Below are 56,042 nucleotides of genomic sequence, written 5' to 3' on the forward strand. Positions count from 1 at the left end.
AGCGCGCACACCTGTGCGCGCAGGCCGGCTTCACTGCGCTCCTCGGCGGCACAGAGGCGGCCGCCGACGGACAGCGCAGGCCGGGCGGCGTGGCGTGCAAGCCGTGCGGCCTTCGGTTGCTCGGGAGGGCTGTTGCGATTGGGGCGGCGTGATCGCGTTTGGGCGACGTGACCGGTCGTGCCGGACGGCGGGCGGGTGACCGGCCGTGACCTGGCCCTGGGGCGAACAAAACCGTTGTGCGACGCGACGTGTCTTGCGGCGGTGGGCGGCGTGTGTCGGGGGCCGCCTCTGTGTCGCCGAGGAGCGCAGCGTGGCCGGCCTGCGCGCACAGGTGTGCGCGCTTCAACTTCTAGCTCACCGTGGCTGTTTGAACGCAGTGAACGCAGTGAACGAAGTGAGTTCCACGGTGCAGGCCGGCCACGCGAGCACCGCAGGGCAGCCCCGAAGGGGCCGACACAGTGAAGGCCCCCGGCACGCGCCGCCCGCCGCCGCAGCAGGGCGCAACCTTGATTCTCGGAACACGCCACTCCCCAAACCGCCTCGGGTGCGCAGCGTGCGCGCTGGTGGTGCGCGACGCGCACCGCGCCGGTCATCCGTCGGCGAGCTCGGCGCGGCGCTCGACCAGCAGGTCGCGGAACCGCTGCGCCGCCGGAGACAGCGAGCGGTCGGCGTGAAACACCAGGACCACTTCGCGCTTGACCACCGGCCGCGCGATGGGGCGCATGGTCAGGCCCAGCGCGTCGATCACCCGGCGCATGGAGGTGGTCAGCACGCCCACGCCCAGGCCGCCCTCGACCATGCCGACGATCGTCAGCGGAAGCGAGACCTCGTGGGCGAACTGCAGCGACATGCCCTCGCGTGCCAGCGCGAAATCGAGCTGGTCGCGCACCGGGTTGCCCGGCCGCGGGCCGATCACGGGTACGTCGCGCAAGTCCTTCCAGGTGAGTTCGCGTGCCGCCTGTGCCAGCGGGTGGCCGGGCGCCAGGATGGCGTGGAAGGTCTCGGACCACAGCAACCGCATGCCCAGCTCGTGGCGCGCGCCGAACGCGGTGCCCAGGCCGAAGTCGACCTCGCCGGCGCGCACCATGTTCAGCACTTCTTCCTGCACCACGTCGTGCATCACCACGCGCACCCCCGGATTGCCTTCGCTGAAGTCGCGGATCAGACGCGGCATGACCAGGGCCGCCTGCACCGACGAGACCGCCAGCGACACCCGCCCGCGCCCGAGCGTCTTGAGCTGCGCGGAGCTGCCGATGACGCTGTCCAGGTCGGCCACCGCCTTGCGTGCCAGCGGAAGAATCTCGGCGCCTGCCTCGGTCAGCCGCAGCATGCGCGTGTGGCGGTCGAACAGGCGCAGGCCCAGGTTGGTTTCCAGCTCGCGCACCAGCGTGCTCACGGTCGACTGCGTGAGGTTCAGCGCGTCGCCGGCGCGCGTGAAGTGCTGCGCCTCGGCAACCGCAATGAAGGCGCGCAACTGGCGCAGGGTGACATTCATGGACTAGTTCGATGAATATATAAGAATTTTGCTGTTTCTCAAATGTATTGAGGCTGTCACTATCCATCGCATGCCCGTGGCGGACACGAGTTCCGCCGGGTCGGAGTTCCACGTTCTCAGGAGCCCGCGATGTTCATCCAGCAAGCGGCGTCAGCGCGCCGCCAGCCAGTCGCAAAGCTGTTCCAGCTGAGCCCGCTCCGCCGCCAGTTCGGCGGCCTGCAGCTGGGCCCGGACCGTCTCGCGGCGCCCCGCATCGGCATCCATCGTCTTCAACGCGCGGCGCAGCCGGCGCAGCGGCTGCACCACCTGGTCGCGCCACGGGCGCACCAGCGCCTCGGCTTCGCGCAGCGCGGCATCGTCCAGCGCGCGTCCCTGGTCAAGCGCCCAGCGGGCGAACAGGTGCAGCACCACGTCCAGGCCTTCGTCGTCCTGGCGGCGCAGCAGGTCCTGCGCGGCGCCGGGTCGGCTCCAGGCAGCGGCGATGTAGTTCCAGGCGTCGTCGTGCGTCATGGCGGCCGCGAGTATGCGGCCCGCTGAGCCCGGACCGGGCCAGGAGAACCCCATGACCACGCAGACACCGCGCCGGCTCATCGTCGCCATCACCGGGGCCTCGGGCTTCGTCTACGGGTACCGCCTGCTGCAGTTGCTGCGACCGCTCGACATCGAGGTGCACCTGGTCGTCAGCCGCGCGGCCCAGCTCACCATGGCGTGCGAGACGCGGCTGCACCTGTCGGACGTGACGGCACTGGCGGACAAGGTGCACCGCAACGAGGACATCGGCGCCTGCGTGGCCAGCGGCTCGTACCGCACGCTGGGCATGGTGGTGGCGCCGTGCTCGATGAAGACGCTGGCCGAGATCGCATCAGGCACCGGCGGCACGCTGGTGGCGCGCGCCGCGGACGTGATGCTCAAGGAACGCCGCCGGCTGGTGCTGCTGGCGCGCGAGACGCCGCTGACGCTGGTGCACCTGCGCAACATGACCACCGTCACCGAGATGGGCGCCATCGTCGCGCCGCCGGTGCCGGCCTTCTACGCGCAACCGGAAAACCTCGACCAGATGGTGGACCACACGCTCGGCCGCGTGCTCGACCTGTTCGACATCGACGTCGGCGCAGTCAGGCGCTGGACGGGGCCCGCTTCGGGGCGCTCCTTCGACGAAGCCAAGCCAACCTCCCTCCAACCATGAAGTACTTCGAGTATGCGGAGCCGGCCACGCTGCAGGAGGCCGTCGGCCTGCTGCGGGACGGGGCCGGACAGGCCAGCCTGATGGCCGGCGGCACCGACCTGATGGTGCAGATGAAGGAGCACGTGCGCCAGCCCGCGCGCGTGATCAACATCAAGAAGATTCCCGGCATGGACGACTTCGGGTGGGACCCGGCGCAGGGGCTGACGCTGGGCGCGCTGGTCACCGTGCGCCAGGTCGAGACGTCGCCCGTCACGCTGGCGCACTACGCCAGCCTGGCCCGCGCCAGCACCGACTTCGCCTCCATCCAGGTGCGCAACCGCGCCACCGTGGTGGGCAACGTGTGCCGCGCCTCGCCGTCGGCCGACACGCTGCCGCCGCTGATCGCCGACGGCGCGGTGCTGCGCATCGAGGGCCCTGCCGGCCGGCGCGAGTGCGCGGTGGAGGATTTCTGCCAGGGGCCCGGCCGCACGGCGCTGGGCGCCGGCGAGATCGTCACGCACATCCGCATTCCGGCGCCGCCGCCGGGTACCGGCAAGGTCTACATCAAGCACGGCCGCCGCGCACAGATGGAGCTGGCCACCGTCGGCGTGGCCGTCACGCTGACGCTGCAGGACGCCACATGCACCGCCATCGCCATCGTGCTGGCGGCAGTGGCGCCCACGCCGCTGCGCGCTCGCGCCGCCGAGGCGGTGCTGCGCGGGCAGCCGCTGACGGCCGAGCGCATCGCCGCCGCCGCGCAGGCCGCGGCCGGCGAGGCGCGTCCGATCGGCGACGTGCGCGGCAGCGCCGACTACCGGCGCGAGATGGTGCGCGTGCTCACCCGCCGCGCCATCGAACAAGCCATCGAGGAGGTCGCATGAAGAAGGTCGTTTCATTCACCGTCAACGGCGAGGAGCGCGAGATCGCTGTGGCGCCGAACCGCAGCCTGCTCGACGCGCTGCGCACCGAGGCCGGCCTGACCGGCACCAAGAAGGGCTGCGACGTGGGCGAGTGCGGCTCGTGCACCGTGATCATGAACGGCAAGCCCGTCAACTCATGCCTGGTGCTGGCGCAGGAGGCGCAGGGCGCCACGATCACCACGATCGAGGGCGTGCAGTGCTCGGCCGACGAACTGCATCCGCTGCAGGAGAACTTCATGCGCTGCGGCGCGGCCCAGTGCGGCTTCTGCACGCCGGGCATCATCATGGCGGCCAAGGCGCTGCTGGACGAGAACCCGTCGCCCACGGTGGACGAGATCCGCTTCGCCATCGCCGGCAACATCTGCCGCTGCACCGGCTACACCAAGATCATCGACGCGATCAGCCGGACGGCCGGCGGGCCGCGGCTGGCGGCCGCCGAGGAGCTGCAGCCATGACCGCGCAGCACGACCTCGACGTCGTCGGCCGCAGCGTCAAGCGCACCGACCTGCTGGACAAGGTGACCGGCAACGCCCGGTACGCCGGCGACTTCCACTGGCCCGGCATGCTCTACGGACGCATCAAGCGCTGCGAGGTCGCCCATGCGCGCATCCTGCGCATCGACACCAGCCGCGCGCTGGCGCTGCCGGGCGTCAAGGCGGTCCTCACGCACGAGAACGTGCCGCGCGTGCTGCATGCCGGCTCGCCGCATCCGCGCTCGGCCTCGGTCACCTGCGACCAGTACATCCTGGAGGACCGGGTGCGCTACTGGGGCGAGGGTGTCGCCGCGGTGGCGGCCACCACGGAGGAGATCGCCGAGGCGGCGCTCGAACTGATCGAGGTCGAGTACGAGGAACTGCCCGCCGTGTTCGACGTGGAGCAGGCGCAGCGACCGGACGCGCCGCTCATCCACGACCGCGGCTTCGGCCACAACCTGGTGCTGGCACCGCAGGTGTTCGAGCGCGGCGACGTCGAACAGGGCTTTGCCGAGGCGGACTTCATCATCGAAGGCGAGTACGAGGGCGGTCGCCCCACACCGGCCTACATGGAGCCCAACGTCTGCGCCTGCCATTGGGACGGCAACGGCAACCTGACGGTGTGGATCTCCACGCAGACGGCGTTCATGGTGCGCGGCATCATGGCCGAGGTGCTGGGCCTGCCGCTGTCGAAGGTGCGGGTGCTGGTGGACCACATGGGCGGCGGCTTCGGCGCCAAGCAGGACCTGTTCCAGCACGAATTCCTGTGCGCGCTGCTGGCCCGCCAGACGCGCGGGCCGGTGCGCATGGAGTACACGCGCGAAGAGACTTTCCTGGGCGGGCGCACGCGTCATCCCATGCGCGTGTGGCTGCGCCAGGGTTTCCGCAAGGACGGCACCATCACCGCCCGCCAGGCCAAGGTGGTCTACAACTCCGGCGCCTACGGCTCGCACGGTCCGGGGGTCACCATCGTCGGCACCAGCGCGCTGGTGTCGCTGTACCGCTGCGAGAACGTGCAGCTCGAAGGGCGCTGCGTCTACACCAACAGTCCGATCGCCGGCGCCTTCCGCGGCTACGGCGTGGTGCAGGTGTACTGGGCGCTGGACATCCAGCTGGACGAGGCCGCCGAGCGCCTGGGCATGGACCCGGCCGACCTGAAGCAGATGAACGCGGTGCGCGAGGGCGACATCGCGCCGTCCGGGCACCCGATCGTCGGCCACGGCCTGCCGGACTGCGTCCGCCACGGCCGCGAGCTGGTCGGCTGGCCCGCGGTGCGCCGCCACGGCCGCGACAAGGGCGTGATCAAGACCGGCTGGGGCATCGGCTGCGAGATGCACGGCAGCAGCGCCTACCCGGGCATCAAGGAGCAGGGCAACGCCATCGTCAAGATGAACGAGGACGGCACCGTGGTGCTGCTCACCGGTACCGCCGGCCTGGGCACCGGCGCGCACACCGCGCTGTCGCAGATCGTGGCGGAGGAGCTCGGCGTGAGCTTCGAGCGGGTGTCCTGCGTGCACGGCGACACCGACGTCGTGCCCTGGGATATCGGCGCCTTCGCCAGCCATACCACCTACATGGGCGGCCGCGCGGCGCAGATGGCGGCGGCCAAGGTCAAGGCACAGCTGCTCGAGCGCGCCGCCGCGATGCTCGAGGCGCCGCAGGACCAGCTCGAGGTGCGCGCCGACCATGTCTTCGTGCGCGGCCAGGACGCGCGGCGCATGAGCATCCGCGACGTGGTGGGCCCGCGCAAGGGCGTTCCGGCCGCCCAGTTCGTCGGCAGCGCCACCTACCACCCGACCAAGTCGTATTCCTTCGCCGCCCACTTCGTCGAGGTGGAAGTGGACACCGAGACCGGCCGCATCGGTGTGCGCCAGGTGGTGCCGGTGCACGAGATCGGCAAGGTGATCCACCCGGTCGGCGCGGCCGGCCAGATCGAGGGCGGCATCCAGCAGGGCATCGGCCACACGCTGTACGAGGACTACCAGATCGACATGAAGACCGGGCGTTCGCTCAACGCCAACTTCGTCGACTACAAGATGCCGCTGTCGATGGACATGCCGCCCATCCACACCGTGCTGCTGGAGACCGCACCCGATCCCGGCGGCCCGTTCGGCGCCAAGGGCGTGGGCGAGGACCCGATCATCGCCGTCGGCCCGGCCATCGCCAACGCCGTGTACGACGCCATCGGCGTGCGCTTCCACCACTACCCCATCAAGCCCGAGCAGGTGCTGGCAGCCCTGCGCGAGCGGCAGACATCCCCCACCCAGGAACAGGAAGGAATTCCCGCATGACCACGCACGCCCACGCGCCGCAGGCGGCCCAGCGCCCGGTGCCCGTCACCATCCTCACCGGCTTCCTCGGCGCCGGCAAGACGACGCTGCTCAACCACATCCTGACCGAGCGCCATGGCCACCGCATAGCGGTGATCGAAAACGAGTTCGGCGAGGTGGACGTCGACTCCGACCTCGTGCTGGCCTCGGAAGAGGAGATCTTCCAGGTGGCCAACGGCTGCATCTGCTGCGTGGTCGACGTGCGCAACGACCTGGTGCAGATCCTGCAGAAGCTGCTCGAGCGCAAGGACCAGTTCGACCACATCCTGGTGGAGACCAGCGGCCTGGCCGACCCGACGCCGGTGGCCGCCACCTTCTTCATGGACAACGAGGTGGCGAAAAAGGTGGTGCTCGACGGCGTCGTCGCGCTGGTGGACGCGCTGCACGTGCAGCCGCACCTGGACGACCCGGCGCTGGCGGACCACGACAACCAGGCGGTCACGCAGTTGGTGGTGGCCGACCGCATCCTGCTCAACAAGACCGACCTGGTCGACGCCGCGCAGCTCGACGCGCTGGAAGGGCGAATCCGCCTGCTCAACGGCAGCGCGCCGATCCTGCGTACCTCGCACGCGAAGGTCGACCTGTCGCTCATCCTCGGGCTGCAGTCGTTCGAGTCGGACGCGCTGACCATGACCGACCCGCACTTCATGCAGGACGAGCACGAGCACGTGTGCGACGCGCATTGCGACCACCAGCACGAGCACGACCACGACCACCGCCATGGCCATGGCGGCGCCCCGCACGGGCATACGCACGACCCCTCGGTCGCCTCGGTGTCTTTCACCTTCGACCAGCCCTTCGACGCGGTGCGCCTGCAGCGCGCCCTGGAGGAACTGCTGGCGCTGCGCGGCGACGACATCTTCCGCGTCAAGGGGATCCTGCACGTGCAGGGCGACGAGCGTCGCCACGTGCTGCAGGGCGTGCACCGCCTGCTCGAGTTCAAGGCTTCCATGCCCTGGTGGGACGAGACGCCGGCCAGCAAGCTGGTGTTCATCGGCCGCCACCTGCAGGCCGAGAAGTTGCGCGCCCGGCTGCAGGCCTGCCTGGCCAGCCAGGACGCCACCGCATTCCAAGAGGCGCTGGAAGCCGCCTGAAGCGCTTCATTCCAACATCCGACAAGGAGACTCATCCATGATCATCGACATCAGCTGCTATCCCACCGACCAGGTCGACCTGGCCTGGTGGCACGACGGCGAGGCCTACACCGCCGAGCGCCTGCTGGCGACGATGGACGGCCCGTACTGGGTCAACGGCAAGCCGCGGCGCATCGACAAGGCGTTCATCCAGCCGCCGCAGGGCAACACCATCTACACCTGGACCGACGGCGAGAAGTCCGGCCGCCAGTCAATCGACGACTACATGGCCTACACGCTCAAGTGCACGCAGGACCATCCGGACCGCCTCATCGGCTGCTTCGTCTACAACCCGCGCTGCGGCGTCAAGAACGGCGTCGAGGCGATCGAGCGGTACGTGGTGGAGCACGGCTTCAAGATGGTGCAGATGCAGGCCAACATGCATGCCTACCGTCCCGACCGCGCGCTCGACTGGGTGCGCCCGGCCTTCGAGAAGTGCGCCGAGCTCGGCGTGCCGGTCAAGCTGCACACCGGCGACGGGCCCTACAGCATCCCGTCCGAATGGGTGCCGATGATCAAGGCGTTCCCCAACGTGAACTTCATCATGGCGCACTTCGGCGTGCAGACCGGCGGCGTGTACTGCTTCGAGCCGTTCCAGTGGGCCATGGAGCTGCCCAACGTGTTCTGCGAATCCGGGTGGTGCCTGCAGTCGCGCATCGTCGAGTTCGCCAAGGTGCTGCCGAAGAACAAGATCATCTTCGGCACCGACACGCCGCCCAACGAGCCCGGCATGTGGCTGCGCCTGCTGGAAGTGCTGTGCACCAATCCGCCCCAGGGCCTGAACCTCGACGAGGACACGCTCGAGGACTACCTGGGCAACAACATCGCCCGCATGGTCGGCATCGAGCCGACCCCCGTGCCGCGCACCTTCGAGGACGCGTGCCGGCACCTGGGCCGCCAGGTCGATCCGCAGCCCGTGATCGCCCTGTACTGAACGAGACGCATCCGGAGACGAACGACATGATCATCGACACCCACCTGCACCCCACCAACCTGGTCGACGAGGCCTGGCGCCACACCGGCACGCCCTTCAACGGCGAGCGCATGCTCAAGCTGATGGACGGGCCCTACATGATCAACGGCAAGCCGCGCCGGATCGACATGGGCTTCATCCAGCCGCCGCCGGGCAACACCGGCTACCGCGACGGCAACCGGCGCGGGCGCGAAGGCATCCGCGACTACATGGCCTACATCGCCGAGCTGTGCCAGAAGTACCCGGACCGCTTCATCGGCAACTTCACCTACAACCCGCGCTGGGGCCCCGAGAACGGCGCGGCGGAGCTGGAATTCCACATCAAGGAGTACGGCTTCAAGATGATCAAGCTGCACGCCAACATGCACGGCTACCGGCCCGACCGCGCGCTGGAGTGGCTGCGCCCGGCGATGAAGGTGTGCGCCAAGTACGGCACCGTGGTGCTGATCCATACCGGCGACGGCCCGTTCACCATCCCGACGATGTTCTACCCGATCATCCGCGAGTTCCCGATGGTCAACTTCGTCATCGCGCACTTCGGCATCCAGACCGGCGGCAACTACTCGTTCGAGACCTTCTGGATGGCGATGGACACGCCCAACGTGTACGTCGAGTCCGGCTGGTGCTTCCAGGCGCGCATCGCCGAGTTCGCCAAGGAACTGCCGCGCCACAAGCTGGTGTTCGGCACCGACAGCCCGCCCAACGAGCCGGGCATGTGGCTGCGCGAACTGGAGATGCTGTGCCGGCCGGCGCCGCACGGCATCGATCTCGACGAGGACACGCTGGAGGACTACCTGGGCAACAACATCGCCCGGCTGGTGGGCATCGAGACCACCGCTCCGCCGCGCAGCCTCGACGAGGCCAAGCTGCGCCTGCTCGACACCTACGGCCGTCCGGGCAGGAAATGAACCAGGGCCACGATCGGCGCGCGGCGGAACTGGCCGGTACCGGCCAGGACCTGCACCGCTTCGTCGACGCCTACCGCACGCTGTACCCGGACGACGTGCTCACGGTGTGCGAGCCGGCCAGCGCCGACCAGGACGTGACCGCAGCCGTCTGGACCCTGGCGGCGCGGGGGATGCATCCGGCGCTGGTGTTCGAGCGGGTGCAGGGCCTGCGCGACTTCGGCGGCCCGCTGGTGACCAACCTGTTCGCATCGCGCGAGCGGGTCGGCCGCATGCTCGGCGGCGTTCCCGCCGCCGGCATCCACGCCGAATACCAGGCGCGCAGCCGCCGCATGGTGGCGCCGCGCGAGGTGGGCAGCGGCGCGGTCACCGAAGTGGTGCAGACGGACGGTTTCGACCTGGCAAGCGTGCCGGCCATCCGCCACTTCGCCACCGACCGCGGCCCGTACATCACCAACGCGGTGGTGATCGCCGAGGACCGCGAGGCCGGCATCGGCAACGTGAGCTACCACCGCTCGATGGTGCATTCGCCGCAGGAGATCGCCACCAGCCTGCATTCGCGCGGTCACCTGTGGCGCATGCTGCAGGCCAGCAGCGCGCGCGGCAGGCCGCTGCCGGTGGCGATGGTGATCGGCGCGCATCCGCTGTTCATGCTCGCCGCCGCCGCGCGACTGCCCTACGGCGTGGACGAGCGCGACGTCGCCGGCGGGCTGTTCGGCGCGCCGCTGGAGGTGGTGCGCACGCCGCGCCACGGCATTGCGGTGCCGGCGCATGCGGAGTTCGTGCTCGAGGGCGTGATCGATCCGGCGGCGCGTGCCGACGAGGGGCCGTTCGGCGAATTCACCGGCTACTCGTCCGACCGCTCCACCAACAACCTCCTGCGCGTGCAGACGCTCATGCGCCGCAAGGACGCGTGGCTGCTGGACGTGGTGGGCGGCAATTCGGCCGAGCACCTCAACCTCGGCCGCATCCCGCGCGAATCGGAGATGGTGGAAAAGCTCAAGGAGCGCTTTCCCGGCGTCACGGCGGTGCACTACCCGAGTTCGGGCACGCACTTCCATGCCTACGTGGCGCTGCGCCAGAGCCGGCCGGGCGAGGCGCGCCAGGTCATGCTGGGCCTGCTGGGGTGGGACCCGTACCTCAAGACCGTCATCGCGGTCGACGAGGACGTGGACGTCACCCGCGACGAGGAAGTGCTGTGGGCCATGGCCACGCACTTCCAGCCGCACCTGGACGTGGTGATGGTCGACGGGCTGCCCGGCAGCGCGCTCGACCCGTCCGCCTCGGGCGCCGGCACCACCTCGCGCATGGGCCTGGACGCCACGCGCGGGCCGAACTTCGACGGCGTGCGCGCACGCATCGACGAGGCCGCCATGGCGCGCGCCGCGGCGCTGCTGGCGGGCGGCGCAGGAGCGCGGGCCACCGCCTGAGCGGGGCCGCGACGGGGCCGGACCGACAGGGCGCGACAGACGCCCGCGGCCCGGCGCACCGGTGGATCAGAGCAACGACAACCGGAGACAAGACATGACGAACGCCACGAACACGAGGGGTGCGACGCAGGTGCACCCGGTCGACGAGGTCCTTCCGCTGCACAAGATGGCGGCGCTGGGCCTGCAGCACGTGCTGGTGATGTATGCCGGCGCCATCGCGGTGCCGCTGATCATCGGCGGCGCGCTCAAGCTGTCCAAGGACGACATCGCCTTCCTGATTGCCGCCGACCTGTTCTGCTGCGGCATCGTCACCATCATCCAGAGCATGGGCGTGGGCAAGGTGGGCATCCGCCTGCCGATGATGATGGGCGTGACCTTCACCGCCATCGCGCCCATCATCGCGACCGGATCCACGCCCGGCCTGGGCATGCCGGCGGTGTTCGGGGCGGTGATGACCGCCGGCGTCTTCACGCTGCTGGTGGCGCCCTACGTGGGCCGCATGGTGCGCTGGTTTCCGCCGGTCGTCACCGGCTCGGTGGTGCTGATCATCGGCGTGTCGCTCATGCGGGTGGGCATCAACTGGGCGGCCGGCGGCAACCCCACCATCCACGGGCCGTCGGGGCCGATGCCCAACCCGGCGTACGGCGTGCCGCTGCACATCGCCATCTCGGGCCTGGTGCTGCTGGTCGTCCTGGCCATCATCGCCTGGTGCAAGGGGTTCCTGGCCAACGTGGCGGTGCTGATCGGCATCGGCGCCGGCTTCGCGCTGTCGCTGGCGCTGGGCAAGGTCAGTTTCGACGGCATCGGCAGCGCGCAGTGGGTGCGCGTGATCACGCCGTTCCACTTCGGATGGCCGACGCTGGACCTGATGACCGCGCTGACCCTGTGCGTGGTGATGCTGGTGATCATGATCGAGGGCGTGGGCCAGTTCCTGGCGCTCAGCGAGGTGGTGGACAAGCCGGTGGGGCCGGACGACATCGCGCGCGGCCTGCGGGCCGACGGCGTGGGCGCCATCGTCGGCGGCATCTTCAACACCTTCACCTACACCTCGTACGCGCAGAACGTCGGACTGGTGCAGGTCACCGGGGTGCGCAGCCGCTGGGTGTGCGTGACGGCCGGCGCCATGCTGATGGTGCTGGGGTGCCTGCCCAAGCTGGCCTTCCTCGCGGCGTCGATTCCGCAGTTCGTGCTGGGCGGCGCGGCGCTGGTCATGTTCGGCATGGTCGCGGCCACCGGCGTGCGCATCCTCGGCCACGTGGACTTCGTGAGCAACCGCAAGAATGCCTACGTGGTGGCGCTCAGCCTAGGGCTCGGGATGATCCCGCTGGTGGCGGACCGTTTCTTCGCGCAGCTGCCCGACCTGCTGGCCAAGTTCTGCCAGAACGGGATCCTGCTGGGCACGCTCTCGGCGGTCCTTCTCAACCTGATGCTCAACGGCCGCGACAGCAAGGCCGAGGCGCAGCAGGAGGCCCAGCGCCGGCAGCACCTGCACGGAGCCGCCTGAGATGGCGTTCCAACCACGCCAGGCGGCCGGTGGCGACCGGCCGCCGCAACTGCAGTTGAGCGGCATCCGCAAGGTCTACGGCGCCGTGGTGGCCAACGACGGGATCGACCTGTCGGTGCAGCCCGGCGAGATCCACGCCATCCTGGGCGAGAACGGCGCCGGCAAGTCCACGCTGATGAAGATCATCTACGGCGTGACCGCGCCCAGCGCCGGCGAGATCCGCTGGTGCGGCGAACCGGTGAGCGTGAGCAGCCCGAGCCACGCGCGCAGCCTGGGCATCGGCATGGTGTTCCAGCACTTCCAGCTGTTCGAGACGCTGACCGTGGTGCAGAACGTGGCGCTGGCGCTGCCGGGCCGCCCGGACCTGGGCGACCTGGCCCAGCGCATCGAGGCCGTGGGGCGGCGCTACGGCTTGCCGGTCGATCCCCAGCGCCTGGTGCACACGCTGTCGGTGGGTGAGCGCCAGCGGGTGGAGATCATCCGCTGCCTGCTGCAGAACCCGCGCCTGCTGATCATGGACGAGCCGACCTCGGTGCTCACGCCGCAGGCCGTGCGCAAGCTGTTCGAGACGCTGCGCCAGCTGTCGGACGAAGGCTGCAGCATCCTCTACATCAGCCACAAGCTCGACGAGGTGCGCGAGCTGTGCCACGGCGCCACGGTGCTGCGCGGCGGCCGTGTCACCGGCCACTGCGTCCCGGCGCAGGAGACGCCGGCATCGATGGCGCGGATGATGATCGGCAAGGAACTGGTCGGCTGCCAGCGCGGCGCTGCGCGGGCGGCCGGCGAAGTGCGGCTGGCGCTGCGCGGATTGAGCCGGCCGGCGCCGCACGACTTCGGCGTCGCGCTGCAGGGCGTGTCGCTGCAGGTCGGCGCCGGCGAGATCGTCGGCATCGCCGGCGTTTCCGGCAATGGCCAGCAGGAGCTGCTGCAGGCCGTCTCGGGCGAGGCGCCGCTGCCCGGCGCATGCGCCGCCATGGTGCAGCTGGGCGGCAGCGACGCCGGCCACCTGGACAGCGGCGAGCGGCGCGCGCGCGGCCTGGGCTTCGTGCCCGAGGAACGTTTGGGCCGCGGCGCGGTGCCGGCGATGAGCCTGGCCGACAACGCCTTGCTGACCGCGCATCGGCAGGACCTGCTGCGGCATGGCCTGGTGCGGCGCGATGCGGTGCGCGCCTTCGCGCAGCGCTGCATCGACGGCTTCACCGTCAAGTGCAGCGGCGCCCAGGCACCGGCCGAATCGCTGTCGGGCGGCAACCTGCAGAAATTCATCGTCGGCCGCGAGCTTCTGCAGCAGCCCCAGGTGCTGGTGGCGGCGCAGCCCACCTGGGGCGTGGACGTGGGTGCGGCGGCATTCATCCGCCAGTCGCTGGTGGCGCTGCGCGACGCCGGCGCGGCGGTGCTGGTGGTGTCGGAGGAACTGGACGAGCTGTTCGAGGTGTGCGACCGCATCGCGGTGATCGCCAACGGCCGCCTGTCGCCGGCCGTGCCGACGCAGCAGACCGACGTCGAGACCATCGGCCTGTGGATGAGCGGCATGTGGCCCGAAAGCGGTGTGCTGCCCGCGCGCCACGAGCATCCGGAGGTGCGCCATGTGGCCTAGTCTGGAACGCCGGCCCGAGGCCTCGCGCCGCATGCGCTGGCTCTCGCCGCTGCTGGCGGTGCTGCTCACGCTGGCCGGCGGGCTGGTGCTGTTTGCCGCGCTGGGACGTGATCCGCTGCAGGGGCTGCGCGTGTTCTTCCTGGCGCCGCTTGGCGACCTCTACGGCTGGAGCGAACTGATGCTCAAGGCCACGCCGCTGATGCTCATCGGCGTCGGGCTGGCGGCCGGCTTCAGGGCCGGCGTGTGGAACATCGGGGCCGAGGGACAGTTCATCCTCGGTGCGGTGTTCGCCACGGCCGTGGCGCTGCACGTGGGCGACCGCGCGGCGCCGTGGGCGCTGCCCGCGATGGTGCTGGCAGGCGCCTTGGGCGGTGCGCTGTGGGCCGCCATCCCGGCGTGGCTGCGCGACCGCTGGGGCACCAACGAGATCCTGGTCTCGCTGATGCTGGTGTACGTCGCGCAGCTGATGGCCTCGTGGCTGGTGTACGGGCCGTGGAAGGACCCGGGCGGCTACAACTTCCCGCAGACGCGCACCTTCGGCGACAGCGCGCTGTTGCCGGTGCTGGTCGAGGGCACGCGCCTGCACGCGGGCTTCCTGCTGGCGCTGGTGGTGCTGCTGGGCGGGTACGTCTTCCTGCAGCGCAGCTTCCAGGGCTTCCAGCTGCAGGTGGGCGGGCAGGCCGCGGCGGCCGCGCGCTATGCGGGGTTTTCGGCGCGCCGCTCCATCTGGCTGGGGCTGCTGGCCGGCGGGGCGCTCGCCGGCGTGGCCGGCATGACGGAGGTCGCGGGGCCGATGGGGCAGCTGACCGCGCAGATCTCGGCCGGCTACGGGTTCGCCGCGATCATCGTCGCCTTCGTCGGGCGCCTGCATCCGGTGGGCATCTTCTTCGCCAGCCTGCTGATGGCGCTGCTGTTCCTCGGGGGCGAGCAGGCGCAGCAGCACCTGAACCTGCCTTCGTCGATCTCGAAGGTGTTCCAGGGCATGTTGCTGTTCTTCCTGCTCGCATCGGACCTGTTCATAGGCTGGCGGCTGCGCTGGGAGCGCGCCACATGGAAGGGGTTGTCATGGATGCGTCGCTGATCCCGTCGATCGTTGCCGCCACGCTGGTGGCGGGCACGCCGCTGATCATCGTCGCCAGCGGCGAGCTGGTGGCCGAGCGCGCCGGCGTGCTCAACCTGGGCGCGGAGGGAATGATGGCCGTCGGGGCGGTTGCCGCCTTCGCGGCGGCGCATGGCGGCGCCAGCCCGTGGAGCGCCGCGCTGACAGGCATGGCCGCCGGCTGCGCGATGGCGCTGCTGTTCGGCTGCCTGACCCTGACGATGCAGGCCAACCAGGTGGCCGCGGGCCTGGCGCTGGCGATCTTCGGCGTGGGGCTGTCGGCCTTCTTCGGAAAGTCCTACGAATCGGCGCCGCTGACGGCGGTGCCGCCGCTGCGCATCCCGGTGCTGGCCGATGTGCCGTTCGTCGGCCCGGCGCTGTTCAACCAGCCGGCGCTGGTCTACGTCTCGTGGGCGCTGGTGGCGGGCATCGCCTGGTTCCTCGACCGCAGCCGGCCCGGGCTGGTGCTGCGCGCGGTGGGCGAGTCGCCCTCTGCAGCGCATGCGGTGGGCTATCCGGTGATCGCCATCCGCTACGCCGCCGTGGCGTTCGGCGGCGCCATGGCCGGGCTCGGCGGCGCCTTCCTGTCGGTGTTCTACACGCCGCTGTGGGCCGAGGGCATGGTGGCCGGGCGCGGCTGGATCGCGCTGGCGCTGGTGGTGTTCGCCACCTGGCGGCCGTGGCGGGTGATGCTCGGCGCCTACCTGTTCGGCGGCGTCATGGTTTCGCAGCTGTTCGTGCAGGGCTCGGGGCTGCGGATCGAGCTGCCGGCGCAGTGGCTCTCGGCGCTGCCGTACGTGGCCACCATCGCGGTGCTGGTGCTCATCTCGCGCAACCGCGCCACGATCCGACTCAACTCGCCGGCATCGCTCGGGCAGCCCTACCGGCCCGAGCGCTGAGCGCGCGCTTCGCTTTCCCGTTCGCTTCAACACAACCTGTACGGAGACAAAGACGATGACCATTTCTATCCTGCCGCGGGTGCGCCGCGGACTGGGCGGCATGACGCTGGCTGCCGCCGCCATGGGCGCATGGGCCGGCACGGCGTCGGCGGCGGCGCAGCCGCTGCGTGTGTGCTTCCTCTATTCCAACCCGATCGGCGAGAGCGGCTGGACCTACCAGCACGAGCTCGCACGCAAGGAGCTCGCCGCCGCCATGGGCGACAAGATCACCACCCGGTACGTGGAGAACATCGCCGAGGGGCCGGACGCCGAACGTGTCATCCGCAACTTCGTGCAGGACGGCTGCCAGCTCGTGTTCACGCCGTCCTTCGGCTTCATGGAGCCCACCATGAAAGTGGCGCGCACGGCGCCCAAGGTGATCTTCATGAACGGCAGCGGCTACAAGACCGCGGCCAACGTCGGCGTGTACAACGCGCGCTACTACGAAGGGCGCTACCTGGAGGGCGTGATCGCCGGCCACATGAGCAAGACCGGCGTCGTCGGCTACGTGGGCGCGTTCCCCATTCCCGAGGTGCTGCAGGGCGTGAACGCCTTCGCGCAGGGCATGCGCAGCGTCAACCCGAAAGCGCAGCTGCGCCTGATCTGGGTCAACGCCTGGTACGACCCGGGCAAGGAGCGGGACGCCGCCAACGCGCTGGTCAAGCTGGGCGTGGACACCATGGCCTATGCCACCTCGGGCGTGTCCATCGTCACGACCGGCGAGGAGAAGGGCGTCTACACGCTGGGCTACTACTCCGACATGTCGAAGTTCGGGCCCAGGACGAACCTGACCTCGGTGGTGCAGACGTGGGGCAGCTACTACATCCAGGTGGTGCAGGACGTGCTGGCCGGGCGCTGGAAGCCGGGCAACGTGATGGGCGGCATGCGCGAGGGAATGATCACGCTGGCGCCGCTCAACCCGGCGATTCCGGCCGACGTGCGCGAGAAGGTCGCGAAGATGGGCCAGGACATCGCCCAGGGCCGGCTCGATCCCTTCGCCGGACCGGTGCTGGACCAGGAGGGCAAGGTGCGCGTGCCGGCCGGGCAGACCATCTCCGCCGCCGATCTGGCGAACATGAACTACCTGGTGCAGGGCGTCGAAGGCCTGCTGCCCAAGCCGTAGGCCGCCGATGGCATCGCGAATCCTGATCCGACACGCGCAGGCCGTGCTCACCGGCCTGTGCGGTGACGCGGCGCGCAGCAGCGCCACCGACCTGCGCATCGCCGACGGCGTGCTGACCGAGATGGGGCGCGGCCTCAAGCCTGGCGAAGGCGAGCAGGTGCTCGACGCCGGCGACTGCGTCGTCTACCCCGGCTGGGTCAACACCCATCACCACCTGTTCCAGTCGCTGCTCAAGGGCGTGCCGGCCGGCATCAACCTGACGCTCAGCCCCTGGCTGCAGGCGGTGCCGTTCGCGCTGCGCCGCGGCTTCGACGAGAAGCGGTTGCGCCTGGCCGCGCGCATCGGGCTGGTGGAGCTGCTGCGCTCGGGCTGCACCACCGTGGCCGACCACCACTACCTGTTCCAGGCCGGCGCCGCGCATGACGCGGCCGCGCTGCTGTTCGAGGAGGCTGACGCGCTGGGCCTGCGTTTCATGCTGCTGCGCGGCGGCGCGACCGTCACGCGCCGGCTGGAAGACAGCGAGCGGCTGCAGCAGGCGCCCGAGACGCTAGACGAGATGCTCGCCTCGGTCCAGCGCACCGCGGCGCGCTACCACCAGTGCGGGCCCATGGCACGCACGCGCGTGGCCCTGGCGCCGACCTCGGCCCACGTCTCGCTGCGCCGGGACGAGCTGCGGGCGGCGGCGCGCGCGGCGCGGGCCATGGGCCTGCCGCTGCACAGCCACATGTCGGAGTCGGTCGCCTACTTCGAATACTGCCGCGAGATGTTCGGCTGCCTGCCGATCGAGTACCTGGCCGAGCAGGAATGGCTGGGCCCGGACGTCTGGCTCGCGCACCTGGTCCATCTCACGCCGGGCGAGATGCGGCTGCTGGGCGACACCGGTACCGGCATCGCCCATTGCCCGCAGAGCAATGCGCGCCTGGCCGACGGGATCGCCGCGGCGCCGGCACTGGAGCGGCTCGGCGCCACGGTGTCGATCGGGGTGGACGGCGCGGCCTCGAACGAGGCGGCCGACATGCTCAGCGAACTGCACTTCGCCTGGCTGGTGCACCGGGCCCGGGCCGGTGCGCAGGCGGTCGCGCGCCCGGAGGGCGAGGGCGAGGCCGGCGCCGACGTGGTGACCGTGGAGCAGCTCGTGCACTGGGCCAGCGCCGGCGGCGCAAAGGTGCTCGGCTTCGACGGCGTGGGCACGCTGCAGGTCGGCCAGGCGGCCGACCTGGCGGTCTGGCGCCTGGACGATCCGCGCTATTTCGGCCTGCACGATCCGGCCATCGGGCCGGTCGTCGGCGGCGGGCGGCCGCGGCTGCGGTGGCTGCTGTGCGGCGGCGAGGTGATCGCGCAGGACGACGCCATTCCCGGACTGGACCTCGCGCAGCTGCAGGCGCAGGCGCGGGAGGCGGTTCACGCGCTGATGCGGGGCGCCTGAGGGCGCGCGGCTCCCCTTTGCGGGGCGGCCGCGCCGCGCAACGGTGCACGGCGGCATGCCGGCCCGGCCGGCGGGCCCGCAATGGCCGGGCCCGCAAATTGCTTCTACCTGGTCAAGAGTAGAAGCGTTCACCCATTGCGAGCCGTATCGCCAGCCGCCCCCGCGAGGGGGCCGGCACGCGGTGCGGTCCGGTCGGAAATTGCTCTTGAGTTCCGTGCCCAGCGCCGCGTGCGCTGCCGGGGCCAGGAAGCGTCGCTCCAGGCACCGGCATCGCCAGGCGGCTGGGCATGATTTCCAGCAGATTCATGCCGCAAGCCATCATGACCACACACGCCGCAGACCACGCCCTCGACGAGATCCGCAAGGAATCGCGCATGGGCGCCATGGGCACCGAGACCTCCGCACGCGAGATCCGCCGCATCGACCTTTCCGACTTCGAGGCCCGCAAGGCCGAGATCGCCGACCAGTTGTGGGAGGCCGCGGTCGACGTCGGCTTCTTCCAGATCGCCAACCACGGCATCGCGCTCGACGAGATCCGCGCCGCCTTCACCATGGCCGAGCGCTTCTTCGCGCTGCCCGATGCCGTGAAGGCGCAATACCCGCTCAAGGCCAACGCCGGATGGGAAAGCCGCGCCCAGGTGCGCCCCTCGACCGGCACGCCCGACCAGAAGGAGAGCTACCAGATCACCCGCCCGCGCATGGACGGCCTGTACCCGAGCGAGGAAGAACTGCCCGGCTTCAAGGCCGCGATGCACGCGTTCGAGAAGCGAAGCTGGGACGTGGGCATGAAGGTGCTGTCGTGCTTCGCGCTCAAGCTGGGGTTCGACGAGCACTTCTTCCGCCGCGCGCACGACATGGACAGCAGCACCTACCAGAGCACGCTGCGCATGCTGCACTACTACGCCATCCCGCCCGAGCTGCAGGACAAGCTCGAGCTGTGGCGCGCCGGTGCCCACACCGATTTCGACTGCCTGACGCTGCTGTACCAGCGCCAGGGGCAAGGCGGGCTGCAGGTGCTGCCCGGCAAGGAGGCGCAGGACCAGGCCTGGACGCCGATCCCGCCCGACGAGGACGTCATCACCTGCAACATCGGCGACATGCTCATGCGCTGGAGCGACGACCGCCTGCCGAGCAACTTCCACCGCGTCAAGAACCCGCTGCCGGGCGAGTACATGGGGCCGCGCTACAGCCTGGCGTTCTTCTGCCAGGCGAACACGGACGCACTGATCGAGTCGCCCGCGGGCAAGTACCCGCCGATCACCGCCGGCGAGTACCTGAAGCAGCGCGTCTCGGCCAACTTCAACAACAAGTACTGACGGCTACGGCCGGCGAACTTCCAGCGGCTGCTTGCCCCAGTACACGCCGGCGAGCTGGTCCAGCCGCACGGTGCCGCCGGTGGATGGCGCATGCACGAAGCGGCCGTCGCCCACGTAGATGCCGGCATGCGATGGGCGGCCGCGCCCGAAGATCACCAGGTCGCCGGTGCGGATCTCGTCGCGGCTGACTTCCGTGCCGAACGTGGACAGCTGCGCCACCGTGCGCGGCGGCGCCAGCCCGGCGCTGCTGCGGTAGACGTAGCCGATCAGGCCGCTGCAGTCGAAGCCGCTGTCGGGCGTGTTGCCGCCGTAGCGGTACGGCGTGCCGACCAGGCCGAGCGCATGGATGGCGATTTCCTCCGACTGCGCGGGGCTCAGCGGTGCGTAGTTCCAGGTGGAAGCGCCGCTGCTGCGCGTGGGAGCGCTGCCGCAGGCCGCCAGCAGCAGGCTGGCGGCGAGCATGAGCGCGGCGGCGGGCAATCGAAGTGCGGGCAAGGTAAGCGGGTGCGGGCTTCGGTTGCTATCGATCTTATAGCGGCGCGGGCACATCGCGCCATGAAAAACCCCCAGGCCGGCCCACGGCGCGGCGCGATGTTGCGCGCAGGGCACGCCGCGAACCGGCGCGCCGTCTCGGCGGCCGGCGTCAAGCGGCGGGCGCCAGCGCCTTCTGCCGCGCCGCGAGCGCCGCGCCCGCGAACAGCGCCACGGCCGACACGACCAGGCCGCGCTCCAGCCCGCCCGGTCCGTCGGAAATCCAGCCGATGACGGTCGGCCCGACGATCTGGCCGAACGCGAACACCACCGTGAAGGCGCTGATGCCGGCCGACCAGGACGCCGGCGGCAGGTTGTGCCGCACCAGCGCGGTGGTCGACGCCACCACCGACAGGAAGACCGCACCGAACACCACGCCCGAGGCGAAGACGACCGGTGCGGCGCTGGTCAGCGCCGGGAGGATGCACACGGCGCCCAGCAGCGCGTTGAGGATGGCGAGCGACTCGCCGCCCCTGAACCGGTCGAGCATGCGCGCCCAGATGCGCGATGACGCCACCACCGCCAGACCGAGCAGCGCATAGAACAAGGTGATCTGCCCCGGCCGCATGCCCTGGTCCTTGAGCAGGGCGACCACGAAGGTCATGTAGCCGATGTAGCCGGCGCCGAACATGAAGTAGCCGCCCAGGCCGAAGACGAAGTCACGGGCGGCGAAGCGCTTGTTGCCGGCCTGTCCCTCCGGGGCCTGGCCGATCGTGCGCGCCGGCCATGCCAGCAAGGCGGTGGCGGCCAGGCAGGCCAGGCCGAGCGCCAGCCATGGCCATTGCCAGGCATGCGCGGCCCCGTGCCGCTGCGCCCCGGCAAGTGCCGCCGGCACCAGCAGGGCCGACAAGGCGATGCCGATGCCGGTGCCGCCGTAGTACAGCCCGATCAGGAACCCGGCGCGACTGCCGTGCATCGACCCCAGGCGCGCCGCCAGCACCCCGCCGGCGATGAAGGTGAAGGCGCTGGCGACTCCCGCGCACACGCGTTGCGCGAACAGGGCCGCGGTGCCCGTGGCCAGGCCAGAGAGCAGCATGAAGATGCCGGCCAGGACGCAGCCGCCCACCAGCATGCGCCATGCGCCCAGGCGCCGCATCAGCGCCGGCGTGGCCAGCGCGCCGAGCAGGTAGCCGAGCGCGTTGCCCGTGTTCATGGCGCCGGCCAGCAGGTACGACCAGCCGAGATCGGCGCGCATGGGCGCCAGCAGCAGCCCGTAGGAAAAGCGCGAAAGGCCCAGCGCGACCGCGGCGGCCAGGGAAAGGGCCAGCGCGACCATCAGCGGCCGGGCGGCCGCGAGTTCGGGTTGCGGCTTCTTCGCCGGGTCCGATGCCGTCATGCCGGACATTCAGTCGGCGCCGGGCGCGGTGGTCGGCAACTTCGCCAGCGCCACCGCCAGCCGTGCGCCCACCTGCGCGTTGTGCTCGGCCAGCGCGATGTTGGCCGCCAGGCTCCTGCCATCGGACAACGCCACGATGCGCGCCAGCAGGAACGGCGTGATCGCCTTGCCGCGAATGCCCTGGTCCCGCGCCTCGGCCAGCGCCTGCTGCGTCAGCGCGTCGGCTTCGGCCGCGGGCAGGGCGCAGGCCTCGGGCACCGGCGTGCTCAGGACCACGCCGGCATGCAGGCCCAGCTCCCATTGCGTGCGGATGAAGCGCGCCTGCGCCTCGGGCGCATCCAGCCGCCAGTCCGCGCGGTAGCCGCTGTCGCGCTGCCAGAAGGCGGCGAAGTTGTCCTGCCCGCAGCTGAGCACCGGGACGCCGTGCGTCTCCAGGTATTCGAGCGTCAGCCCGATGTCGAGGATCGACTTGGCGCCGGCGCACACCACCGCCACCGGCGTGCGCGCCAGTTCCTGCAGGTCGGCCGAGATGTCGAAGGTTTCGGCGGCGCCGCGGTGCACGCCGCCGATGCCGCCGGTGACGAACACCTCGATGCCGGCCAGGTGCGCGCAGATCATGGTCGCGGCCACCGTGGTGGCGCCCAGGCTGCCCTCGGCCAGCACGCCGGGCAGGTCGCGCCGGCTGACCTTGCGGGCCCGGCCGTCGCGGGCCAGCCGCTCCAGCGCGTGGTCGTCCAGCCCGATGCGGATGTGGCCGTCCATCAGCGCGATGGTCGCGGGCTCGGCGCCTTCGGCGCGAATCGCAGCCTCCAGCGCACGCGCCGTGCGCAGGTTCTGCGGATACGGCATGCCGTGGGCGATGAGGGTCGATTCCAGTGCGACCAGCGGCCGGCCGGCGGCGCGTGCGGCGGCCGCCGCCGGGCTCAGGCGCAGCCAGCGGTGGGCGTGGGGCGGCAGGGGTGTCATGGCGGGGTCTCGTCGGAAGTTGTCGGTGTCGATGCCGGCCGGCTCAGCGCCACTGCAGCAGCAGCGACCACGGCTGGCGGCTCATGTGGCGGTCGATGCAGCCGGCGGTGCCGGGCTGGCAGGCGTCGGGCAGGTAGCTCGCGTCGAGCCGACGCGTGCCGGGCGCGAAGTCGATGCGCCGCCGCGTCACCGACTGCAGCACATTGCCGCCGACGGTGTCGAAACCCTGCGTATCCACCTGCACCACCACGTCGCAATGCATGGGCAGCGCACCGCCGCCGGCGGCGTGCGCCTGCAATGCCTGGCCGACGTCGTCGAAGCGGTCCAGCGCGGCGGCGCCGGCGCGGGTCTGGCACATCAGGTCGCCCACGCGCGGCGGCGTGGCGGCGAGGTCGCAGGCGCGCAGCGCGTAGCGCGTGGGCCGGCCTGCGGCTTCGTCGACGGCTGCCCGCCAGGCGCCGGCGGCATAGTCCACGTGCGCGGCGGAGAAGGCGAACTCGTCGTCCGCCAGCCCGGCCTGGCGCGCCAGCCACGAGATGAAGGCGGCCGACCAGGGCGTGTCGATCACCGCCACCCGGGTCAGCGCCACCTGCGCCGCGCGCAGTTCGCTGCTGCTCAGGCCCTGGTCGGGGCCGACGCCCAGGCCCTGCAGGTGCGCGGCGCTGGCCTGGTTCAGCGCCTGCGCGACCAGCCGGCGCTGCGCCGGGCGCAGCGCGCCGAAGCGCACCTGCGAGGGCAGCCGGTCGTCGCCCGGCACCACCGCGCGCCAGTAGTCCACGATGCGCTGCCAGGGCGCCGGCGACAGGAAGCCGTCGCGCGTGTCCTCGGCTTCGGCGCGGCCGGCGTTCAGCAGGCGTCCCTGGTCATCGAGCGTCTGCCCGCCGAAGGCCAGGTGCTCCTGCCGCGCCGCTTCGGCCATGGCGATGGCGCGCGGACCGGGCGGCTCGGCCGCCGACCGACCGCAGATCGTGTCCGCCGCCCGCGCGGGCAGCGCGGCCAGCAGCAGTGCCATGCCGGCAAGAAGGGGGACGTGCGCGAGCCTCATCGGCCCGAGCATAGGGCCACGCGGGCGGCCGAATGCGCTCAGGTGTTCTGCGAGCCCCGGTGCGCCCAGCCGGTGGTGTGCTTCTCGATCGCGCTGAAGATCTCGTACATCGCCATGGCCATGGCGCCGACGACCACCAGCCCGGCAAAGGCCAGCCCCATCTGCATGGCCGAGCCGGCGGAGATCAGCAGGTAGCCGATGCCTTCGTTGGCGGCGGTCATCTCCGACACCGTGGTGCCGACGAAGGCCAGCGTGATCGCCACCTTGAGCGAGCCGTAGAAGTAGGGCATCGAGCGCGGCAGGCCGATCTTGACCAGCACGTCCCAGCGCTTGGCGCCGAGCACGCGCAGCACGTCCTCCAGTTCCGGCTCGAGCGTGGCCAGGCCGGTGGCGATGTTGACCATGATCGGGAAGAAGCTGATCAGGAAGGCGGTGAGGATCGCCGGGCCGACGCCGATGCCGAACCACACCACCAGGATCGGCACGAAGGCCGCCTTGGGCAGCGCGTTGAAGGCCGTCATCAGCGGATACACCGCCGCATAGGCGATGCGCGAGCTGCCGATGACGAAGCCGAGCATGACGCCGACCACGATGGCCAGGCCGAAGCCCGCCATCGTCACCCAGAAGGTGCGCCAGGCGTGACCCGCGATGATGGACTTGTACTCCCAGAACTGGGTCCAGATGCGCCAGGGGCTGGGGAAGATGAATTCCGAGACGTCGAAGGCCGAGCAGAGGATCTGCCACAGCGCGATGACGGCGACGAGCAGGAGCCAGGGCGACCAGCGTTCGATGAGCTTGTTGTTGTGCATGGAGAGCGAAAGGCGGTGCCGGTTACTGGGCGATGGCGGGTGCGTCCTGGCCGCTGGCCGCACCCGAGCGGATCGCGCCGATGTGGCCGCGCAGCTCCAGCACGATGTCGGTGAATTCCTTGGAGTAGGTCACGTCCAGCTCGCGCGGGCGTGGCAGCTCGATCTCGCGGCGCACCACGAAGCGGCCGGGGCTCTTGCTCATCACGTAGACCGTATCGGCCAGGAACACCGACTCGCGCAGGTCGTGCGTGACCAGGATGACGTTGAAGCGCTGCTCGGTCCACAGGTCGCGCAGGATGCACCACAGCTCTTCACGGGTGAACGCATCGAGCGCGCCGAAGGGCTCGTCCAGCAGCAGCATCTTGGGCTCGTGGATAAGCGCGCGGCAGATGCTGGCGCGCTGCTGCATGCCGCCCGACAGCTGCCAGGGGAACTTGTCCTCGTAACCGCCCAGGCCGACCTTGCGCAGCAGGCGGCGCGCCCGCTCCTCGTATTCCTTGCGCTTGTGCCTGAAGCTCGAGCGGTAGGGCTCGACGATTTCCAGCGGCAGCAGCACGTTGTCCAGCGTCGTGCGCCACGGCAGCAGCGACGGCGACTGGAACGCCATGCCCGAGATCTTCAGCGGCCCGGTGACAGGCTGCCCGTCCACCCGGATCCTGCCCATCGAGGGCATGCGCAGCCCCGTGGTCAGCTTCATGAAGGTGGACTTGCCGCAGCCCGAAGGCCCGACGATGGCGATGAACTCGCCCTGGCCGACCTTCAGGTCGATGGCTTCGACGGCGAAGTGGTTCTCGCGCAGCAACTGCTCGTTGTAGGCGAGCCAGACGTCGTCGAACTCTACGAAGGGTGTATCCGGAGCAGAGGCCATCAAGCTCATTCGAAAACGGTCGCGCCAGCCAATTGCGAAAGGGCGTAGTTGGCAACCTCGCGGTCCTGCTCGCCGGTGCCCGAGCCGACGCCGATGCCGCCGATGACGTAGCCGTTGACCACGATCGGCATGCCACCTTGCAGATTGGTCACGGCGCCGCTGGTGGCAGCGGCCAGCCGTGCGCCGAGTTCGGCCGGCAGGTTGCCGGTCACGCCGCGGCTCGATGCCGCGGTCTTGGCCTTGCGCAGTGCCGATTGCTCCGACAGCACCTTGGCGCCTTCCATGCGCACGTAGGCCAGCAGGTTGCACCCGTCATCGACGATGGCAATGCACTGCGGCTGGTTCATCTCGGTGGCCTTGGCCACGGCGGCGTTGAGCAGGCACAGGGCACCTTCGTGCGTCAGCTTGAGATGCGGCTTCCACAGGGCCGCAGCGGCCCCGGTCGAATCGATCGATGTGTGGTCTGTCATGGTGGGCTTCGTTGGGGTCGACGCGCGTGGCCGCCCCGGAGGAAATTACTTCTTCAGGATCGCCAGTTCGCCGGCCGACGGCAGGAAGGTGCCGTTCCAGACATCGTCGACCTTGACGCGGGTCTTGGTATTGAAGGCGTCCGAGACCTGCGAGGCCATCAGCGCCAGGCGTCCGGCGTTGACGGCGCCGAAGCCCTCTGCGCGCGCGTCCGGGCTGTCGATCACGGTGTCGATGGCCAGCTTCAGGCGACGCGTCTCCAGGGCGGGATTGATGATGCCGTCGCGGGCCTTCACGGCTTCGATTGCCGCAGCCGGGTTGGCCAGCACTTCCTTGGCGCCCTTGGTGAAGGCCGCGAGGAAGCCTTTCACCTCGGCCGGATGCTCCTTGAGGAACTTAGGCGAGACGATGATGGCGTTGCCGTACAGCTTCACGCCGTAGTCCGGGTACTGCAGGACCACCACGTCGGAGGTCTTGGCGCCGCGTGCTTCCAGGTTGAGCAGCGAGGTGAAGGTGAAGCCGGTGATGGCGTCGATGTCGCCGCGCATCAGCATGGTCTCGCGCAGGGTCGGGTCCATCGCGGTCCAGGCCACGTCGCCGATGCCGTTGGCCTTGGCGAAGATCGGGAAGGCGCGGCGGCCGGCGTCGAACACCGGGGCGCCCAGCTTCTTGCCGGTCAGGTCGGTGGGCTTGGTGATGCCGCTTTTCTTGAGCGCCATGACGGCCGCTGGCGTGTTGTTGAACACCATCATCACGGCGACGGGCTTGTTCGGGCCGTCCGGGTTGTTGGCGTGGAACTCCATCAGCGCCGCCATGTCGGCGAAGCCCATGTCGTAGGCGCCCGACGCCACGCGCGTGACGGTCGCGCCGGAGCCGCTGCCCGCGTCGATCGTGACGTCGAGGCCGGCTGCCTTGAAGTAGCCCTTGGCCGCCGGGTGCAGAAACAGGGCGGAGGGACCTTCGAAGCGCCAGTCGAGCTGGAACTTGATGGGCGTCAGGGTCTGGGCCTGCGCGGCACCGACGCCCAGGCACAGGGCGGAGGCGGCGAGGAAGGACTGGAGCAGCTGGCGCTTGTTGATCATCTTGATTCGCGACACGTTGAAATGAATGGTCACGAATTCAAGCAATAAGAATGCCCGCACGCAATTGGTGCCGCTCCGCAGGGCAAAGCCTGAAAAGCGCGATACCGGTGCATCAAATGCGCGTATTGGTGCGGTCGTAGCCGCCGATGCACCGAAAACGTTCGCTCTGGCGCGCGGCGGGCCGCGACCCCCGCCTTACGGATACAGCTGGTCGAGCTGTGGATTCCACCTTTGCGCCAGCAATTCGTAGCCGGCCGGCGACGGGTGGATCTCGTTGGCCCAGTGCGGTGTCGGACCGGCGTCGGTCGTCAGCGCGGCGGTGAGCGTCTGTTGGGTCGAGACCACGTGCATGTGGGGCGTCGTCGACTGGATGTCCAGGATCAGGTCGGCCACGCGCCTGAGGAATTCGGTGGCCAGGCCGATCCAGTCGTGTTCGGGCACGCCGTAGGTCTTTCCGAGCGCCTTGTAGAGCCATGGGCCGATGGCCGGCGCGGCGCCGGCGTTTCGCGGTGTCGCCAGGTCGTAGGTGTGCGTGATGATGGGGACGTTCCTGTTGAACCTGGAGCGTGCCCGCATGGCCAGCAGATTCGCGTAGACGTCGCGCGCATGCTGCTCGAAGGTCTGCCAGCCGGGCTCGCTCACGTAGCGCAGCGGGCTGCCCTCGGGTCCCCATTCGGCGGCCGGGTTGAGCAGCCGCAGCTTCGGATCGGGCGACTGCGAGGACAGCGCGTCGATCACGTCGTTGCCCAGCCCGGACAGCAGCAGGCCGTCCCAGGCGAACTCGGTGCTGCCGCAAAGCAGCCGCTGGAAGTCGCTGGCCTTGACCAGGTCGGTCATGTGCGCCAGCGTTGCGCCCGGCCTGGCGCAGTTGACCACCAGCCCGCGTCTGCTCGTGCCCATGTGCTCGAACAGGTTCGTCGTGGCGAAGAACGGGAACGAGCCGATCGAGAACCACGAATCGCCCTGGGCAAGAAAGCGCAGCGCGTATTGCTCGATCGGCCACTGTCCGGCTTCGCCGTGGCCCAGCAGCTGGTTGGGGGTGATGGTTTCGAAGGCGGGCATGGGCTTCTCCTGCGGACGGCTAGCGGTCGGCGATGCCGGCGCCGGCCGGTGGACCGGCGTCGCGCGAGGGCTGGCGCAGGCGTGGCCGGCAAAGCGCCACGAGCGCCAGCGCCGCGCAGCAGAGCAAGCCCAGGAACTTGGCCGCGGCCGCCAGTCCGACCAGGTAGAGCACGAGCCCCTGCAGCAGGCCGACCGGTCCATCCCAGGCGCTGGCGAGGGCCGTCAGCACGTTCTCGCATGCGTCCGCACCCACGGCGCACAGCGGCGCCAGGCCCAGCCAGCGCCAGGCGGGCACGCCTTGCCCGAGCCGCCGCACGCCGGCGGCGCGCCGGAAGGCCCAGCCGGCGACGCGCGCGAGCAGGTAACCGTAGCTGGCGGCCAGCAGCATGTCCGCCAGCATCGCCCAGCCGATGCCGGGCCCGAAGGCCTGGGCCAGCGGCGCCAGGTCGCCGGGGCGGGTCCACAACAGCGCGAGTTGCGCCCGGGCCAACTTGCTGGGCAATTCGAGCGCGGCGAAGCCGGGCCAGGTGCCGGCCAGCGCGAGCGCCTGCAGCCACAGGGACACCAGCGCGCCGAATATGCTGGCGCCGATGCCGATGTTCGCGCCGCGGTGGCCCGGTGCGGTCCACACCGACGGCATCGGATCAGGCTGGGCGGCCACGCTGGGATGCTCGATGCGGGTGGCCTTCGGGCCCAGCGCGACCGGATCGCGCACGGTCAGGCCGGCCAGCGCCCACCACGGCACGGAGAAGGTCGCGTCGTGCAGCTTGACGGCGCCGTCGGGCGCCAGATCCCTTGCATCGCGCAGGCCGCATTGGCGGGCTTCGGACTGCATCCAGGCCAAGGCCTCGTGCGACAGGCCCGACTCGCGCCGCAGGTAGCCGCCGCCGATGTCGCTGTGCACGCCGCGGAACCAGCGCTGGCGCAGCGACTGCGCGCCGTCCGACGTGCCGAAATCCGGCTCGTCGTAGAGCCTGGGCCTGAAGCTCAGCCGCTGCTCGTCCAGCGACAACGCGTGCCGGGCATGGCAGATGCGCTTGCCGGTGATGGTGGCCGCGCTGGTGATGCGCACCGACAGCAGCGGCACGCCGACCGATTCCACGGTGTCCCACACGCCGACGAAGTGGACCGACGCCTCCCGCCGCTCCCCGGTGGTGAAGCTGCGGCGGATCTGCCCGGCCACGTCGCCGCGGGTGCGCGTGTCGGCGTGGTCCGATTCGATGCCGCCGGTGTTCAGCCGCACCTGCTTGCGCTGCCGCGCGCGGCCGGTGCCGTCGTCCGTGCCGGCGAAGTAGACCCGCATGACCGTGTCGAGCAGCGACTCGTGCTGCGGGTCGATGATGCCGAACAGATGCACGATGCCCGAGACGCAGCGCGCCGCGAAGGCCCCGCGCGAGAAGCCGAACAGCCAGACCTGGTCGCCCGGCTGCCAGTAGCGGATCAGGAAGGTGTAGGCCTCGCGGATGTTCTCGTAGATGCCGCGCCCGTACGCCAGGCCGGAAATGCGCTCCCAGCGCCGCGACAGGCCGTCGCCCAGGCCGGTGCTGGGCAGCGCGTCGGGCGAGCCGACGCCGGGGTCGTAGTAGATGAGTTGCCCACCGTCCTGGCCGGCGGACAGGTGCTCGTAGAGCTTCAGGACGTTGGTGTCCTTCTGCCCGCCCGTCAGCGTGTTGTTGGTGCCGTCGAAAAAGAGGATGAGCTGGCGGGGCGGGCGGTCGGCCTGACTGTCTTTCTGGAGCACGGGACCCTCCGGTCTGTGGAGGCCCGAGCTTGCGCCTTTCGGGGCCGCAGCGCATGCCCCGGATTGGTTAGGGCGTCAGTCCAGCTTCACGCCCACCGCCTCGACCAGCGTACGCCAGTCGGCCAGGTCCTGGCGGAGCGTGGCGCCGAACTCCTGCGGCGTGTTGGCCGGCAGGTCGGTGAAGTTCAGCTCGTGCATGCGCTGCTTGACCGCCGGGTCCTGCAGGGCCTTGTTCACCGCCTGGTTGAGCCGCTCGACGATCTCGGGCGGCGTGCCGGCCGGCGCGAACAGGCCGTACCAGGAGTAGTTCTTGAAGGGATAGCCGGCCTCGTTCATGGTCGGCACGTCCGGCAGCAGCGGCACGCGCGACGGTCCGCTGTACGCCAGCGCCTTGACGTTGCCGGCCCGCACCACGCCCACGGTGGACGAGATGTCGGCAAAGCCAGCGTCGATCTGGCCGCCCATCAGGTCCTGCACGCACGGGCCGCTGCCTTTGTAGGGAACGTGCGTCATCACCAGGCCGGCCTGCTTCATCAGGCTTTCCATGGCCAGGTGGCCGCCCGAGCCGGTGCCCCAGGAGCAGTAGTTGACCTTGTCCGGATGCGCCTTGACGTAGGCGACGAACTCCTTGAGGTCGTTGGCGGGAAAGTCCTTGCGCACCAGCAGCAGGTTGCCGCCGCGGCCGATCTGCACCACCGGCATGAAGTCTTTCACCGGGTCGTACGAGAGCTTCTTGTACAGGCTCGGATTGACCGCCATGACGGCGGCGTAGGCGAACAGCAGGCGGTAGCCGTCGGGCGCCGAGCGCGCGACCAGTTCGGCGCCCAGGATGCCGTTGGCGCCAGGCCGGTTGTCGACCACGAAGGGCTGGCCCATGGCCTTGCCCAGGGTTTCGGCGAACAGGCGGGCGATCGTGTCGGTGCCGCCTGCCGGCGCGGTCGGCACGACCAGCGTCACCGGCTTGTCGGGGTAGCGGGCAGTATCGCCCTGGGCGTGCGCCCCGGCGTACGAAAGCATGGTCGACAGCGCGAGCAGCGCGCCGCGCAGGAAGGTCTTTCCGGGCATGGTGTGTCGGTCTCCTGGTCTGGTTTCCGGCGCGTTCAGCGGATGCCGAAGCGCGCCTGCGTGTTGTTGTCGATCATGTCGGCGCTGACCCGGTACAGGTTGCGCGACACGTAGCTGGGCACCTGGCGCGCGCGCTCGCGCAGCCAGGCGGCCTTGAGCTGGCGTGCCTGGGCCAGCTCGGGCGCGTCGCCGGACGCGGTGGCCAGCAGGTCGATCACGTGCAGGGCCATCTGCCAGCGGCCGGCCTCGGCATGGGCGCGGGCGCTCGCGATCACGCCGGCCTTGTCGGAGATGGCCGCCGCCACGGCCTGGCCGATCGCCTCGGGCGCCTCCGGATGCAGCGATGTGGGGTTGCGGTCCCACCAGCCGTTCTCGGAGCGGTAGATGTCGCGCACGATGTAGGCGGGATCGCCGTAGGTCGGCTTCATCCACTCCACGCCGAACAGCGCGTCGGGAAACTCGATGCGCGCCAGCACCTGCCGTTCGTCGAGGCCTTCGTTCATCAGTCGCACGACCTCGGCGCGCAGCCAGCGCAGGGCGCGCGCGGTGTGCCCGAGCACGTGCCGGACCTCGTCTTCGCCGTCGATGGTGGGGCCGAATTCACGCACCGCCTTGCGTGCGCCGAGGGCGGCCAGGGCATCGAGCGTGTCGGCCCAGCGCACCGTGTCGCGCAGGGTCCGGAACGGCGTGCCGATGTTGGGAATCGAATCGATCAGCGCCGCGCCGCCGTACAGCACCCGCTGCGCCGGGCTCCACAGTGCGATGGCGTCGTCGGTCTCGGAGGGCGCCCACAGCAGCTCGATGCGCTGCTCGCCGCTGCCGATCACCAGGTGCTGGCCGAAGGTCTCGGTGGGCTCGTGCATGGCCAGGCGCTTGTCGAAGAAGCCGGGCGGCCGGTTGAACTGGATCTCGGCCATGCGGTGCTGCAGGGCTTGCGTCTCGCGGTAGCGCGCATAGCGGCGCGGCACGTTGCGGTGCGCCACGATGCGCGGCGGGGCGTCGCCGCGCTGCGCGGCATGCGCGAGCCACTGCGGCACGCCGGCGTTGTAGCCGATGTGGCCGTGGCTGTAGCACAGCGCATGCAGGGGGGCATCGCTGAGCTGTCGCACGGCGTCGATCATGCCCTGCGTGACGGCGCCGCCAGGGCCGGCGTCGACGACCACCAGGCCGGCATCGGTCTCGGCCACGAATGACTGGCCCTGGCCGCGCAGGATGTGCAGGCCGGGCGCCACCGTCTCGGTGCCGGTGCCGACGATCAGGAAGGGCTTTTCTTGCTCTGTGGCGGTGTTCATGCGGGTGTCTCCAAGTCGTCGATGCGTCGAAGCGGGGGCAGGGCGTAGCGGCCGTGCAGCATGTCGGGGCGCGGCACGTAGGCGCGCAGGCACAGATAGAAGCCGCCGGCGGGCGCGGGCAGCCAGTTGGCGCGCGCCGACGGCGCATCGGGCGGCGCATGCTGGATGTGGAGCGTGAGTCCGCCGTCGGCGTCCGGCTGCAGTCCCGGCGTGCGGTCGCCGATGGCGTAGCGGTCGATCGGGTTGTCCACCAGCATGTAGTCGCGCGCGTCGTACATGGTGATCGACCAGAAGGCGTCCACCGGCGGCAGCTGCCCGGGCGGAAACCGCAGGCGATAGCGGTGCGCGCCGTCGAGCGGCCGGCCCCGGTCGTCGTGCCAGGCGAGCGGGTACATCGCCTCTCCGCTTTCGAGCATGCCGATGTATTTCAGCGCGACACGCGCGCGTCCCTCGCAGTCGTCGCCGAAGGTGCCCTCGACAAGCGGCGGCTGCGTCCAGCCATTGGCGCCGATGCGCTCGGCGCCCTGGCGCAGGCGGCCGAGCACGGCGTCGAGCGCCTGCTGCAATGCCTGCCGGCGCGCGGCGTCGAGCGGAGGCGCCTGCGGGCCGATGCCCGCGTCCGCGAAGCGGGCGACCAGCGCGGCTTCGTCCGATGGCGGCGGGTTGTCGCGCAGCGCGGCATTGACCTGCCGGGCGAAGCCGTCGGCATCGAGCGGCGCCTTGGCATCGAATGCCGGGTCGAATGGCACCGGGCGCGGCGCGACACCGGCCCGCCAGTCGGCCAGGCTGCGGACCACGATACCGTCCTGCAGCGCGTGCACGGCCTCGAGGTCGCCAGGGCCGTCGACCAGGATGCGGCCGATCACCCAGACCCACGGCGTGGGCGCCCGCACGTGCGCGCCTTCGGCGTCGAGGCCGGCCGGCAGCTCGCCGTGCCAGCCCGGCGGCGTGACCAGGAACGAGCGCGCCGCCGTGCCGGTGCGGCGCAGCCCGAGATGCGCGAACGGGTTGGTGTAGAAGTCGAGCAGGCCCAGCACGTAGTAGCGGCCGGCCGTGTCGGGCACGTCGATGACCAGCGGCCCGTCGCGCAGGTCCAGCCATGCGTTGGTGTAGAGCGTGTCGTTGTTGGGGGTGACGACGCGGCTCCTGCCCGGGCCCAGCAAGCGGCGCGCATGGGTGAACACGTTGCACCAGCGCTGCGGCGCCGGCGCCGCGCCCGCCGCATCCACGCGCTGCGGCGAAGTGGCCGCGCGCATGCGCGCCATCTCGTACAGCGGAAACGCATAGGTGACGGCTTCCTGCGCCAGTGCCTGCAGATCGACGTGTTCGCTCATGGCCGGGCCTTTGCCGCATGCAGCGCAGGGATGCGCCAGGTGCGCACGCCCTCGCGCGGGTGGTACATGCGCAGGATGAGGTAGAAGCCGCCGGCAGGCGCGGGCAGCCAGTTGGACGTACTGGCCGGGGCCCGGTGCCCGATGTCGATGACCAGGCTGCCGTCCGCCTCGTGCCGCAGGCCGGGCGTGCGGTCGCCGATGGCATGGCGACGCATCTCGTTCGGATACAGGAAGCGGTCGGCGGCATACATCGTGACCGACCAGAAGGCGTCCACCGGCGGCAGGTCGCCGGCCTCGAAGCGCAGCGTGTAGTTGCGTGCGCCGTCGAGCGGCGCCTTGTCGGCATCGACATGGCTGGCGGCATAGATGGCCTCGTGCGTGGCCAGCGCGCCCAGCCCGAGGTAGGCGGTGCGCGCCCGCGCCAGGTAGTGGCTGCCGTAGCGGCCGGTGGCCGATGCCACCAGCCAGGGCCGGGGCGGGCGGTTGCGCCCCATGGAGGCCACCAGCGCCACGCCTTGCGCGAAGCCTTCGGCCAGGCCGGCGCGCAGGTCGGCGTCGATGGCGTCCCAGGCGAATGCCGACCCGGCCGCCAGGCCGCCCTGGCCGAACCAGGCCACCAGCCCGCTGTCCTCGGTCCGCCCGGGCGCCTCGGCCAGCGCATGGCAGAAGTTGGCGAAGAACCGCGGCGCCACTTCGGCCGCTTCCTCGCCGTTCTCCAGCACGGCCGCCATGGCGTCCACCGGCTCGCCCACCCATTGCTCGACGGCCGCTGGTCGCGCGCCGGCCTGCGTGCCCGGCGCCGCGGCAAGCGCGATGCCGGCCTGCAGGGCGCGCGCGGCGGGCCAGTCCGGCTCGTCGCCCACCAGGATGCGTCCGATGAGCCAGACCAGGTCGGTCGGGCACTGCACGACCCGCAGGCCGCGCAGCGCCTCGGGCACGTGGCCGCCGGGCCCGACCAGCACCACCTTCTCGCCCTCGGCGGCGCAGGTGCGCGGGCCCAGGTTCTCGAAGTTCTCGGTGTACGCGTCGTACAGCGCCAGCACGAAGTAGCGGCCGGCATGCGCCGCCGCCGACGGCACCGTCAGCACGCGTGGGCCGTTGGCCAGGTGGATCCACGCGGTCGTGTACAGCAGGTCGTTGGCGGGGGTGACGATGTCGCGGTCCTCGTCGGTCGACGGACGCGGGCTGTGGTGCAGCGTGTCGAGCGGCGCGCGGCCGTCGGAGCCGGCCGAGGCGCCGGGGCGGCGCGTCGCGTCCGGTTGGGTCTGCAGCCGGCAGGTGCGGTAGGTCTCGGTCAGCGGATAGCCGTAGACGAAGGCGGACAGGCCGACGGCCTGGCCCAGCGCCCGTTGCGCCGCGGCAGGAGACAGTGTTGCGTTGCTCATGGTGGTGTGGGGTCCTGGTTGGAAATGTCGACGTGCGGCCTGGCGGCTCAGTCCAGCGTCACGCCGGTGTCGCGGGTGAGCTTGAGCGAGATCGGCAGGAACGCCTGGTAGGCGGCGGTGGCTTGTGCGGGCAGGTTGCCGACCGGCTCGGCGCCCAGCTCCTCGATGCGTCGGCGCAGGTCGGGCTCGTTGACGGCGGCGGCCACCTCGCGGCCCAGCCGCTCGACGATGGCGTCGGGCGTCCTGGCCGGCGCCATCAGCGAGGTCGGCCCGGTCATGCCGTAGACCGCGTCCTTGTAGCCCTGCTCGGCGAAGGTCGGCACGTCGGGCAGGGCCTTGGCCCGCGTCGGGCCCACCACGGCCAGCGCGCGCAATTTGCCCGCGGCGATGTAGGGCGCCAGCGTCGTGACCGAGCCCACGGTCATCTGGATCTGCCCGGCGATCAGGTCGACGGCCATCGGGCCTTCGCCCTTGTAGGGCACGTGCAGCGTGCGCGTGCCGTAGGTCTTGTCCATGTAGACCTGCACCTGGTGCGGCTGCGTGCCGGCGCCCCACGAGCCCATGGCGTACTTGTCCGGCGCCGCCGCAATCGTGGCCAGCAGGCTCTTGAAGTCGGTGGCCGGCACCGAGGGGTGCACCGCGAGCACGGTGCGCATGGTGGCGACGTCCGACACCATGCGCAGATCGGTGCGCGGGTCGTAGGGCAGCTTGCGGTACAGGACGATGTTGGCCGTGACCGGGCCGGGCACCGTCATCAGCAGCGTGTAGCCGTCGGCCGGGCTCTTGGCCACGTAGTCCGTGCCGATGATGCCGCCGGCGCCGCTACGGTTCTCCACCACCACCGGCTGGCCCAGGCGCGGCGCGAGCTTGTCCGCCAGCAGGCGCGCCATGGTGTCGGTGGAGCCGCCCGCCTGGTACTGCACGATGATGCGCACCGGCCGGGTCGGATAGCTCTCCTGCGCCGCAACCGGCAGGGCGCAGGCGGCGAGGGCCGGCACAGCGGCGAGCAGCCAGTGTCGCAGTGCATTGCGTACTGTCGCCTTCATGCCTTCGCTCCTGCTTGCGGGCCGGCCGCGTGTCCGACGATGAGCGCGTCCACCGCGATGCAGCCACCCCGGTCGCGCGGGCGTGCGATCAACGGGTTGATCTCCACGCTGTCGAGCGTGTCGCCCGCGGCAAGCGCAAAGCCGGCCAGCGCCACGAGGGTGTCGGCAATGGCGTCGACGTCGACCGCGGGCCGCCCGCGCGCGCCCGCAAGGATCGGGAAGGCGCGCAACTCGCGCACCATGGACAGGGCGTCCTCGCGGCCGAGCGGCAGCACGCGCAGCGACACGTCGCGCAAGGTCTCGACGTGGATGCCGCCGAGGCCGAACATGAGCACCGGGCCGAACACGGGGTCGTGCCGCACGCCGGCGATGCATTCCACACCGCCCGCGACCATGCTGGCGACCAGCGCGCCTTCGAGCCGCGCGTCGGGCCGCGCGGCCCGGGCGGCGGCCTGCGTGCGTTCGAAGGCGGCGCGGGCCGCCTCGGGGCCTTGCACGTCCAGTGCCACGCCGCCGACGTCGGATTTGTGCGGGATGTCGGCGCTGGCTACTTTCACTGCCACCGGGCCGCCCAGCGCCAGCGCGGCCTCGGCCGCCTCGCCGCCGCTGCGCACCACGCGGTGCGGCACCACCGGCACGCCGGCCCGGGCCAGCATGGCGAGGGCGGCCGGCTCGCCGAGCGTGCCGGGTTCAAGCGTGACCGGCGCCTGCGCCGCCGCGGCGCCGGGTACCTCGCCGGCGGTGCCGCCGGGCGCCGGCAGGCCGGCCAGCGCGGCAATGGTGCGTATGCCTTCGGACGGGTCGTCGAACACCAGGCAGCGCATGGCCTCGAGTTCGGCGCGGCGCTCGGCCGACAGCAGCGTGCTGATGGCCAGCACCGTGTCCGGGAAAGCCGCGCGCAGCGAGCCGACCAGATCCCGCAGCACCGGCCAGAAGGCATCGGACGCGCCCGCGGCGGCGAGGAAGCCCATCCACGAGTCGAAGCCGCGGTCCCGCAGCATGAGGTGCGCGCTGCGCTCGAGCAGCGTGAAGTCGTTGGTCACCTGCCCCGTGATGTCCACCGGGTTGCGCGGCGCGGCGAAGGGGACCCATTCGCGCAACTGCGCCTGGGCCGCGTCGCCCAGCGGCGGCACCTCGAGCCGGTGGGAGGCGGCGTCGTCCGCCATCAACGCGCCCACGCCGCCCGAGACGGTGAACAGGCCGATGCTGCGTCCGCGCGGCCGGCCGGCGACCGCGGCGCTGTGGGCCAGGTCGAAGAATTCGGTGACGGTGCGCGCGCGCAGCACGCCGTAGCGCCGCAGGACCGCGTCGTACACCGCGTCGTCGCCCGCCAGGGCAGCCGTGTGCGAGGCGGCGGCCTGCGCGCCCAGCTCGGTGCTGCCGATCTTGACCATCACCACCGGCTTGCCGTGCGCCTGCGCCAGGGCGAGCGCGGCGCGCAGGCGCGGGCCGTCGCGGCAGCCTTCCATGTAGGCCATGATCACGTCGGTGTCCGGGTCCTGCGCCAGCCAGGCCAGGCAGTCGGCCAGTTGCACGTCGGCTTCGTTGCCGGTGGTGACCCAGGTCGACAGGCCCACGCCGCGCGCACGCGCCATGGAATACGCGTAGGCGCCGAAGGCACCCGACTGGCTCGCCAGACCGATGCGCCCGGCCTGCACCCGTCCCGCATTGGGTGCGGGCGAGAAGGTGGCGTACACGTTGCGCCGGATGTTCATCAGGCCCAGGCAGTTCGGGCCGACCAGGCGCAGCCCGGCCTCGCGCACGCGCCGGCCAAGGCGCGCCTGCGCCGCCGCGCCTTCGTCGCCCACTTCGGCGAAGCCGGAGGAGAAGAGCACCACGCTTCGGGTGCCGGCCTCGATCGCGTCCTCGATCGCGTCATGCACCAGCGCCGCCGGCACGGCCAGGATGGCCAGGTCCACCGGCTCGCCGATGGCGCGCAGGCTGGGCCGTGCGCCGAGGCCCTGCACCTGCGCGGCCTTGGGATTGACCGCGTGCAGCTTGCCCTCGAAGCCAAAGCGCAGCGCATAGTCGATCGGGATGCCGCCGATCTTCTGCGCGCTCGAGGATGCGCCCACGACCGCGATGGAGCGGGGCGAGAAAAGTGCCGACAGGCCGTCGAGCCGGAAATCGATGGGAGCCATGGAACAGGTACTTTCAAAAGCTGTGGCGGATGCCCGCCGCGATGACGCTGATGCTGTCGCCGCTGTCGGCGCGCACCGCCACGTCGGCGACCGAGACGCTGGAGCCGCCGTCGTTGCGCAGGCCCAGCAGGCGCGCGTAGACCACCGTGCGCTTGCTCAGGTCGTGGTCCAGCCCGAGCGTCCAGGCCACCTGGCCGCGCTCGCTGGACTGCACCTTGCGCTGCGTGACCTCGAAGATGAGCTGCGTGAGCGCGCCCAGCGAATACTTGGCGCCCAGGTCGTAGAGGTGCATGCGCGGCACGCCGGCCAGGCTCGAGCCGGCCGTGGCGTAGGTGGCGAATATCTGCAGCGGCAGGCCGCCGAAGGTGTAGGCGCCGCTGAGCGACTGGTAGGTGGTGGCGGCCGGCGATGCCTCCGGCGCCTGGGCCGAGCCGGCACGCACGCGCTGGAAGCCGTAGGCGACGTAGTAGGGCTTGCGCACCCACGACAGGCTGGCGCCGTAGAACTCGCCGCTGTGCTCGAACGGGGTGGCGACTTCCCCCGGCGCGTAGGCCACGCTTCCCTGGAAGCCGCCGCCGACGACCGGCGTGCGATAGCGGACCATGTTGCTCGACCGCGCCGCGAAGCGGCTCATCTGCGTCTGCGCGTCGTTGACGGCGATGAGGTTCATCGGCGAGAAGACCGAGTTCAGGCCGAACGGGTCGGCGCCGAACATCGAATAGAACATCGGCGTGTACATGCGGCCCAGGTCCACCGCGCCCCAGGGCGCGCCGAGCCCCACGAAGGACTGCCGCGTGTAGGCGTATGCCGGACCGGGAATGGTGCCTACGCCGGTGTCGGCCGCGATGCCGGATTCCAGCAGAAAGTGCGCGTCGAGCCCGCCGCCGAGGTCCTCCCGCCCGCGAAAGCCTAGCCGCGAGGCGGCGTTGCCGCCTTCGCTCAGGCGCGTCCACGACGTGTCGCCCGCACTGCCGTGCGCGACGAACAGGTCCATCACGCCGTAGACGTCGACGGTGCTTTGCGCATGCGCCAGGCAGGCGCCCATCATCAAGGCCGCGGCGGCCGCTGTCTTCAATGCCATGTCGTCTCCGTTGTGCCGCCATGGCGCGCTTTCGCGTCGGGCGGCGTTGTTGTTGCTGCCCGTACGTTAAAAAGAGGCCTCCTCAGAATCTGTCAACCGGTTTACAAATCTCCGCAGATGCCCACGCGCGCCAACCCCAAACCGCCTTCCAAGTCGCCTGCGCGACCCATGCGAGGCTCGACCGAGGACGAAGAGCTGATGGCGCGCGCATTGAGCTGGAGCGAGATGTTCGCGACGTGGCCGCAGGCGCGGCGCGACGAACTGCTCAAGTCCGCGCGGCTGGAGCGCTATCGCCGCCGCACGCTGGTGATGGGACACGGCCGCAACCGGCGCGAGGTGCTGCTCGTGGTCTCGGGTTGCGTGGAGGTCGGCAGCCTCAGCGCCGTGGGCCGCAAATACGTGAATGCGCTGCTGGGACCGGGGCAGGCCGCCCCGCTGGTGCGCCTGCTCGAGGATGCGCCGCTAGGCTACGACTACCACGCGCACGAGGACTCGGTCGTCGTCCACCTGCCAGCCGACGCGGTGGTCGCCGTGCTGGACGCCGACCCGATCCTGTGGCGCGAGGTGGCACGGCTGGCGCTCAAGCGCCAGCGCATGAGCGTGTCCATGCTGCAGGGGCTGACCCTGGGGACGGTGCGTCGCCGCGTGGCGGCCACGCTGATCAGCCTGGCGGAGTTTCATGGCTCGCAGCAGGAATCCGGCACGGACCTGCGCGTGCGCCTGCCCCAGCAGGACCTGGCGTCGCTGCTGGGGCTGTCGCGCCAGACCGTGAACAAGCAACTGCGGATGCTGGTCGACGCCGGGGTGATCGAGATGAGCTACAAGCGGCTGACGCTGCTGGACGTGCAGGCACTGTCGCGCATCGCCGCGCAGGAATGAGGCCGGCGCCGCGCGGCCTCGCGTACGGGAAAGAGGTTCAACGTGCCGCGACGGGCGTCAGCGGCGGCAGCTTCCAGGTGCCATCCATGGCCGTCTTGCCGGGGCCGTAGATGCGGGCCACGGCGCTGTACTTGCCGTCGGGGGCGGGCAGCCAGTTGGACTCCTTGTCCGGACCGGGCGACGAATGTCCCAGGTACAGCGTCAGCCCGCCGTCCGCGTCGTACTTCAGACCCTTGGTGCGATCGCCGATCGAATAGCGCTTGAGATCGTTGGCGAACAGGAAGCGGTCGGGCAGCGTGTAGAGCGTGATGGACCAGAAGAACTTCGCCGGCGGCAATTGCGCCTTGGTGAAGTGGATCTGCTGCAGTTGCGTGCCGTCGCCCACGTAGCCGCCGTACCAGGCCTCCACCAGCGAATTGCCGTACAGGCCTTTCTCCGCGGCAATGGCGCGGGTGAGATAGTCGTTCTTCAGTTCGGCGCGCGAGCCGAACAGGCCGTTCGACGACAGTGTCACCTTGGCCTTTGCGGCCAGCGTCTCCTGTGCATCCTTGACGCCCAGGTCCATCGCCGCGAGCGTCTCGGGCTGCAGGCTGGCCGCGTCGAAGGGCTTGCCCGGGCCGATACCGATGGTGGCGAAGCGCTTCATCAGGGCCACTTCGCTCGGATGCGGCGGCTGCGTGAACTGCAGCAGGAAGTTCAGGTAGCCGATGAAGTCGTGCGTGCGCGCCTTGGCCTTGTCGTAGGGCGGGAATTCGATGGCAGGTGCGGCGGGCGGAGCCGCCTTGTGCTCGTAGCTGCTCAGTGGCTGGAGCTTCATGCCCTCCTGCACGGCCTTGACCGCGGCGATGTCTTCCGGTCCGTTCATGGCGGTGCGCGTCAGGGTCATGACGATGTCGGTCTCGGAGCGCAGTACCTTCTGGATGCCTGCGGGCGTCTTTCCCTTCCACCGGGGCCCCGCGATCATGTAGGTGCCCGCACCGTTGCCCGTGGCGCGCGAGCCGATGTAGGCGAAGTTGTAGGTGAACAGGTCCACCCATTGCTGGACGTAGTAGCGATGGTCGGCCACGGCCGGAACGCTGACCACGTACGGCTCCGCGCGCAGGTCCAGCCAGGCCCACGAGTAGGGCGTGTCGTTGTTGGGCGTCACGACGTCGTGGTTGTCGGGCGTGTAGACCTCGGCGTAGTGGCGGAACCGACCGAAGCCGCCCACGTACTCCTTTCCGCCTGGCGTGCCGACCTGCTTGTACATGGTGTTGTAGTTCTCGAGCATCGAGAACGAGTAGATGTACGCCTCCTTGGTGATGGCACGCACGTCGGCCGGCGATGGCGGCTGCGCAAGCACAGGTTGCACGGCGGCCAGCGCCAGGCCCAGCGCCATCGTGCTGGCGGTACGGGTGGGGAATCCGATCATCAGTTCCTCTTTCGAAAGCAGGACCTCGGCGCCAGCGGCGGCAAGTCCTGGCCCGGGGGCGGGGGAGTGACACTCTATCGAGTGATGAATGCGCCGGCGATTATCGATCGCGGTTCACTCCGCCGGCCCGGCCGCCAGGCTCCGGCCCTGGCTGTCCTGCGGGCATCGCTGCGTGGGTAGACTTCGTCCGCGCCCGGACCCGCCCGCGGCTTCCATCGAAAGGCCTCATGAACAACACCTTTGCCTCGACCCTAGTGGCCGGCGCCGCCGCTACGTTTGCGGCCGCCGCCATGGCGCAAGCGCCGACCGACCTTGCGCCGGTCAATATCGACAACTTCGTGCGCGCGGAATCCGACATGTATGTCGCGGCGCTCGCCAAGCAAGGCGGCCTGGGCAAATTGCTGCACCGGCGCGAGCCGGCCTCGATCGATCACCAGACGGTGATCCGGCTGAACCGCGACACGTTCTATACCTCGGGGGTATTCGACCTGGACGCCGGCCCGGTCACCATCACGATGCCCGATGCCGGCAAGCGCTACATGGCGCTGCAGGTGATCAACGAAGACCACTACGTGCCGCACGTCTACTACGGCGCGGGCACCTACACCCTGACCAGGGAGAACGTCGGCACGCGCTACGTGGTCACTGCGATCCGAACGCTGGTCAATCCCGGCGATCCGAAGGACATCGAGGCGGTTCACGCCCTGCAGGATGCGATCAAGGTCAGCCAGGCCGACGTCGGCAAGCTGGAACTGCCACGTTGGGACCCGGCAAGCCAGAAGAAAGTGCGCGACGCGCTGATCGTGCTGTCGACGACCATCCCCGACTTCAGCAAGGCGTTCGGCACACCCGGGGAGGTCGATCCGGTGCGTCGGCTCGTCGGCGCCGCCGCCGCCTGGGGCGGCAACCCGGACAAGGACGCCACCTACCTGAACGTGACCCCGGCGAAAAACGACGGCCGGACGGTGTACCGGCTGACTGCCAAGGACGTGCCAGTCGACGGGTTCTGGTCCGTCAGCGTCTACAACGCCGAAGGCTACTTTGCCAAGAACGCCGCCAACGCGTACACGTTGAACAACCTCACGGCCAGCAAGAGTGCGGACGGCTCGATCACCATGCAGTTCGGCGGATGCGAAAGCGGCGTGGCCAACTGCCTGCCGATCGTCGACGGCTGGAACTACACGGTACGGCTCTACCGCCCACGCGCCGAGATTCTCAGCGGCGCGTGGCGCTTTCCTCGGCCCGAGCCGGTCAACTGACCGTGCCCGTCGGGCGATGCGCTGTCAGCGCTTCGCCGCCGCGCCCGCGTTGGCCACCGCCAGCGCCGTCATGTTGATCACGCGCCGCACCGTGGCCGAAGGCGTCAGCACGTGCGCCGAGCGGGCCGCACCGAGCAGGATCGGGCCGACCGTCACGCCGTGGCTGCCGGTCATCTTCAGCACGTTGTAGAGGATGTGCGCCGCATCCAGGTTGGGGCACATCAGCAGGTTGGCGTCGCCGCTGAGGGTGGTCTCGGGCAGGGCGGTGCGGCGCACGTCGGCCGACAGGGCGGAGTCGCCGTGCATCTCGCCGTCGCACTCGATGTCCGGCGCGGACTGCGCGAACAGGTCGCGCGCCATGCGCATCTTGCGGGCCGAGGCGCGCGAGCTGGTGCCGAAGTTCGAATGCGACAGGAAGGCCACCTTCGGCGGCAGCCCGAAGCGCGAGATTTCCTCGGCCGCCATCACGGCGATGCTCGCCAGCATCTCGGCGCTCGGGTCCTCGTGCACGTTCGTGTCGGCGACGAACAGCGTGTGCTTGTCGAGCGTCAGCGCATTGAGCGTGGCGAAGCCGGGCGCCCCCTGCTTGAGGCCGATGATGTTGCGGATGTGCTCCAGGTGCGCATCGAACCGGCCCACCAGGCCGCACAGCATGGCGTCGGCGTCGCCCAGGTGCACCATCAGCGCGGCGATGGTGGTGTTGGAGCGCCGCACCATGGCCTTGGCCGCTTCCGGCGTCACGCCCTGGCGGGCCATGAGCTTGTGGAAGGCTTCCCAGTAGGTGCGAAAGCGCGGGTCGTCCTCGGGGTTGACGATCTCGACGTCGGTGTCCAGGCGCAGGTGCAGGCCCGCCTTCTTGACGCGCATCTCGATCACCGCCGGCCGGCCGACCAGGATCGGGCGTGCGATGCCTTCGTCCACGGCCCACTGGGCGGCACGCAGCGCGCGCTCGTCCTCGCCGTCGGCGTAGGCCAGGCGCCTGCTGGTGGCGATCTTGGCGGCGGCGAACACCGGGCGCATGAACATGCCGGTGTGGTAGACGAAGCGGGTCAGTTGCTCGCGGTAGGCGGCCAGGTCCTCGATCGGCCGTGTGGCCACGCCGGAGGCCCTGGCGGCCTTGGCCACCGCGGGCGCGATGCGCAGGATCAGGCGCGAGTCGAACGGCGTCGGGATCAGGTAGTCGGGCCCGAAGGACAGCTCCTGCCCGGCGTAGGCGTTGGCCACTTCCTCGCTGATGTCGGCCTTGGCCAGATCGGCGATCTCGCGCACGCAGGCCAGCTTCATCTCTTCCGTGATCTTGGTGGCGCCGCAATCGAGCGCGCCGCGGAAGATGTAGGGGAAGCACAGCACGTTGTTGACCTGGTTCGGATAGTCCGAGCGGCCGGTGGCGATGATGCAGTCCGGCCGCGCGGCCTTGGCGACCTCGGGCCGGATCTCCGGTTCGGGGTTGGCCAGCGCCAGGATGATCGGCTTGTCGGCCATGGTCTTGACCATGTCTGCGGTGAGCACGCCGGCGGCCGAGCAGCCGAGGAACACGTCCGCGCCCTTGACGACGTCGGCCAGCGTGCGTGCGTCGGTCGCCTTCTGTGCGAAGCGGGCCTTGGAATCGTCGAAGCCGCCGGGGCGGCCTTCGTAGATCAGGCCCTTGGAATCGCAGGCGAAGATGTTGGCCACCTGGGCGCCCAGGCCGACCATCACGTCCAGGCAGGCGATGGCCGCGGCGCCCGCGCCCGAGACGGCGATCTTCACGTCGCCGATCTTCTTGCCGGTCAGCTCCAGCCCGTTGATCAGCGCGGCCGCCGAGATGATGGCGGTGCCGTGCTGGTCGTCATGGAACACCGGGATGTTCATGCGGTCGCGCAGCTTGCGCTCGATGTAGAAGCACTCGGGCGCCTTGATGTCCTCGAGGTTGACGCCGCCGAGCGTGGGCTCGAGCGCGGCGATGATGTCGACCAGCTTGTCCGGGTCGCGCTCGGCCAGCTCAATGTCGAACACGTCGATGCCGGCGAACTTCTTGAACAGGCAGCCCTTGCCTTCCATTACCGGCTTGGCGGCCATCGGGCCGATGTCGCCCAGGCCGAGCACGGCGGTGCCGTTGGTGATGACGCCCACGAGGTTGCCGCGCGAGGTGAACTCGTACGCCGCGGCCGGGTCGGCCTCGATGTCCAGGCATGGGTAGGCGACGCCGGGCGAGTAGGCCAGCGACAGGTCGCGCTGGTTGAGCAGCGCCTTGGTCGGGGTGATGGATATCTTGCCGCGCGTGGGGCTGCGGTGGTAGTCGCGCGCGGCCTCGCGCAGGGCTTGTTCGGCGGGTGACAGGGGTCGGGCGTTGCTGGAAGCCATGGTCTCTCCTTGGGTCCTTGTTTTAGGTGTGAAACGAGCGGGAATATCAGCGCGCAAACGCAAGAAGAGAGGCTACCGCAAGCGGTGCCTCTCTTGGCGAAAGGGGGCAAGAAAGCCGGTGGCGGCGCTCAGGCGGCGTCGGGCATCACCGGATGCTGGGCCAGCGCCTCGAGTGCGCGCACCAGCGCGCTGTGGTCGGCCTGGCCGTGGCCGAGCGCCGCGCAGGCATTCATCAGCTGGGCCGCGCCGGCGGTCTGCGGCAGCGCCACGCCGAGGGCGCGCGCACCCGACAGGGCCAGGTTCAGGTCCTTCTGGTGCAGCGAGATGCGAAAGCCCGGGTCGAAGGTGCGCTTGATCATCCGCTCGCCGTGCACCTCCAGGATGCGGCTGGAGGCGAAGCCGCCCATGAGCGCCTGGCGCACCTTGGCCGGATCGGCTCCGGCCTTGGAGGCGAACACCAGCGCCTCGCCCACGGCCGCGATGTTCAGCGCCACGATGATCTGGTTGGCCACCTTGGTGGTCTGGCCGTCGCCGTTGCCGCCGACCAGCGTGATGTTCTTGCCCATCTTCTCGAGCAGGGGCCGCACGCGCCCGAACACGCCTTCGTCGCCACCGCACATGATGGTCAGGCTGGCGGCCCTGGCGCCGACCTCGCCGCCCGAGACCGGTGCGTCGATGTAGCCGCAGCCGAGTTCGCCGATCTTCGCGGCGAAGCCCTTGGTGGCGATCGGGTCGATCGAACTCATGTCGACCACCACCTTGCCCTTGGCCAGGCCGGCGGCCACGCCGCCTTCGCCGAACAGCACCAGCTGCACGTCGGGCGTGTCGGGCAGCATCAGGAACACGATGTCGGCCTGGCGAGCCACCTCGGTGCCGTTGGCGCAGACGGTGACCCGGCCGGCCAATGCCTCGGGCACGGCGCCGTGCGTGTTGACGAAGAGCTGGTGGCCGGCGTCGGCCAGGTGCCCGGCCATGGGTGCGCCCATGATGCCCAGGCCGATGAAGCCGATCTTCTGGCTGCCTTGTGCTTGTGAAGTCACTGCTTTCCTTTTTCGCTGCGGTTGTCGATTCGGTGTTGCGGCGGCGCGCCTCAGGCGGCGAGTGCCTTGATCCAGCCCAGGCCGTCCGTGGTGGCGGCGCGCGGTTTGTATTCGCAGCCGATCCAGCCGTCGTAGCCGATGGCGTCGATGTGCCGGAACAGCCACGCGTAGTTGATCTCGCCGGTGCCGGGCTCGCCGCGGCCGGGGTTGTCGGCCAGCTGGATGTGGCCGATGCGCGCCAGGTGCTTCGAGAGCGTGCCGGCCAGTTCGCCTTCCATGCGCTGGGCGTGGTAGATGTCGTACTGCACGAGGAGATTGCTCGAATCCACCTCGTCCAGGATGCCCAGCGCCTGTTCGGTGCGATTGACCAGGAAGCCGGGAATGTCGAAGGTGTTGATCGGCTCGATCAGCAGCCGGATGCCGGCACCGCGCAGCTGCTCGGCGGCAAAGCGCAGGTTGTCCACCAGCGTGCGGCGGGCGTCGGCCTCGCTCACGCCGGCCGGCAGCTTGCCGGCCAGGCAGTTGACCTGCGGGCAGCCCAGCGCCGTGGCATAGGCGATCGCGCGGGGCACGCCTTCGCGGAACTCGGCAACCCGGTCCGGATGGCACGCAATGCCGCGTTCGCCGACATCCCAGTCGCCGGCGGGCAGATTGTGCAGGACCTGCCTGAGGCCATTGGCCTTGAGCGCGGCGGCCAGTTCCTCCTGGGCGAACGGGTAGGGGAACAGGTATTCAACCGCCTCGAAGCCGGCGCGGGCGGCCGCCTCGAAACGCTGCATGAACGGCAGCTCGGTGAACAGCATGGTGAGGTTGGCGGCGAACTTGGGCATGGGGTCTCCTTCTATGCGGCCGACTTTAGGCAGCCGCGCGCGCGCGCAGAAGTGGGCGCTGCGCCATAAAAGCTATTCCCCAATGGAATGAATGAACTAGCATCGCGGCATGGATCGACTGCTTGCGATGGAAATGTTCGTGCGCGTGGTGGAGACCGGCAGCTTCTCCAAGGCCGCGCGGGAGTTCAACACCACCCAGCCCACCGTGACCAAGCAGGTGGCCGCCACCGAGTCGCGCCTGAAGGTGCGCTTGCTCAACCGCAACACGCGTGGCGTGAGCCTGACCGAGGCCGGCGCCCTGTACTACGAGAAATGCAAGGCGATCGTGCGCGACGCGCAGGACGCCGACAGCATCGTGCGGTTGCGCCAGTCGCAGGCCCAGGGGCTGCTGCGCATCGGCACGTCGGTGGCGTTCGGCCGCCGCGTCGTGGTGCCGCTGGCGCTCGAATACATGGCCCGGCATCCGCAGGTGCAGGTGGACCTGAGCTTCGAGGACCGCTACGTCGACCTGGTGGCCCAGGGCATCGACGTCGCGATCCGCATGGGCAAGCTGGCCGATTCGTCGCTGGGGGCGCGCTACCTCGGCATGAACCCGTGGGTGATGGTCGCCGCGCCGGCGTATCTCAAGCAGCACGGCACGCCGCGCCGGGCGCAGGACCTGAGCGCGCACGTGGCACTGATCTACAGCAGCGTGGTGGGCGACGATGTCTGGCAGATGCACACGCCGAAGGGCGAGGCGGTGACGGTGCCGGTGTCGGGGCGGCTGCGCTCGAACAACCTGTCGGCGGTGCTGGCCGCGACGCGCGCTGGCCTGGGCATCGCGTTGATGCCGCGCTACGTGGCCGCCGAGTCGATCAAGGCCGGCAGCGTGGTCGAGGTGCTGCCCGACCATGGCCTGGCCGAGCAGGAGATCCATGCCGTATTTCCCTCGCCCAAGCTGGTGCCGGGCAAGGTGTCGAGCTTCGTCGCGTTCCTGCAGGGGCAGTTCGACGGCAAGTGGTGGACGCGTTAGGCTTGCATGCTGTCGTCAAAAGCAAGGGAAGGGAGCACGCATGCACAAGCCGCCATCGACGGAGACTGACTGGCGTTGGGCGCCGGCATCCGGCTGGAAGCGCTGCCTGGGCGCGGTCGCGGCGGCGGCGGTGCTGGCAGGCTGCCAGTCCGTGCCACCGCCTTCGGAGCGCCCGCTCGGGCCCGAGGTGCCGCCGCCGCCGCAACTCGTGAACGTGGCACCGCGCTGCGACGCCACGCAGGCGCGCTTCGCGCTCGGCCAGGTGGTGGACATGAAATTGCTGGAACAGGCCCGCGACCGCGCCGGCGCGCACCAGGGCATCACGGCACGGCCCGGCGAGGCGGCCGCGCCGGCCGACCCGCTGCGCCTCATCCTGGAGGTGGATCCCCAGGGACGGATGGTGGGCGCGCGCTGCGGGTAGCCGGTTGCGTCGGCGCGACGCCGGGCGCAGGCAATGCGTCGGGCGCGCTGCCGTCCTCGTCCCAGGTGGCGAACACCTGCCACGCGGCCATGAAGATGGCGGCGATGACCGGGCCGATGACGAACCCGTTGATGCCGAACAGCGCAATGCCGCCCACGGTGGACATCAGCACGATGTAGTCCGGCATCTGCGTGTCCTTGCCCACCAGGATGGGGCGCAGCACGTTGTCGACCAGCCCGATGACGAACACCCCGACGACGATCAGCACCACCCCCTGCCACACCGCGCCGGTGGCCAGGAAGTAGATGGCCACCGGCAGCCAGACCAGCCCGGCGCCCACCGCCGGCAGCAGCGACAGGAACGTCATCAGCACGCCCAGCAGCAGGGCGCCCTGGACGCCCAGCAGCCACAGGGCCACGCCGCCGATGGCGCCTTGCACCAGCGCCACGACGATGTTGCCCTTGATGGTGGCGCGGATCACGGTGGCGAACTTGTCGAGCAGGAACTTGGTGTGCGGCTTGGCCAGCGGCAACGCATTGCGAACCGTGGCCGACAGGCTGCGCCCGTCGCGCAGCAGGAAGTACAGCAGGTAGAGCATCAGGCCGAAGCTCACCACGAACTCGAAGGTGTTCTGCCCGATGTTGAGCGCCTGGCTCGCGATACGCTGGCTGGCCGCCGCCGCGCCCTGGGCGATCTTGGTGGTCAGCGCCTGGAAGTCGCCGACGCCGAAGCGTTCGAGCAGGTCCAGCGCCCAGCGCGGGATGATGCTCACGATCTGCTGGAAGTAGTGGCTGAAGCTCAGCTCGCCCGACCGCACGCGCTGGGAGAACTGCGCCAGTTCGCTGGTCAGCGACATGGCGATCAGCACCAGCGGCAGTATCACGATCAGCAACGAGACCAGCAGCGTGACCAGCGCCGCCGAGTTCTCGCGTCCATTGAAGCGCCTGACCAGGCGCCGGTAGACCGGCGTGAACAGGATGGCCAGCGCCACCGCCCACATCACCGCGCCGAAGAAAGGCAGCAGCAGCCAGGCAAAGGCGATGGTGACGGCCGCCAGGAGCAGCAGGAATGCATTGCGCTGGAGTCGGGCGTTTCTCATGGTGGGCCACTGTAGCCCAGGCCGCGGCGCGCCAGCGCGCGCCGCCGTAGTCGCCGGCCGCCTGGCGCCGTCGGCGGCGGTCGCGCGCCATAAGCGGCGCACGCCGGCTCGCGCAGAGCCGGCGGAGGGGTCACGTCAGGGCAAGCGTGCCAATTGCGACTGAAGCAGTGCGTAGAACGCCTCGATATCCACTTCGCTGATCCACAGCGCGTTCGGCTTGCGGCGCGTGTAGCCACGGAAGTCGACCACGGTGGCGCCGGTGGTGAACTCGCCGCGCGTCTCGATGTCCACCGGCACGCGCACGCCCTTGAAAATTTCCGGACGCAGCAAGTAGGCGATTGCGCACGGGTCGTACATCGGGCCAACCGCGACGCCGCGGCGACGCACTGCGTATTCCATGGCGTTGTCGAGGATGTCGGCCACCACCCGGCCGGCCTGGTTGCCCAACTGCCGGATCGGTGCGATGCGTTCGGGCGTCACCAGCACGCGGCGCGCCGCGTCGTGTGCGACCGCCGTCACCGGCACGCCGCTGCGGAACACGACCGAGGCTGCCTCGGGGTCGGCGTAGAAATTGAACGTCGCTGCCGGCGTGATGTTGCCGCCCACGCCCCAGGAACCGCCCAGCACGACGATCTCGCGGATGGCGGGCTTGATCTCGGGCGCCATGTTCAGCGCCGCCGCGATGTTGGTCAGCGGTCCCAGGCCGGCGAGCGTGATGCTGCCGGGCTCGGCCGCGCGCAAGGTCTCGATCAGCCAGGTGACTGCCGGTATCGGCATCAGCGGCGCGCGCGGCTCGTGCAGCACGGGGCCGTCCATGCCCGTCTTCCCATGCACGTCTGCGGCGAAGATCGGCTCGCGCACCAGCGGGCGCGGGTAGCCCGCATAGACCGGTACGTCGGGCCGGCCGGCCCAATCGCGCACGATGCGCGTGTTCTTCTCGGTGACGGTCAATGGCAAGTTGCCCACGCTGACGGTGAGGCCGCGCACTTCCAGCCGGTCGGGCGCGGCCAGCGCCATCAGCAACGCGATCGCGTCGTCCTGCCCCGGATCGGTGTCGATGATCAGTGCCCGCGGCTGAGGCGTGGCTGGTGGCAGCGGCGCCGCGGCCGCGCCCAGCAGCACCTGCGCCGGGTGGCTTTGCGCCAGCGCGGCGCCCGCGGCAAGCTGGGCCGCCGAGGCGATGAGCGCGCGTCGGGTGACGGGGTGGTGCATCGCCTCACTCCTTGATGTTGGCGTCCTGCACGATCTTCTGGTTGCGTGCGTATTCGGCCTGCACGAACTTGCCCAGGTCCTCGGGCGAGCCGCTGCCGGGCAGGGCGCCCTGTTCGCGCAGCTTGGCGCGCACCTCGGGCTCGGCGAGCACGGCATCGAGCGCCTCGTTCAGTTGCCGGATGACCGGCGCCGGCGTGCCGGCCGGCGCGAACAGGCCCGTCCAGCTGAGCATTGAGAAGCCCTTGAGCCCGGGCATCTCGCCGAAGGCGGGCACCTGCGGCAGGGTCTCCAGGCGCTGGGCGCTGGTGACGCCCAGCGCCTTGAGCCGCCCGCTGCTCACGTGCGGCAACGCGCTGATGCTCACCAGCATGGCCAGGTCGACCTGGTCGCCGATGACGTCGGTGGCGATCTGTGCGCCGCCGCGATAGGGCACGTGCGCCACGGAAATGCCCTCGCGCTGCTTGATCTGCTCCATCGCCAGCTGCAGCACCGTGCCCACGCCCGAGGTGGCGTAGTTGTACTTGCCGGGGGCGGCCTTGGCCAGCGCGACGAACTGGCTCCAGTCCCGCGCCGGCAGGCCGGGCCGGGCAACCAGCACCATCGGCGCGGTGTTGATCATGCCCACCGGCGCCAGGTCCTTGAGCGGGTCGAACCGGTAGGCGGCCGGGTTGACCAGGCGGCCGATCGCCATCACGCTGTCAGGGCCGGCGACGATCGTGTAGCCGTCCGGCGTCGCAGCGGCCGCCTTGGCCACGCCGATGACGCCTCCGGCGCCGGCCACGTTTTCCACCACCACCGACTGCTTCAGCCGCTCGCCCAGCCGCTGGGCCACCAGGCGCGCATTGAAGTCGACGCTGCCGCCGGCGGAGTAGGGCACGATCAGGGTGATCGGCTTGGCACCGGGCCAGGCCGCCTGTGCGAGCGCGGCGACGGGCAGGCTCGCGGCCAGAACGGCGGCCATGAAGGGCTTTGACGAGGGCATCTCAGTTTCCTTGGAGCGGGACGTTGGGGGAAAGGCGCCGGCGCAGTGCGTCGAACTCGGCCAGCCACTGCGCGCGCCAGGCGCGCCGCTGGCCGTCGTCGATCCAGGCGCCGTCCAGGCCGTGGCCCAGGAAGGCGCGCAGATCGTCCAGCCCGAAGCCGAAGTCGCGCACCATCATGAGCCAGGCCAGTGTGGGCGTGACGTGGTGCAGCGTCGGGTCGTCGGTGTTGGGGTGCACGCGCAGGCCCAGGCCCGGCATGCGCCGGATCGGATGGTCCAGCGCCCATCGTTGCGGCGGCAGGGTGCGCAAGTAGTAGGAATTGGTCGGCACGACGGTGAAGATCACTCCGCGGTCGGCGCATTCGCGCGCGAAGGCGGGTTCGTCCACGACGGTATAGCCGTGGTCGATGCGGTCGACCTTCAGCACATCCAGCGCGGTGCGCACGTTCGTCCAGGGCATGCCGAACTCGCCCGCGTGCGCGGTGGTCTTCAGCCCGGCGCGGCGGGCGTCTGCGTACGCTTGGGCGAACAGCTCGGGCGGCCGGTCGGTCTCGCGGTAGTCGATGCCGATGCCGACGGTGTGCTCGCTGCGATGGGCGGTCACCCACTCGACCATCTGCCGCGCCGCCTCGGGCGTGGCCTCGCGGTCGATGGCCGCCACCAGCCGGCCGACGATGCCGTGGTCGGCCTGGGCATCGACGATGGCGCGCGCGATCGCCGCCTGCGCCGCCGAATAGGGAATGCCCGACTCGGCTGCCGTGCCGGTCGGGTTCCAGAAGAACTCGCTGTAGCGCACCTGGTGCGCCGCCGCATCGGCCAGGTATTCGTAGGTCAGGCGGTACAGGTCGTCCGGCGTGCGAATCAGCCAGGCATCGAGTGCGCGCAGCACGCGCAGCACGCCCACCGGCTTGTCGCCGCGCGTGTAGAAGGCCTGCACCTCCTCGGAGGTGAGCGGCATGCCGGCGCGGCGGTTCAGCGCCTCGAAGGTGGCCTGTCGCACGGTGCCGAACAGGTGGCAGTGCAGTTCCGCCTTGGGCATCGCGTGGAGCATCGCTTCCAGCGACAGCGGGTGCTCGGAGGGGGCCTGGGGGGCTTGCATGCGCGCAGTCTAGGCGGCGCGAAGTTCATGATGAAGTGATTAATTTCTATAATTTCATTCATCCGAGTGATGAACATGGCCGCTGATCCTGCCCCGCTGCGCGCGCTGACGCTGCGCCACCTCCAATGCTTCTCAGTGCTCGTGCAGGAGGGCCACTTCGGCCGCGCGGCGCAGCGCCTGTCGATCACACAGCCGGCGCTGAGCAATGCCATCAAGCAGATGGAGCGCCTGCTGGGTGCGCCCCTGCTGGAACGCACCACGCACCACCTGGCGCTCACCCCGCTCGGCGCCGAGGTGCTGGAACGCACGGACTTCGTCGTGAACACGGTCGACCAGGCACTGCGCGACATCAGCAGCGTGGTGGTGCGTGGGCGGGCGCACGTGCGCATCGGCGTCATCCCGTCTGCCACCAGGCAAGTGGCGGCGGCGGTGGCCGCGTTCCAGGCGCTGCAGCCCGAGGCGGCCAGCGTCGAGTGGGTCGATGCGCCCTCGACCGAGTTGGTGCAGCGGCTGCGCCAGGGCGAACTCGACGTCGTGGTGGCGGCCATCACCGGCGCACCCGAGGGCCTGGCGTGCACCGAACTGTTCCGCGATCCTCTGGTGCTCCTGGTCCATCGTGACCATCCGCTGGCCGGCGCCCGCAGCGCGAGTTGGAAGTCGCTCGGCCGCGAGCGGCTGGCGCTGTTCGAAAGCGGCAGCATGCCGGCACTGGGCGAGCCGGCGCGTGCGCAGTTCGGCGAAGGCGGGCCGGAGCCGCTGCGGGTGCGCTATGCGGAAACGCTGCATGCGCTGGCGCGCAGCCGGCTGGCGATCGGCCTGCTGCCCAAGCTCTACACGGTGGGCCTGCGCGACGCCGAGCTTCGCGTGGTGCCGCTCGCGCAGCCCAGGATCGAGCGTAGGGTAGTGCTGCTGCGTCGCCCCGAGCCCTCGCGCAGCACCGCGGCCCGCCTGCTGGCGGAGTTCCTGTGCGAGCGGCTGCCGGCAGCGACCGCGGGGCCGGAACGCGGCTGAGCCCGCTTGCCGGCGCCCGCGCCGCCGCACGCTGCACTACCATGCGCCGCATGAACTTCCTCGACCTCGACGATGGCGGCCGGATTCCGGCCCTCGGACTGGGCACCTGGCGCATGGGCGAGGAGCGCGCCCGCCACGCGCCGGAGCTGGCGGCGCTGCGCAGCGCCATCGGCATGGGCTATCGCCTGTTCGACACTGCCGAGATGTATGGTGAAGGCGGCGCCGAGCAGTTGCTGGGCGAGGCGATCGGCGCGGCGCTGCGGGGCGGCGAGGTGGCGCGCGAAGACCTGTTCATCGTCAGCAAGGCGTATCCGCACCACGCCGGGCGCCGCAGCCTGCCCGAGGCCTGCGAACGCAGCCTGCGGCGCCTGGGGCTCGACCAGATCGACCTGTACCTGCTGCACTGGCGCGGCGCCATCGCGTTGGACGAGACGGTGGACGCGATGCGCGCGCTGGTGGACGCCGGACGCATTCGCCGCTGGGGCGTGAGCAATCTGGACGTGGACGACCTTGAAGAACTCGCCACCGCCTGCGGCGACCGATTCGACTGCGCCGCCAACCAGGTCTGGTTCTCGGTGGCCCAGCGCGGCCCCGAACACAGCCTGCTGCCCTGGCAACGCAAGCGCGGCATGCCGCTGATGGCCTACAGCCCGATCGACCAGGGCGTGCTGGCGCAGGAGGCCGGCCTGGCCCGCTTGGCGCGCGACGCCGGCGTGACCGCGGCGCAGCTCGCGCTGGCCTGGGTGTTGTCTCGCCCGGGCGTGCTGGCCATCCCGAAGGCGGTGCATGAGAGCCACCTGGCGGACAACCTGGCCGCAGCCTCGCTGCAACTCGGCCCGGACCTGCTGGCGGCGATCGACCGCCTCCATCCGCCGCCGCGGCGCAAGTCGCCGCTTGCCATGATCTGACCGACGTGACGACGATGCCCGAACACAAGACGGACAAGAAGAACCTGGCGCCGCAGCGTTGCGCATGGGCCGAATCGGACCCGCAGATGCAGGCCTATCACGACGACGAGTGGGGCATTCCCGAGCGCGACCCGCGTGCGCTGTGGGAGTGCCTCATGCTCGAGGGCTTCCAGGCCGGGTTGGCGTGGATCACGGTGCTGCGAAAGCGCGAGGCATTCCGCGCGGCATTCCATGGATTCGACCCGGCCAAGGTGGCGCGCATGACCGAGCGCGACATTCTGCGGCTGCTGGACGACGCCGGCATCATCCGCTCGCGCGCCAAGATCGAGGCGACCATCCAGGGCGCCCGCATCTACAACGACATGGCGGCGCGCGGCGAAGACTTCGCCGACTACTGCTGGTCCTTCACCGACGGGCAGGTGGTGCATGGCGACGGCATTGCGCTGCCGGCCACCACGGCGCTGTCCGAGCGCGTGTCGAAGGACCTCAAGAAGCGCGGCTTCAAGTTCGTCGGCCCGACCATCGTCCATGCCTGGCTGCAGGCGGTCGGCATCGTCAACGACCACGCGGCCGCCTGCGCCTGGCGCAGGCGCTGACGGCTCGCGAGGAGTTCCGCATGCAAGACAAGACGCGCCGCTGGGTGCAGCGCCCCGCAGGTTCGACATGGGGCGACTTCGGTCCGGACGACCAGCTCGGCCGCCTCAACCTGCTCACGCCCGAAAAGGTGCGCCAGGGCGTGGCCGAGGTGCGCGACGGGCGCAGCTTCTGCCTGAGCCTGCCGCTGGACTATCCGGGCGGCAACGTGCTGCACCCCTCGCGCCATCCGCCGGTGCTGCGGCCGACGCTGCGGCAGGGCCGGGTGAACTTCAACTTCCGCCTGTCCGAACTGGTCGAAGGGCGCACCGACGTCATCAGCGACGACCTGGCCGTCCTGCACCTGCAGTATTCGACCCAGTGGGACGGGCTGGCGCACGTGGGCTCGATGTTCGACGCCGATGGCGACGGCTTGCCCGAGCCGGTCTACTACAACGGCTTTCGCGCGCAGCGTGAGGTGCTCGGCCCGGACGCGGCGCAGGATGCGGGGGCCGCCGGCGCCGGGTCAAGCAGCACCAGTGGCGCGCAGGCGCTCGGCATCCAGAACATGGCCGAGAAGGCCGTGCAGGGACGCGCGGTGATGGTCGACCTGCATGCGCATTTCGGCGACGCGCGCACCCTGGTCGGGCACGAGCGGCTGATGCACGTGCTCGCGCAGGACGCCGTGGTGATCGAGCCGGGCGACATCCTGTGCCTGCACACCGGCTTCGCGCAGGCACTGCTCGGCATGGAGAAAGCGCCGACGCACGAGGCGCTGGAAGCCACCGGCAGCGTGCTCGACGGGCGCGACGAGCGGCTACTGCAGTGGATTACCGACAGCGGCGTGGCCGCCATCGCCGCCGACAACTTCGCGGTCGAGGCCT

Annotated in this window: 50 protein-coding genes (1 of these 50 running past the window's edge); 23 read left to right on the forward strand and 27 right to left on the reverse strand. The window is 70.3% G+C overall.

Features of this window, described 5'->3' with window-relative positions; translation table 11 throughout:
* Positions 1-589: 589 nt before the first annotated feature.
* Positions 590-1,495 carry a LysR family transcriptional regulator gene (locus VES41_RS12965; RefSeq protein ID WP_324817462.1) on the reverse strand — a complete coding sequence of 302 codons (906 nt, stop codon included), beginning with the start codon at positions 1,493-1,495 and terminating at the stop codon, positions 590-592.
* 150 nt (positions 1,496-1,645) lie between these two features.
* On the reverse strand, positions 1,646-2,005 hold the full coding sequence (locus VES41_RS12970) for a TIGR02444 family protein (protein WP_324817464.1): 360 nt from the start codon (positions 2,003-2,005) through the stop codon (positions 1,646-1,648).
* Between the two features lie 52 nt (positions 2,006-2,057).
* Between VES41_RS12970 and VES41_RS12975 the strand changes: the two genes are divergently transcribed.
* The 15 genes from VES41_RS12975 to VES41_RS13045 all read left to right on the forward strand — a co-directional run bounded on the left by VES41_RS12975 (position 2,058) and on the right by VES41_RS13045 (position 19,827).
* Entirely contained in the window at positions 2,058-2,681 is a 624-nt protein-coding gene (locus tag VES41_RS12975) for a UbiX family flavin prenyltransferase (protein WP_324817466.1), read from the forward strand.
* Complete coding sequence (locus VES41_RS12980) at positions 2,678-3,541, forward strand: xanthine dehydrogenase family protein subunit M (RefSeq protein ID WP_324817469.1); 864 nt, start codon at positions 2,678-2,680, stop codon at positions 3,539-3,541. Before VES41_RS12975 ends, VES41_RS12980 begins: the two co-directional genes overlap by 4 nt.
* On the forward strand, positions 3,538-4,035 hold the full coding sequence (locus tag VES41_RS12985; protein WP_324817471.1) for a (2Fe-2S)-binding protein: 498 nt from the start codon (positions 3,538-3,540) through the stop codon (positions 4,033-4,035). The genes VES41_RS12980 and VES41_RS12985 overlap by 4 nt, the downstream gene beginning before the upstream one ends.
* A complete protein-coding gene (locus VES41_RS12990; RefSeq protein ID WP_324817472.1) occupies positions 4,032-6,344 on the forward strand; it encodes a xanthine dehydrogenase family protein molybdopterin-binding subunit in 2,313 nt (770 codons plus the stop codon). Before VES41_RS12985 ends, VES41_RS12990 begins: the two co-directional genes overlap by 4 nt.
* Entirely contained in the window at positions 6,341-7,477 is a 1,137-nt protein-coding gene (locus VES41_RS12995; RefSeq protein WP_324817474.1) for a GTP-binding protein, read from the forward strand. Before VES41_RS12990 ends, VES41_RS12995 begins: the two co-directional genes overlap by 4 nt.
* A 37-nt stretch (positions 7,478-7,514) precedes the next feature.
* Entirely contained in the window at positions 7,515-8,450 is a 936-nt protein-coding gene (locus VES41_RS13000) for an amidohydrolase family protein (protein ID WP_324817477.1), read from the forward strand.
* A gap of 26 nt (positions 8,451-8,476) precedes the next feature.
* Positions 8,477-9,397, forward strand: coding sequence for an amidohydrolase family protein (locus VES41_RS13005; protein ID WP_324817479.1), 921 nt, complete (start codon positions 8,477-8,479; stop codon positions 9,395-9,397).
* Complete coding sequence (locus VES41_RS13010; protein ID WP_324817481.1) at positions 9,394-10,824, forward strand: UbiD family decarboxylase; 1,431 nt, start codon at positions 9,394-9,396, stop codon at positions 10,822-10,824. The genes VES41_RS13005 and VES41_RS13010 overlap by 4 nt, the downstream gene beginning before the upstream one ends.
* 94 nt (positions 10,825-10,918) lie before the next feature.
* Positions 10,919-12,328 (forward strand): nucleobase:cation symporter-2 family protein, encoded by a 1,410-nt coding sequence (locus tag VES41_RS13015; protein WP_324817484.1) that lies wholly within the window; start codon positions 10,919-10,921, stop codon positions 12,326-12,328.
* Position 12,329: 1 nt separating this feature from the next.
* A complete protein-coding gene (locus VES41_RS13020) occupies positions 12,330-13,925 on the forward strand; it encodes an ABC transporter ATP-binding protein (RefSeq protein WP_324817487.1) in 1,596 nt (531 codons plus the stop codon).
* A complete protein-coding gene (locus VES41_RS13025; protein ID WP_324817489.1) occupies positions 13,915-15,006 on the forward strand; it encodes an ABC transporter permease in 1,092 nt (363 codons plus the stop codon). The genes VES41_RS13020 and VES41_RS13025 overlap by 11 nt, the downstream gene beginning before the upstream one ends.
* Positions 14,991-15,923: an ABC transporter permease gene (locus VES41_RS13030; RefSeq protein ID WP_324817490.1), complete on the forward strand. Its 933-nt coding sequence runs from the start codon at positions 14,991-14,993 to the stop codon at positions 15,921-15,923. The genes VES41_RS13025 and VES41_RS13030 overlap by 16 nt, the downstream gene beginning before the upstream one ends.
* A gap of 55 nt (positions 15,924-15,978) precedes the next feature.
* Positions 15,979-17,085, forward strand: coding sequence for a BMP family ABC transporter substrate-binding protein (locus VES41_RS13035; RefSeq protein WP_324817492.1), 1,107 nt, complete (start codon positions 15,979-15,981; stop codon positions 17,083-17,085).
* Positions 17,086-17,092: 7 nt separating this feature from the next.
* Positions 17,093-18,511 carry an amidohydrolase family protein gene (locus VES41_RS13040; RefSeq protein WP_324817494.1) on the forward strand — a complete coding sequence of 473 codons (1,419 nt, stop codon included), beginning with the start codon at positions 17,093-17,095 and terminating at the stop codon, positions 18,509-18,511.
* A gap of 320 nt (positions 18,512-18,831) precedes the next feature.
* Entirely contained in the window at positions 18,832-19,827 is a 996-nt protein-coding gene (locus tag VES41_RS13045) for an isopenicillin N synthase family dioxygenase (RefSeq protein WP_324818067.1), read from the forward strand.
* A 3-nt stretch (positions 19,828-19,830) separates the two neighbouring features.
* Here the strand turns inward: VES41_RS13045 and VES41_RS13050 are convergent, their stop codons facing one another.
* From VES41_RS13050 to VES41_RS13130, 17 genes are all read right to left on the reverse strand, one after another.
* Positions 19,831-20,322, reverse strand: a complete 492-nt coding sequence (locus VES41_RS13050) for a C40 family peptidase (protein WP_414719118.1) — start codon at positions 20,320-20,322, stop codon at positions 19,831-19,833.
* Positions 20,323-20,470: 148 nt separating this feature from the next.
* Positions 20,471-21,694 (reverse strand): YbfB/YjiJ family MFS transporter, encoded by a 1,224-nt coding sequence (locus tag VES41_RS13055; RefSeq protein ID WP_324817497.1) that lies wholly within the window; start codon positions 21,692-21,694, stop codon positions 20,471-20,473.
* Between the two features lie 9 nt (positions 21,695-21,703).
* On the reverse strand, positions 21,704-22,660 hold the full coding sequence (locus tag VES41_RS13060; protein WP_324817499.1) for a pseudouridine-5'-phosphate glycosidase: 957 nt from the start codon (positions 22,658-22,660) through the stop codon (positions 21,704-21,706).
* Positions 22,661-22,703: 43 nt separating this feature from the next.
* Positions 22,704-23,705, reverse strand: a complete 1,002-nt coding sequence (locus VES41_RS13065; protein ID WP_324817501.1) for a DUF2272 domain-containing protein — start codon at positions 23,703-23,705, stop codon at positions 22,704-22,706.
* A 38-nt stretch (positions 23,706-23,743) separates the two neighbouring features.
* Positions 23,744-24,514 carry an ABC transporter permease gene (locus tag VES41_RS13070; RefSeq protein WP_324817504.1) on the reverse strand — a complete coding sequence of 257 codons (771 nt, stop codon included), beginning with the start codon at positions 24,512-24,514 and terminating at the stop codon, positions 23,744-23,746.
* 22 nt (positions 24,515-24,536) lie between these two features.
* Positions 24,537-25,382, reverse strand: coding sequence for an ABC transporter ATP-binding protein (locus VES41_RS13075; protein ID WP_414719119.1), 846 nt, complete (start codon positions 25,380-25,382; stop codon positions 24,537-24,539).
* Between the two features lie 5 nt (positions 25,383-25,387).
* Positions 25,388-25,852, reverse strand: coding sequence for a heme-binding protein (locus VES41_RS13080; protein WP_324817509.1), 465 nt, complete (start codon positions 25,850-25,852; stop codon positions 25,388-25,390).
* Between the two features lie 45 nt (positions 25,853-25,897).
* Positions 25,898-26,929, reverse strand: coding sequence for an ABC transporter substrate-binding protein (locus VES41_RS13085; protein ID WP_324818072.1), 1,032 nt, complete (start codon positions 26,927-26,929; stop codon positions 25,898-25,900).
* Positions 26,930-27,127: 198 nt separating this feature from the next.
* Positions 27,128-27,994 (reverse strand): hypothetical protein, encoded by an 867-nt coding sequence (locus VES41_RS13090; protein WP_324817512.1) that lies wholly within the window; start codon positions 27,992-27,994, stop codon positions 27,128-27,130.
* A gap of 19 nt (positions 27,995-28,013) precedes the next feature.
* The gene (locus VES41_RS13095) at positions 28,014-29,735 is read right to left on the reverse strand and encodes a DUF2235 domain-containing protein (protein ID WP_324817514.1); all 1,722 of its coding nucleotides are present in this window, start codon (positions 29,733-29,735) and stop codon (positions 28,014-28,016) included.
* Positions 29,736-29,810: 75 nt separating this feature from the next.
* Positions 29,811-30,800, reverse strand: a complete 990-nt coding sequence (locus tag VES41_RS13100; RefSeq protein ID WP_324817516.1) for a tripartite tricarboxylate transporter substrate binding protein — start codon at positions 30,798-30,800, stop codon at positions 29,811-29,813.
* 35 nt (positions 30,801-30,835) lie between these two features.
* Complete coding sequence (locus VES41_RS13105) at positions 30,836-32,092, reverse strand: alkyl sulfatase dimerization domain-containing protein (RefSeq protein WP_324817519.1); 1,257 nt, start codon at positions 32,090-32,092, stop codon at positions 30,836-30,838.
* Entirely contained in the window at positions 32,089-33,426 is a 1,338-nt protein-coding gene (locus VES41_RS13110) for a DUF1254 domain-containing protein (RefSeq protein ID WP_324817521.1), read from the reverse strand. The genes VES41_RS13105 and VES41_RS13110 overlap by 4 nt, the downstream gene beginning before the upstream one ends.
* Positions 33,423-34,811, reverse strand: coding sequence for a DUF1254 domain-containing protein (locus VES41_RS13115; protein WP_324817523.1), 1,389 nt, complete (start codon positions 34,809-34,811; stop codon positions 33,423-33,425). The genes VES41_RS13110 and VES41_RS13115 overlap by 4 nt, the downstream gene beginning before the upstream one ends.
* A 47-nt stretch (positions 34,812-34,858) precedes the next feature.
* A complete protein-coding gene (locus VES41_RS13120; RefSeq protein WP_324817525.1) occupies positions 34,859-35,857 on the reverse strand; it encodes a tripartite tricarboxylate transporter substrate binding protein in 999 nt (332 codons plus the stop codon).
* Positions 35,854-37,998: an acetate--CoA ligase family protein gene (locus VES41_RS13125; RefSeq protein ID WP_324817528.1), complete on the reverse strand. Its 2,145-nt coding sequence runs from the start codon at positions 37,996-37,998 to the stop codon at positions 35,854-35,856. The genes VES41_RS13120 and VES41_RS13125 overlap by 4 nt, the downstream gene beginning before the upstream one ends.
* Before the next feature lie 13 nt (positions 37,999-38,011).
* A complete protein-coding gene (locus VES41_RS13130) occupies positions 38,012-39,079 on the reverse strand; it encodes a porin (protein ID WP_324817531.1) in 1,068 nt (355 codons plus the stop codon).
* A 168-nt stretch (positions 39,080-39,247) separates the two neighbouring features.
* Here VES41_RS13130 and VES41_RS13135 point away from each other — a divergent pair, with 168 nt between their 5' ends.
* Entirely contained in the window at positions 39,248-39,958 is a 711-nt protein-coding gene (locus VES41_RS13135) for a Crp/Fnr family transcriptional regulator (RefSeq protein ID WP_324817533.1), read from the forward strand.
* 37 nt (positions 39,959-39,995) lie between these two features.
* On the opposite strand, the gene VES41_RS13140 is transcribed toward VES41_RS13135, so the two are convergent.
* Positions 39,996-41,369 (reverse strand): DUF1254 domain-containing protein, encoded by a 1,374-nt coding sequence (locus VES41_RS13140; RefSeq protein ID WP_324817536.1) that lies wholly within the window; start codon positions 41,367-41,369, stop codon positions 39,996-39,998.
* 227 nt (positions 41,370-41,596) lie between these two features.
* On the opposite strand from VES41_RS13140, the gene VES41_RS13145 reads away from it, so the two are divergent.
* On the forward strand, positions 41,597-42,628 hold the full coding sequence (locus VES41_RS13145; protein ID WP_414719121.1) for a DUF1254 domain-containing protein: 1,032 nt from the start codon (positions 41,597-41,599) through the stop codon (positions 42,626-42,628).
* 24 nt (positions 42,629-42,652) lie between these two features.
* On the opposite strand, the gene VES41_RS13150 is transcribed toward VES41_RS13145, so the two are convergent.
* From VES41_RS13150 to hyi, 3 genes are all read right to left on the reverse strand, one after another.
* Positions 42,653-44,971, reverse strand: coding sequence for an NADP-dependent malic enzyme (locus VES41_RS13150; protein ID WP_324817538.1), 2,319 nt, complete (start codon positions 44,969-44,971; stop codon positions 42,653-42,655).
* 128 nt (positions 44,972-45,099) lie between these two features.
* Positions 45,100-46,011, reverse strand: a complete 912-nt coding sequence (locus VES41_RS13155; protein ID WP_324817540.1) for a 2-hydroxy-3-oxopropionate reductase — start codon at positions 46,009-46,011, stop codon at positions 45,100-45,102.
* Between the two features lie 50 nt (positions 46,012-46,061).
* Positions 46,062-46,841, reverse strand: a complete 780-nt coding sequence (gene hyi, locus VES41_RS13160; protein WP_324817543.1) for a hydroxypyruvate isomerase — start codon at positions 46,839-46,841, stop codon at positions 46,062-46,064.
* A 109-nt stretch (positions 46,842-46,950) separates the two neighbouring features.
* Between hyi and VES41_RS13165 the strand changes: the two genes are divergently transcribed.
* On the forward strand, positions 46,951-47,853 hold the full coding sequence (locus tag VES41_RS13165) for a LysR family transcriptional regulator (RefSeq protein WP_324817545.1): 903 nt from the start codon (positions 46,951-46,953) through the stop codon (positions 47,851-47,853).
* 40 nt (positions 47,854-47,893) lie between these two features.
* Positions 47,894-48,274: a hypothetical protein gene (locus VES41_RS13170; protein WP_324817546.1), complete on the forward strand. Its 381-nt coding sequence runs from the start codon at positions 47,894-47,896 to the stop codon at positions 48,272-48,274.
* On the opposite strand, the gene VES41_RS13175 is transcribed toward VES41_RS13170, so the two are convergent.
* The 4 genes from VES41_RS13175 to VES41_RS13190 form a co-directional block, all read right to left on the reverse strand.
* Positions 48,222-49,373, reverse strand: a complete 1,152-nt coding sequence (locus VES41_RS13175; protein WP_324817548.1) for an AI-2E family transporter — start codon at positions 49,371-49,373, stop codon at positions 48,222-48,224. The two genes, VES41_RS13170 and VES41_RS13175, sit on opposite strands and share 53 nt — an antisense overlap.
* A gap of 135 nt (positions 49,374-49,508) precedes the next feature.
* Positions 49,509-50,585, reverse strand: coding sequence for a nucleoside hydrolase (locus VES41_RS13180; RefSeq protein WP_324817551.1), 1,077 nt, complete (start codon positions 50,583-50,585; stop codon positions 49,509-49,511).
* Between the two features lie 4 nt (positions 50,586-50,589).
* Positions 50,590-51,567, reverse strand: a complete 978-nt coding sequence (locus VES41_RS13185; protein ID WP_324817553.1) for a tripartite tricarboxylate transporter substrate binding protein — start codon at positions 51,565-51,567, stop codon at positions 50,590-50,592.
* Position 51,568: 1 nt separating this feature from the next.
* The gene (locus VES41_RS13190) at positions 51,569-52,666 is read right to left on the reverse strand and encodes an adenosine deaminase (RefSeq protein ID WP_324817555.1); all 1,098 of its coding nucleotides are present in this window, start codon (positions 52,664-52,666) and stop codon (positions 51,569-51,571) included.
* A gap of 75 nt (positions 52,667-52,741) precedes the next feature.
* Between VES41_RS13190 and VES41_RS13195 the strand changes: the two genes are divergently transcribed.
* The 4 genes in view from VES41_RS13195 to VES41_RS13210 are tightly spaced (at most 50 nt apart) and all read left to right on the forward strand, a layout consistent with a single transcriptional unit that may run on beyond the window.
* Positions 52,742-53,677, forward strand: a complete 936-nt coding sequence (locus tag VES41_RS13195; RefSeq protein ID WP_324817557.1) for a LysR family transcriptional regulator — start codon at positions 52,742-52,744, stop codon at positions 53,675-53,677.
* A gap of 50 nt (positions 53,678-53,727) precedes the next feature.
* Entirely contained in the window at positions 53,728-54,585 is an 858-nt protein-coding gene (locus tag VES41_RS13200; RefSeq protein WP_324817560.1) for an aldo/keto reductase, read from the forward strand.
* A gap of 14 nt (positions 54,586-54,599) precedes the next feature.
* Complete coding sequence (locus tag VES41_RS13205; protein ID WP_324817562.1) at positions 54,600-55,181, forward strand: DNA-3-methyladenine glycosylase I; 582 nt, start codon at positions 54,600-54,602, stop codon at positions 55,179-55,181.
* A 20-nt stretch (positions 55,182-55,201) separates the two neighbouring features.
* Positions 55,202-56,042, forward strand: partial view of a cyclase family protein gene (locus VES41_RS13210; protein WP_324817565.1) — the 5' portion only. The gene runs 215 nt beyond the window's last position; the window shows 841 of its 1,056 coding nt (coding positions 1-841); its start codon is at positions 55,202-55,204; its stop codon lies off the right edge, out of view.

Origin of the sequence: Variovorax sp., from assembly GCF_035634955.1 — a bacterium.
GTDB lineage: Bacteria > Pseudomonadota > Gammaproteobacteria > Burkholderiales > Burkholderiaceae_C > Variovorax.

What these genes read in the sequence shown, in the direction of transcription:
- VES41_RS12970 (WP_324817464.1), bottom strand. Translation starts at nt 2,005, where the DNA reads ATGACGCACGACGACGCCTGGAACTACATCGCCGCTGCCTGGAGCCGA.
- VES41_RS13090 (WP_324817512.1), bottom strand. Translation starts at nt 27,994, where the DNA reads ATGCCCGCCTTCGAAACCATCACCCCCAACCAGCTGCTGGGCCACGGC.
- VES41_RS13020 (WP_324817487.1), top strand. Translation starts at nt 12,330, where the DNA reads ATGGCGTTCCAACCACGCCAGGCGGCCGGTGGCGACCGGCCGCCGCAA.
- VES41_RS13055 (WP_324817497.1), bottom strand. Translation starts at nt 21,694, where the DNA reads ATGACGGCATCGGACCCGGCGAAGAAGCCGCAACCCGAACTCGCGGCC.
- VES41_RS12980 (WP_324817469.1), top strand. Translation starts at nt 2,678, where the DNA reads ATGAAGTACTTCGAGTATGCGGAGCCGGCCACGCTGCAGGAGGCCGTC.
- VES41_RS13140 (WP_324817536.1), bottom strand. Translation starts at nt 41,369, where the DNA reads ATGATCGGATTCCCCACCCGTACCGCCAGCACGATGGCGCTGGGCCTG.
- VES41_RS13170 (WP_324817546.1), top strand. Translation starts at nt 47,894, where the DNA reads ATGCACAAGCCGCCATCGACGGAGACTGACTGGCGTTGGGCGCCGGCA.
- VES41_RS13015 (WP_324817484.1), top strand. Translation starts at nt 10,919, where the DNA reads ATGACGAACGCCACGAACACGAGGGGTGCGACGCAGGTGCACCCGGTC.
- VES41_RS12975 (WP_324817466.1), top strand. Translation starts at nt 2,058, where the DNA reads ATGACCACGCAGACACCGCGCCGGCTCATCGTCGCCATCACCGGGGCC.
- VES41_RS13195 (WP_324817557.1), top strand. Translation starts at nt 52,742, where the DNA reads ATGGCCGCTGATCCTGCCCCGCTGCGCGCGCTGACGCTGCGCCACCTC.
- VES41_RS13045 (WP_324818067.1), top strand. Translation starts at nt 18,832, where the DNA reads ATGACCACACACGCCGCAGACCACGCCCTCGACGAGATCCGCAAGGAA.
- VES41_RS13040 (WP_324817494.1), top strand. Translation starts at nt 17,093, where the DNA reads ATGGCATCGCGAATCCTGATCCGACACGCGCAGGCCGTGCTCACCGGC.
- VES41_RS13110 (WP_324817521.1), bottom strand. Translation starts at nt 33,426, where the DNA reads ATGAGCGAACACGTCGATCTGCAGGCACTGGCGCAGGAAGCCGTCACC.
- VES41_RS13010 (WP_324817481.1), top strand. Translation starts at nt 9,394, where the DNA reads ATGAACCAGGGCCACGATCGGCGCGCGGCGGAACTGGCCGGTACCGGC.
- VES41_RS13185 (WP_324817553.1), bottom strand. Translation starts at nt 51,567, where the DNA reads ATGCCCTCGTCAAAGCCCTTCATGGCCGCCGTTCTGGCCGCGAGCCTG.
- VES41_RS13125 (WP_324817528.1), bottom strand. Translation starts at nt 37,998, where the DNA reads ATGGCTCCCATCGATTTCCGGCTCGACGGCCTGTCGGCACTTTTCTCG.
- VES41_RS13130 (WP_324817531.1), bottom strand. Translation starts at nt 39,079, where the DNA reads ATGGCATTGAAGACAGCGGCCGCCGCGGCCTTGATGATGGGCGCCTGC.
- VES41_RS12985 (WP_324817471.1), top strand. Translation starts at nt 3,538, where the DNA reads ATGAAGAAGGTCGTTTCATTCACCGTCAACGGCGAGGAGCGCGAGATC.
- VES41_RS13150 (WP_324817538.1), bottom strand. Translation starts at nt 44,971, where the DNA reads ATGGCTTCCAGCAACGCCCGACCCCTGTCACCCGCCGAACAAGCCCTG.
- VES41_RS13100 (WP_324817516.1), bottom strand. Translation starts at nt 30,800, where the DNA reads ATGCCCGGAAAGACCTTCCTGCGCGGCGCGCTGCTCGCGCTGTCGACC.
- VES41_RS13175 (WP_324817548.1), bottom strand. Translation starts at nt 49,373, where the DNA reads ATGAGAAACGCCCGACTCCAGCGCAATGCATTCCTGCTGCTCCTGGCG.
- VES41_RS13105 (WP_324817519.1), bottom strand. Translation starts at nt 32,092, where the DNA reads ATGAACACCGCCACAGAGCAAGAAAAGCCCTTCCTGATCGTCGGCACC.
- VES41_RS13005 (WP_324817479.1), top strand. Translation starts at nt 8,477, where the DNA reads ATGATCATCGACACCCACCTGCACCCCACCAACCTGGTCGACGAGGCC.
- VES41_RS13180 (WP_324817551.1), bottom strand. Translation starts at nt 50,585, where the DNA reads ATGCACCACCCCGTCACCCGACGCGCGCTCATCGCCTCGGCGGCCCAG.
- VES41_RS13200 (WP_324817560.1), top strand. Translation starts at nt 53,728, where the DNA reads ATGAACTTCCTCGACCTCGACGATGGCGGCCGGATTCCGGCCCTCGGA.
- VES41_RS13030 (WP_324817490.1), top strand. Translation starts at nt 14,991, where the DNA reads ATGGATGCGTCGCTGATCCCGTCGATCGTTGCCGCCACGCTGGTGGCG.
- VES41_RS13070 (WP_324817504.1), bottom strand. Translation starts at nt 24,514, where the DNA reads ATGCACAACAACAAGCTCATCGAACGCTGGTCGCCCTGGCTCCTGCTC.
- VES41_RS12995 (WP_324817474.1), top strand. Translation starts at nt 6,341, where the DNA reads ATGACCACGCACGCCCACGCGCCGCAGGCGGCCCAGCGCCCGGTGCCC.
- VES41_RS13205 (WP_324817562.1), top strand. Translation starts at nt 54,600, where the DNA reads ATGCCCGAACACAAGACGGACAAGAAGAACCTGGCGCCGCAGCGTTGC.
- VES41_RS13115 (WP_324817523.1), bottom strand. Translation starts at nt 34,811, where the DNA reads ATGAGCAACGCAACACTGTCTCCTGCCGCGGCGCAACGGGCGCTGGGC.
- VES41_RS13035 (WP_324817492.1), top strand. Translation starts at nt 15,979, where the DNA reads ATGACCATTTCTATCCTGCCGCGGGTGCGCCGCGGACTGGGCGGCATG.
- VES41_RS13075 (WP_414719119.1), bottom strand. Translation starts at nt 25,382, where the DNA reads ATGGCCTCTGCTCCGGATACACCCTTCGTAGAGTTCGACGACGTCTGG.
- VES41_RS13165 (WP_324817545.1), top strand. Translation starts at nt 46,951, where the DNA reads ATGGATCGACTGCTTGCGATGGAAATGTTCGTGCGCGTGGTGGAGACC.
- VES41_RS13080 (WP_324817509.1), bottom strand. Translation starts at nt 25,852, where the DNA reads ATGACAGACCACACATCGATCGATTCGACCGGGGCCGCTGCGGCCCTG.
- VES41_RS13000 (WP_324817477.1), top strand. Translation starts at nt 7,515, where the DNA reads ATGATCATCGACATCAGCTGCTATCCCACCGACCAGGTCGACCTGGCC.
- VES41_RS13190 (WP_324817555.1), bottom strand. Translation starts at nt 52,666, where the DNA reads ATGCAAGCCCCCCAGGCCCCCTCCGAGCACCCGCTGTCGCTGGAAGCG.
- VES41_RS13145 (WP_414719121.1), top strand. Translation starts at nt 41,597, where the DNA reads ATGAACAACACCTTTGCCTCGACCCTAGTGGCCGGCGCCGCCGCTACG.
- hyi (WP_324817543.1), bottom strand. Translation starts at nt 46,841, where the DNA reads ATGCCCAAGTTCGCCGCCAACCTCACCATGCTGTTCACCGAGCTGCCG.
- VES41_RS13120 (WP_324817525.1), bottom strand. Translation starts at nt 35,857, where the DNA reads ATGAAGGCGACAGTACGCAATGCACTGCGACACTGGCTGCTCGCCGCT.
- VES41_RS13025 (WP_324817489.1), top strand. Translation starts at nt 13,915, where the DNA reads ATGTGGCCTAGTCTGGAACGCCGGCCCGAGGCCTCGCGCCGCATGCGC.
- VES41_RS12965 (WP_324817462.1), bottom strand. Translation starts at nt 1,495, where the DNA reads ATGAATGTCACCCTGCGCCAGTTGCGCGCCTTCATTGCGGTTGCCGAG.
- VES41_RS13065 (WP_324817501.1), bottom strand. Translation starts at nt 23,705, where the DNA reads ATGAGGCTCGCGCACGTCCCCCTTCTTGCCGGCATGGCACTGCTGCTG.
- VES41_RS13135 (WP_324817533.1), top strand. Translation starts at nt 39,248, where the DNA reads ATGCGAGGCTCGACCGAGGACGAAGAGCTGATGGCGCGCGCATTGAGC.
- VES41_RS12990 (WP_324817472.1), top strand. Translation starts at nt 4,032, where the DNA reads ATGACCGCGCAGCACGACCTCGACGTCGTCGGCCGCAGCGTCAAGCGC.
- VES41_RS13060 (WP_324817499.1), bottom strand. Translation starts at nt 22,660, where the DNA reads ATGACACCCCTGCCGCCCCACGCCCACCGCTGGCTGCGCCTGAGCCCG.